Origin of the sequence: Aestuariibius sp. HNIBRBA575 (assembly GCF_040932005.1) — a bacterium.
Classification (GTDB): domain Bacteria; phylum Pseudomonadota; class Alphaproteobacteria; order Rhodobacterales; family Rhodobacteraceae; genus CANLNM01.
Genome location: NZ_CP162414.1, coordinates 139,580 through 197,101, shown reverse-complemented (window position 1 = coordinate 197,101; position 57,522 = coordinate 139,580). Strand labels below are relative to the sequence as shown.

At 53.3% G+C, this 57,522-nt stretch carries 53 protein-coding genes and 1 tRNA gene (1 of these 54 running past the window's edge); 32 read left to right on the top strand and 22 right to left on the bottom strand.

The window, feature by feature from the left end:
* From AB1F12_RS00995 to AB1F12_RS00960, 8 genes are all read right to left on the bottom strand, one after another.
* On the bottom strand, positions 1 to 4 hold the start of the coding sequence (locus AB1F12_RS00995; protein ID WP_368185906.1) for a TRAP transporter substrate-binding protein. The gene continues 1,013 nt to the left of window position 1, outside the view; the window shows 4 of its 1,017 coding nt (coding positions 1–4); it begins with the start codon at positions 2 to 4; the stop codon falls past the left edge of the window.
* A gap of 407 nt (positions 5 to 411) precedes the next feature.
* The gene (locus AB1F12_RS00990) at positions 412 to 867 is read right to left on the bottom strand and encodes an OsmC family protein (RefSeq protein ID WP_368185904.1); all 456 of its coding nucleotides are present in this window, start codon (positions 865 to 867) and stop codon (positions 412 to 414) included.
* 260 nt (positions 868 to 1,127) lie between these two features.
* Positions 1,128 to 2,018 (bottom strand): SMP-30/gluconolactonase/LRE family protein, encoded by an 891-nt coding sequence (locus AB1F12_RS00985; protein WP_368185903.1) that lies wholly within the window; start codon positions 2,016 to 2,018, stop codon positions 1,128 to 1,130.
* Positions 2,015 to 2,224 (bottom strand): 4-oxalocrotonate tautomerase family protein, encoded by a 210-nt coding sequence (locus tag AB1F12_RS00980; RefSeq protein ID WP_368185901.1) that lies wholly within the window; start codon positions 2,222 to 2,224, stop codon positions 2,015 to 2,017. Before AB1F12_RS00980 ends, AB1F12_RS00985 begins: the two co-directional genes overlap by 4 nt.
* 165 nt (positions 2,225 to 2,389) lie before the next feature.
* Positions 2,390 to 3,121, bottom strand: a complete 732-nt coding sequence (locus tag AB1F12_RS00975) for a response regulator (protein WP_368185899.1) — start codon at positions 3,119 to 3,121, stop codon at positions 2,390 to 2,392.
* 28 nt (positions 3,122 to 3,149) lie between these two features.
* Complete coding sequence (locus tag AB1F12_RS00970; RefSeq protein WP_368185898.1) at positions 3,150 to 4,391, bottom strand: GAF domain-containing sensor histidine kinase; 1,242 nt, start codon at positions 4,389 to 4,391, stop codon at positions 3,150 to 3,152.
* Between the two features lie 407 nt (positions 4,392 to 4,798).
* Complete coding sequence (locus tag AB1F12_RS00965; protein WP_368185895.1) at positions 4,799 to 5,893, bottom strand: tyrosine-type recombinase/integrase; 1,095 nt, start codon at positions 5,891 to 5,893, stop codon at positions 4,799 to 4,801.
* A gap of 217 nt (positions 5,894 to 6,110) precedes the next feature.
* A complete protein-coding gene (locus AB1F12_RS00960) occupies positions 6,111 to 6,329 on the bottom strand; it encodes a hypothetical protein (protein ID WP_368185894.1) in 219 nt (72 codons plus the stop codon).
* Positions 6,330 to 6,504: 175 nt separating this feature from the next.
* On the opposite strand from AB1F12_RS00960, the gene AB1F12_RS00955 reads away from it, so the two are divergent.
* From AB1F12_RS00955 to AB1F12_RS00920, 8 genes are all read left to right on the top strand, one after another.
* Complete coding sequence (locus AB1F12_RS00955) at positions 6,505 to 6,939, top strand: helix-turn-helix domain-containing protein (protein ID WP_368185893.1); 435 nt, start codon at positions 6,505 to 6,507, stop codon at positions 6,937 to 6,939.
* On the top strand, positions 6,939 to 7,517 hold the full coding sequence (locus tag AB1F12_RS00950) for a hypothetical protein (protein WP_368185892.1): 579 nt from the start codon (positions 6,939 to 6,941) through the stop codon (positions 7,515 to 7,517). The genes AB1F12_RS00955 and AB1F12_RS00950 overlap by 1 nt, the downstream gene beginning before the upstream one ends.
* Before the next feature lie 179 nt (positions 7,518 to 7,696).
* Complete coding sequence (locus tag AB1F12_RS00945; protein WP_368185889.1) at positions 7,697 to 9,886, top strand: sigma-70 family RNA polymerase sigma factor; 2,190 nt, start codon at positions 7,697 to 7,699, stop codon at positions 9,884 to 9,886.
* A 3-nt stretch (positions 9,887 to 9,889) separates the two neighbouring features.
* On the top strand, positions 9,890 to 11,392 hold the full coding sequence (locus AB1F12_RS00940) for an ATP-binding protein (RefSeq protein WP_368185887.1): 1,503 nt from the start codon (positions 9,890 to 9,892) through the stop codon (positions 11,390 to 11,392).
* Positions 11,389 to 14,253 carry a Z1 domain-containing protein gene (locus AB1F12_RS00935; RefSeq protein ID WP_368185885.1) on the top strand — a complete coding sequence of 955 codons (2,865 nt, stop codon included), beginning with the start codon at positions 11,389 to 11,391 and terminating at the stop codon, positions 14,251 to 14,253. The genes AB1F12_RS00940 and AB1F12_RS00935 overlap by 4 nt, the downstream gene beginning before the upstream one ends.
* The gene (locus AB1F12_RS00930) at positions 14,237 to 15,244 is read left to right on the top strand and encodes a PD-(D/E)XK motif protein (protein ID WP_368185884.1); all 1,008 of its coding nucleotides are present in this window, start codon (positions 14,237 to 14,239) and stop codon (positions 15,242 to 15,244) included. Before AB1F12_RS00935 ends, AB1F12_RS00930 begins: the two co-directional genes overlap by 17 nt.
* Position 15,245: 1 nt before the next feature.
* Positions 15,246 to 17,045: an AIPR family protein gene (locus AB1F12_RS00925; RefSeq protein ID WP_368185883.1), complete on the top strand. Its 1,800-nt coding sequence runs from the start codon at positions 15,246 to 15,248 to the stop codon at positions 17,043 to 17,045.
* 258 nt (positions 17,046 to 17,303) lie between these two features.
* Entirely contained in the window at positions 17,304 to 17,852 is a 549-nt protein-coding gene (locus tag AB1F12_RS00920) for an HNH endonuclease (RefSeq protein WP_368185882.1), read from the top strand.
* On the opposite strand, the gene AB1F12_RS00915 is transcribed toward AB1F12_RS00920, so the two are convergent.
* Positions 17,824 to 19,377 carry a DNA cytosine methyltransferase gene (locus tag AB1F12_RS00915; protein ID WP_368185881.1) on the bottom strand — a complete coding sequence of 518 codons (1,554 nt, stop codon included), beginning with the start codon at positions 19,375 to 19,377 and terminating at the stop codon, positions 17,824 to 17,826. The two genes, AB1F12_RS00920 and AB1F12_RS00915, sit on opposite strands and share 29 nt — an antisense overlap.
* Positions 19,378 to 19,668: 291 nt before the next feature.
* Between AB1F12_RS00915 and AB1F12_RS00910 the strand changes: the two genes are divergently transcribed.
* From AB1F12_RS00910 to AB1F12_RS00895, 4 genes are all read left to right on the top strand, one after another.
* Entirely contained in the window at positions 19,669 to 19,950 is a 282-nt protein-coding gene (locus AB1F12_RS00910; protein WP_368185880.1) for a type II toxin-antitoxin system RelE/ParE family toxin, read from the top strand.
* Between the two features lie 12 nt (positions 19,951 to 19,962).
* Complete coding sequence (locus AB1F12_RS00905; protein WP_368185878.1) at positions 19,963 to 20,253, top strand: HigA family addiction module antitoxin; 291 nt, start codon at positions 19,963 to 19,965, stop codon at positions 20,251 to 20,253.
* Between the two features lie 120 nt (positions 20,254 to 20,373).
* Complete coding sequence (locus tag AB1F12_RS00900) at positions 20,374 to 21,378, top strand: hypothetical protein (RefSeq protein WP_368185875.1); 1,005 nt, start codon at positions 20,374 to 20,376, stop codon at positions 21,376 to 21,378.
* Positions 21,375 to 21,686 (top strand): hypothetical protein, encoded by a 312-nt coding sequence (locus AB1F12_RS00895; RefSeq protein ID WP_368185873.1) that lies wholly within the window; start codon positions 21,375 to 21,377, stop codon positions 21,684 to 21,686. The genes AB1F12_RS00900 and AB1F12_RS00895 overlap by 4 nt, the downstream gene beginning before the upstream one ends.
* Positions 21,687 to 21,717: 31 nt before the next feature.
* On the opposite strand, the gene AB1F12_RS00890 is transcribed toward AB1F12_RS00895, so the two are convergent.
* From AB1F12_RS00890 to AB1F12_RS00870, 5 genes are all read right to left on the bottom strand, one after another.
* A complete protein-coding gene (locus tag AB1F12_RS00890; RefSeq protein WP_368185872.1) occupies positions 21,718 to 23,241 on the bottom strand; it encodes a relaxase/mobilization nuclease domain-containing protein in 1,524 nt (507 codons plus the stop codon).
* The gene (gene mobC, locus AB1F12_RS00885; protein WP_368185870.1) at positions 23,235 to 23,708 is read right to left on the bottom strand and encodes a plasmid mobilization relaxosome protein MobC; all 474 of its coding nucleotides are present in this window, start codon (positions 23,706 to 23,708) and stop codon (positions 23,235 to 23,237) included. The genes AB1F12_RS00890 and mobC overlap by 7 nt, the downstream gene beginning before the upstream one ends.
* Positions 23,705 to 24,559, bottom strand: coding sequence for a hypothetical protein (locus tag AB1F12_RS00880; RefSeq protein WP_368185868.1), 855 nt, complete (start codon positions 24,557 to 24,559; stop codon positions 23,705 to 23,707). Before AB1F12_RS00880 ends, mobC begins: the two co-directional genes overlap by 4 nt.
* A gap of 155 nt (positions 24,560 to 24,714) precedes the next feature.
* Positions 24,715 to 24,791 (bottom strand) — tRNA-Arg (locus tag AB1F12_RS00875).
* A gap of 127 nt (positions 24,792 to 24,918) precedes the next feature.
* The gene (locus tag AB1F12_RS00870; RefSeq protein WP_368185866.1) at positions 24,919 to 25,860 is read right to left on the bottom strand and encodes a hypothetical protein; all 942 of its coding nucleotides are present in this window, start codon (positions 25,858 to 25,860) and stop codon (positions 24,919 to 24,921) included.
* Positions 25,861 to 26,114: 254 nt separating this feature from the next.
* Here AB1F12_RS00870 and AB1F12_RS00865 point away from each other — a divergent pair, with 254 nt between their 5' ends.
* The 7 genes from AB1F12_RS00865 (at position 26,115) to AB1F12_RS00835 (ending at position 35,514) form a co-directional block, all read left to right on the top strand.
* Complete coding sequence (locus AB1F12_RS00865) at positions 26,115 to 27,140, top strand: LacI family DNA-binding transcriptional regulator (RefSeq protein ID WP_368185864.1); 1,026 nt, start codon at positions 26,115 to 26,117, stop codon at positions 27,138 to 27,140.
* A gap of 4 nt (positions 27,141 to 27,144) precedes the next feature.
* Positions 27,145 to 27,567: a hypothetical protein gene (locus tag AB1F12_RS00860; protein WP_368185862.1), complete on the top strand. Its 423-nt coding sequence runs from the start codon at positions 27,145 to 27,147 to the stop codon at positions 27,565 to 27,567.
* Positions 27,568 to 27,600: 33 nt separating this feature from the next.
* A complete protein-coding gene (locus AB1F12_RS00855; protein WP_368185861.1) occupies positions 27,601 to 28,257 on the top strand; it encodes an ABC transporter ATP-binding protein in 657 nt (218 codons plus the stop codon).
* A complete protein-coding gene (locus AB1F12_RS00850) occupies positions 28,254 to 30,644 on the top strand; it encodes an ABC transporter permease (protein ID WP_368185859.1) in 2,391 nt (796 codons plus the stop codon). The genes AB1F12_RS00855 and AB1F12_RS00850 overlap by 4 nt, the downstream gene beginning before the upstream one ends.
* The gene (locus AB1F12_RS00845) at positions 30,634 to 31,674 is read left to right on the top strand and encodes a lipocalin-like domain-containing protein (RefSeq protein ID WP_368185857.1); all 1,041 of its coding nucleotides are present in this window, start codon (positions 30,634 to 30,636) and stop codon (positions 31,672 to 31,674) included. The genes AB1F12_RS00850 and AB1F12_RS00845 overlap by 11 nt, the downstream gene beginning before the upstream one ends.
* Positions 31,675 to 31,756: 82 nt before the next feature.
* The gene (selD, locus tag AB1F12_RS00840) at positions 31,757 to 33,910 is read left to right on the top strand and encodes a selenide, water dikinase SelD (RefSeq protein WP_368185854.1); all 2,154 of its coding nucleotides are present in this window, start codon (positions 31,757 to 31,759) and stop codon (positions 33,908 to 33,910) included.
* Positions 33,911 to 33,954: 44 nt separating this feature from the next.
* Positions 33,955 to 35,514, top strand: coding sequence for a hypothetical protein (locus AB1F12_RS00835; protein WP_368185852.1), 1,560 nt, complete (start codon positions 33,955 to 33,957; stop codon positions 35,512 to 35,514).
* Here the strand turns inward: AB1F12_RS00835 and AB1F12_RS00830 are convergent.
* The 3 genes from AB1F12_RS00830 to AB1F12_RS00820 all read right to left on the bottom strand — a co-directional run bounded on the left by AB1F12_RS00830 (position 35,501) and on the right by AB1F12_RS00820 (position 39,118).
* Positions 35,501 to 36,226 (bottom strand): metallophosphoesterase, encoded by a 726-nt coding sequence (locus AB1F12_RS00830; RefSeq protein ID WP_368185851.1) that lies wholly within the window; start codon positions 36,224 to 36,226, stop codon positions 35,501 to 35,503. The genes AB1F12_RS00835 and AB1F12_RS00830 overlap by 14 nt on opposite strands.
* A gap of 80 nt (positions 36,227 to 36,306) precedes the next feature.
* On the bottom strand, positions 36,307 to 37,902 hold the full coding sequence (gene serA / locus AB1F12_RS00825; RefSeq protein ID WP_368185849.1) for a phosphoglycerate dehydrogenase: 1,596 nt from the start codon (positions 37,900 to 37,902) through the stop codon (positions 36,307 to 36,309).
* Positions 37,903 to 37,975: 73 nt separating this feature from the next.
* Positions 37,976 to 39,118 (bottom strand): phosphoserine transaminase, encoded by a 1,143-nt coding sequence (locus tag AB1F12_RS00820; protein WP_368185848.1) that lies wholly within the window; start codon positions 39,116 to 39,118, stop codon positions 37,976 to 37,978.
* Positions 39,119 to 39,274: 156 nt separating this feature from the next.
* On the opposite strand from AB1F12_RS00820, the gene serB reads away from it, so the two are divergent.
* Positions 39,275 to 40,180, top strand: coding sequence for a phosphoserine phosphatase SerB (gene serB / locus AB1F12_RS00815; protein WP_368185847.1), 906 nt, complete (start codon positions 39,275 to 39,277; stop codon positions 40,178 to 40,180).
* 71 nt (positions 40,181 to 40,251) lie between these two features.
* On the opposite strand, the gene AB1F12_RS00810 is transcribed toward serB, so the two are convergent.
* On the bottom strand, positions 40,252 to 40,527 hold the full coding sequence (locus AB1F12_RS00810) for a YggT family protein (RefSeq protein WP_368185846.1): 276 nt from the start codon (positions 40,525 to 40,527) through the stop codon (positions 40,252 to 40,254).
* 140 nt (positions 40,528 to 40,667) lie between these two features.
* Here AB1F12_RS00810 and AB1F12_RS00805 point away from each other — a divergent pair, with 140 nt between their 5' ends.
* The 5 genes from AB1F12_RS00805 (at position 40,668) to AB1F12_RS00785 (ending at position 45,177) form a co-directional block, all read left to right on the top strand.
* Positions 40,668 to 41,207 (top strand): acyl-CoA thioesterase, encoded by a 540-nt coding sequence (locus AB1F12_RS00805; RefSeq protein WP_368185844.1) that lies wholly within the window; start codon positions 40,668 to 40,670, stop codon positions 41,205 to 41,207.
* 74 nt (positions 41,208 to 41,281) lie between these two features.
* Complete coding sequence (locus tag AB1F12_RS00800) at positions 41,282 to 42,649, top strand: MFS transporter (protein WP_368185843.1); 1,368 nt, start codon at positions 41,282 to 41,284, stop codon at positions 42,647 to 42,649.
* Positions 42,646 to 43,566, top strand: coding sequence for a penicillin-insensitive murein endopeptidase (mepA, locus tag AB1F12_RS00795; RefSeq protein WP_368185841.1), 921 nt, complete (start codon positions 42,646 to 42,648; stop codon positions 43,564 to 43,566). The genes AB1F12_RS00800 and mepA overlap by 4 nt, the downstream gene beginning before the upstream one ends.
* Positions 43,567 to 43,569: 3 nt before the next feature.
* Entirely contained in the window at positions 43,570 to 44,442 is an 873-nt protein-coding gene (locus tag AB1F12_RS00790) for an esterase-like activity of phytase family protein (RefSeq protein WP_368185840.1), read from the top strand.
* A gap of 93 nt (positions 44,443 to 44,535) precedes the next feature.
* Positions 44,536 to 45,177, top strand: a complete 642-nt coding sequence (locus AB1F12_RS00785) for a queuosine precursor transporter (protein ID WP_368185839.1) — start codon at positions 44,536 to 44,538, stop codon at positions 45,175 to 45,177.
* A gap of 257 nt (positions 45,178 to 45,434) precedes the next feature.
* Here the strand turns inward: AB1F12_RS00785 and AB1F12_RS00780 are convergent, their stop codons facing one another.
* Entirely contained in the window at positions 45,435 to 46,547 is a 1,113-nt protein-coding gene (locus tag AB1F12_RS00780; protein ID WP_368185838.1) for a DUF2793 domain-containing protein, read from the bottom strand.
* 205 nt (positions 46,548 to 46,752) lie between these two features.
* Between AB1F12_RS00780 and AB1F12_RS00775 the strand changes: the two genes are divergently transcribed.
* The 3 genes from AB1F12_RS00775 to AB1F12_RS00765 are packed head-to-tail and all read left to right on the top strand — an operon-like array spanning position 46,753 to position 49,453.
* Positions 46,753 to 48,087 (top strand): UDP-glucose/GDP-mannose dehydrogenase family protein, encoded by a 1,335-nt coding sequence (locus tag AB1F12_RS00775; RefSeq protein WP_368185837.1) that lies wholly within the window; start codon positions 46,753 to 46,755, stop codon positions 48,085 to 48,087.
* Complete coding sequence (gene arfB, locus AB1F12_RS00770) at positions 48,071 to 48,496, top strand: alternative ribosome rescue aminoacyl-tRNA hydrolase ArfB (RefSeq protein ID WP_368185836.1); 426 nt, start codon at positions 48,071 to 48,073, stop codon at positions 48,494 to 48,496. The genes AB1F12_RS00775 and arfB overlap by 17 nt, the downstream gene beginning before the upstream one ends.
* Positions 48,497 to 48,523: 27 nt before the next feature.
* Entirely contained in the window at positions 48,524 to 49,453 is a 930-nt protein-coding gene (locus tag AB1F12_RS00765; protein ID WP_368185834.1) for an L-lactate dehydrogenase, read from the top strand.
* Here the strand turns inward: AB1F12_RS00765 and pncB are convergent.
* Positions 49,450 to 50,742, bottom strand: a complete 1,293-nt coding sequence (gene pncB, locus AB1F12_RS00760) for a nicotinate phosphoribosyltransferase (protein ID WP_368185833.1) — start codon at positions 50,740 to 50,742, stop codon at positions 49,450 to 49,452. The two genes, AB1F12_RS00765 and pncB, sit on opposite strands and share 4 nt — an antisense overlap.
* 60 nt (positions 50,743 to 50,802) lie before the next feature.
* The gene (gene pncA, locus AB1F12_RS00755) at positions 50,803 to 51,396 is read right to left on the bottom strand and encodes a bifunctional nicotinamidase/pyrazinamidase (protein WP_368185832.1); all 594 of its coding nucleotides are present in this window, start codon (positions 51,394 to 51,396) and stop codon (positions 50,803 to 50,805) included.
* Between the two features lie 109 nt (positions 51,397 to 51,505).
* Here pncA and AB1F12_RS00750 point away from each other — a divergent pair, with 109 nt between their 5' ends.
* The 4 genes from AB1F12_RS00750 (at position 51,506) to AB1F12_RS00735 (ending at position 55,507) form a co-directional block, all read left to right on the top strand.
* A complete protein-coding gene (locus tag AB1F12_RS00750) occupies positions 51,506 to 52,729 on the top strand; it encodes an Hsp70 family protein (protein WP_368185830.1) in 1,224 nt (407 codons plus the stop codon).
* A 41-nt stretch (positions 52,730 to 52,770) separates the two neighbouring features.
* Positions 52,771 to 53,685, top strand: a complete 915-nt coding sequence (locus AB1F12_RS00745; RefSeq protein WP_368185829.1) for a rhodanese-related sulfurtransferase — start codon at positions 52,771 to 52,773, stop codon at positions 53,683 to 53,685.
* A 104-nt stretch (positions 53,686 to 53,789) separates the two neighbouring features.
* A complete protein-coding gene (locus AB1F12_RS00740) occupies positions 53,790 to 54,896 on the top strand; it encodes a polysaccharide biosynthesis/export family protein (protein WP_368185827.1) in 1,107 nt (368 codons plus the stop codon).
* Positions 54,896 to 55,507 (top strand): sugar transferase, encoded by a 612-nt coding sequence (locus AB1F12_RS00735; protein WP_368185826.1) that lies wholly within the window; start codon positions 54,896 to 54,898, stop codon positions 55,505 to 55,507. Before AB1F12_RS00740 ends, AB1F12_RS00735 begins: the two co-directional genes overlap by 1 nt.
* A gap of 2 nt (positions 55,508 to 55,509) precedes the next feature.
* Here the strand turns inward: AB1F12_RS00735 and AB1F12_RS00730 are convergent, their stop codons facing one another.
* Entirely contained in the window at positions 55,510 to 57,423 is a 1,914-nt protein-coding gene (locus AB1F12_RS00730) for a polysaccharide biosynthesis protein (RefSeq protein ID WP_368185823.1), read from the bottom strand.
* Positions 57,424 to 57,522 lie beyond the last annotated feature (99 nt).

Sequence of the window (57,522 nt, the reverse complement as noted above, 5' to 3'; positions counted from 1 at the left end):
TCATTTCGGTTCTTCTCCCTATCTTAGTCTATTTTTTGAAGACAGAACACAGGTGCTCTGATGGGTTTAGAAAGTTGTTTTCGACACGCTCCTCCATGTCGAACACCACCTGTTTTTGTCTTCTGTAGATTGATTAACTTGATGTTAAGCTGAGGGGTACGGGGGATCACGCCCAGAATTTGCGGATACCCGCACCGTTGACGAGCATCGCCGCATGCAAATTGGCAAGCTCAAAGAACGGCCTTACCAAAGACGCGGTCGAGGCCCCTAAAACGCGGGTGTTGCATCGTGTCATCTGTCCTTTCAATCCATCCATGACCCTTGAATTGCAGTATTTTGATGTACAAAATACCGCATGTCTCAAACGTCTTTTACTGATTTGTGACCGAAATTCACACATGCCTTGAGGTCTCACTTTCTGACCCAGCTTTCCTGAATGTCACACCCGGCACGGCGCAATAGAACCGACACAGGGCATTTCTCTCCTGTGATCTGTTGCAATTGGGCGATTTTTTCGTCGCTCGCATCGGTATCCAGGATCACTTTCAACTCAATCACCGGAAAAGGGGTCTCAATATCCGCTTTCCCAAACACCCCGCGCGTGTCGAAATGCCCGCAGATTTCGAACTCCATCCCGCGCAAGTCGATCTTTAGCAGACCTGCGACATAGTTCGCGATCACGTTTGTGCAGCCCAGAAACGAAGACAGCATGGTTTCCAACGGCGTTGCAAACAAATCCGTGCCGCCGCGTTCAGCAGGTTCGTCGGTTGTGACCACCTTGCCCCGCGCCACCATTTCGGTGCGCGCATGGGTTAGGGCATGACCTTTGACATCGATTTTGAACAGGTCCGGCATGACATGTGCCATAGGCGTGTCTCTCCTTGTATGTGTTGTATTACTTAGCGCTCAGCGCGACACGCGCGCCCGTGACACGCTGTGGCATCACTTGTTTCGTTCACATTTCGTTTGGGATTCCCCAGCAACAGACGTCAGAGTGTACCCGTATTGGAGGAAGGCATCGCTCTGCATCTGTTGCTGGTCGCCGGGCAGTTGGCCAACTTAGCTATCGCTATGGACATGACCAAATTGCCAAACGAGACACAGACGCTACTCTGGTCCGAAACGGTTCAAAACAACGGCAAACCCGGCGTTTTGACTTTTATCCGATAGAGCGATGTTGAAGACGTGACATAGAGATCCGTCAGGTCATCCCCGCCCCATGCGAAATTTGCTGTGAATTCTGCTGTGCGGATAACCCCTAGCGTTTCCGCATCCGGTGAAATCACATGGATCCCCCCCGGCCCGGTGCAATAGACATTTCCCTTGCTGTCGATCTTCATCCCATCCGGGTGACCTTCGCCTTCGCCGATTGTGACATCCACCCAGACATCTCCGCCTGTGGCAGATCCATCCGCGGCGATATCAAATTTCCGAATATGTTTATGATCGGTGTCGTTCACATACAGTGTTTTATGATCCAACGAAAAACACAGACCATTTGGCTGCGCAAAATCATTCGCCAATTGTGTGATTGTGCGGCCGTCAGGCGTCACACAATAGACCCCCTGCGAACCCATTTCCAGGTCGCGTTCAACGCCGAAATAATCCATTCGCCCATAGGTGGGATCGGTGAAATAAATCAGCCCATCCTTGCGCACCACAATATCGTTTGGACTGTTTAATTCCTTGCCCTCAAAATGGGTCGCCAGCGTGGTTATGGCCCCATCTGCTTCGGTGCGCGTGACCGAACTGGTGGCATGCTGACATGTCAGCATGCGCCCCTGTGCGTCGTAGGTATTGCCGTTGCCCATCTGACTTGGCTTGCGAAAAGAGGTCACATTCCCCTTTGCATCCAAACGAAACATTTCATTGCCGGGAATGTCCGAAAACGTCAGATGCTTTTCAACCGGATGCCAAATGGGTCCTTCGAGAAACAGGAAACCTTCGGCGACTTTCTCTAGGATTGCATTCGCATCAACGATGTTGTGCATCCCTTCGGTACGGATTTCGATATTCACGAGTCAGCCCTCAATTCCTTGACGCGCTGCCCACCGGAAAACCAATCCGTTTCATCAACTTCCTCAAAGGTGACCCAGACATTCTCCTTTGGAATGCCCGCCGCCTCAGAAATTGTGTCTGTCACCGACGCCTGCACCTTGGCTTTGATCCCTTCTGGATCATGTTCAATCACTTGCTTCACGATGCGAATATTCACAAATGGCATCGACATCCTCCTATGGGTTAATTGCCCCGCAATCGGAGGCTGCCTCGGTCGTGTAGGAGTGAAGATAAATCTTTGCCGTTAGGGGGTATGCGCTGGCACACGCAAGAAATGCGCGGAGACACACAACAGACTTGCGGATTCCCGCAAGATGCTGAAATTTAGCAGCTAATCGTGATGACGTTCCATCCAGACGCGCAAAATCTCTTCTTCTTTTCGCAAGGCATCTGCGTTTAAGATTCCTTGGGTCAACGCAAGTGAGATCGCACGCGTACGGGAATTATAGGTCGGGCCCCAATCCCCGATCGGGATGTCGCTCTTGTCCAATCCCAGCTTTTGATAAAGGTGCTGCAACCGGCTCTGGGCCCCGCGCAAAGACACATTTCGACGGGCCGCCATCGCTTTGTCTGTCAGGCCCAGACAAAGATCCACCAGCGCTTCGTATTCAAGCTCGCTCAACCCCAAAAGCCGGTCGCCTGCCCGCTGCTGAACCCCGCGCACTTCTCGGTCAATCACGCATTGCTCGGCAACAAAAACCCCCTGCAAGGCCAGCTGCAATTGCTCTGCGGGTGCGGATTTCAGGATATAGCCATAAACGGCCGCACTTGGCACGATTTTGGTGATCCCACGAATATACGCTTCTTCGGTGTAATTGGACCAAAACAGCACCTTGGTACTCGGCTTTTTGGCCCAGATGCTCTTGGCCACTTCGACACCGGTGACACGCGGCATCTGAAGGTCCAGCACAACTGAATCATACTCACCTGCATCAAACTCTTTTAGCGCCTCTGCGCCGTCTTCGGCCATGGTCAACACGTCCATGTCAGACAATGTATTTCGCGCCACTTTTTCTAAAAATGCCCTGTGCAATTTGTCATCTTCGGCAATCAAAAGGCGCATCGGCTATCCTGCAATTTGAGGTTCTTAATCATAGAGCCTGAACCCCAACGTCACTGTCATCAACAGACAAAGGCAATGTAATTTCGACACGGGTGCCTTTGGGATCAATCAGCCGCTCAAAACGCACCTTGGCAGAGATCAGATCAGCCCGTGTTTTGATATTGCTAATCCCACGATTTGATTGCAGGTCTGCCTCTGAAATACCGGTGCCGCTATCGTCGATTGTGACCACCATATCATGGCCAATCTGAACGATCCGCACATCAACAGAATCACAATCTGCGTGTTTTAGCGCATTGTTTACGGCCTCTTGTACGATCCGAAACATGGCGGTGCGCACGGTGTCCTGCAGCGTATCCATCTGGCCATCTGACTGGTCTTGGACCTGCATCGCTATGTCTCGACGCATATGTTTCTGGCAGCGCTGCATATGCGCTTCGATGGCTTCTGAATACCCAAAAAGCTGCAACACACCGGGTTTCATATTTTCGACAATGCCGCGCACTTCGTCCAGACAATGGTCCAGTTCATCCTGCAAGGCGTCGATTTCTTTTTGGGCCGCCGCAGACCCGCCAACGATCCGCGACATGCGCCGGCGCATGCGCGTTAGGTCCGCCAGCGTCTGATCATGCAGATCCATCCCAAGCCGCTGTCGCTCCTGCTCCATACCTTCGGTCAATCGCAACGCGCCCAAACGCAACGCCTGCTCACGCGCGGTTGCCTCCAGCTCAGAAACGGCGGCTTCTTTTGCCTCTTTGCCCCGTTCAAGCGCAAACAGAAACGCCGAAACCAGATCCGCAGCGCCCTGTGCCAGCACAACCAATTCTTCGTTATAAAAATCGGCTTGATGGCTTGAAATGGCAAGCGAACCAATCAGCTTTCCTTGGACCCGCAACGGGACAATGATGCGGCTGTGCAAATTGGCATCAAACAAGGGTTTGCTGTCTGATCCCTCAAAATGAAACAGCGGATCAGTCCATGCATCATTGGTCAGAATATAGGGTTTGTCCCCGCGCAGCACATCACGGATCGGGCTTTCTGCTGTTGGCTTTGCCGGGTTCTGCGCATCACCCCACGCCGTGTGCATGCGCGCCTCATAGCACATTTGCGTTCCCGACGGATGCAACAGCACAATGTCGAGGTGATCATGCGCAATCAACGCCCGCAACCCGTTGGCAAAGTTTTCTAAGACCAGCTTATAATCTGTCTGCCCCGCAATCGCCTGGGCAATCGACAGGTAGCATTCTAAAGCCTCCCCAGCATTTGGCATCAAAGCAGAAACTCCCTCCTCGGGCGCTTTCAATTGAACATATTCTACCTTGTGTATCAAATTAGCTTCTTTTCCATTACGGGGCCAGCCTGCCCAGAAACCACCAACTGACAAAGAAGCTGGCCAACACGGTGTCGCCTTTGGATGATTGGATCGTCATCACCCTCATTTCTGGTCGACACCCCAAAGGGGCATGGAATCATGGCTAAAGAAGCTCGGGTCGTTTGAGAACTGCCAAGCGCGCAAGAATTCTGCGGGAACCCGCAAACACATGTCCAGCCCCAACGCCGTCGCAATCCTGTGGAACGCGCACGAAACTCAATCAGCTATATATTTCGAGCAGTTTTGGCGACCCCGGCAGGATTCGAACCTGCAACCTGCCCCTTAGGAGGGAACCGTTCATAGCGTTATTCCTTCTTTGATTTCTGCTGCTTGGGTGTTTGTACAGGGTCTTCCTGTACGTGGTTTGTACGAAAACGGGCTCTAACATCGGCCTCATCCGTCTCTGCATGGGCATAAATGCGCATCGGTAGATTGGGGTCTGACCAGCGTCCGGCCTTGGCTGCTGTCACTGGATCGACCCCCTGCCGCACAACCAGCTCAGTGAAGAACCCGTGCCGCCCAGCAGGGTGCGCTGATAGGTATTGGATGCCCGCCCGCTTACAGATCGTCTTCCAACGCGTGTTGTAGCCGGTCGAGCTGCCATAGCCGAACACGCGCGGTTTCATGAACTTGCCGGTCTTGCGGTTCTTTGGTCTCTTCGGTGGCAATGCGAGCAGCTCGTCCATCATCTGAGGCGAAACGATGATCCAGCTCTCCGGATGCCCCTTCTGGGCCTTCACCCTGACCTTGTTCTCGGCGGACCTCAGATCGTCGGGCTCCAATGAAACGGCCTGATCAATCCGAGCCGCCGTCTCGAACATAAACCGCACCAATGCCGCGTTGTACGGATCAGCAGCGCTGCAAAACGCCTCTATCCACTCCTTGTCCGCTGGTGTTCGCTCAACCCGGCTCTGCTTGTTGCGTAGTTTGTCCTGCGAAATTCGTTCAAATTTACTATAGGGTTTTACGCGGATCAGAGGCGTCCCCAATAACTGGTGTGCATTATTGATGACAGCGCTTGCTGGAACAATAATTTCCCTCCACCAAGTATCGGTCGATGCCATCGGTTTCCATTCTGGCCCAAACCCCTTCAACAAAGTGCCTGTGATGGCCGTCAGCGGCATGGCCCCAATCTCTTCAACAAGTGGAATGAGTCGCTCAGCGTCTTCTTTGGAGGCGTTGTAGAGCAGGATAGCATCTGAAAATGTTTTGCTGATCTCATCGCCGACAACATGTCGACGTATCTGCATTTCAGTTTCAATCGCTACCCAGTCCCGTGCGCCCTCTTCTGTAGGTGCCTTAGTGCTTCGCCGGTATGGGCCTGCGATCCGCCTTCCGTTGTACTCGACCCAGCCCTTAACCCAGTAGAAGCGACCCCTCTTGTAGATTTGGAGCGGCATGACTGACCTCCTTCAAAAATCGTGTCGATTTGCGCGGGTGTGATCAGCATGGTCCGCCCAAGCCGATAAAATGCGCCTGTATCATTCGCTCGTTCGCGAAGCGTCCGCTCGGAAATCTCGATGCCTAAGCCCGCCATGACTTCAACCCATTGAGCGGGCGTCTTTCCAAGCCCGAGGATTTGCGAGCTGTCAGCGTGTTCTACATTTTGCATCACCTTCATCCCTTCCTGCCACTGCTTGCGCATTTGGGCTCGGCCTTAACGGTGAAGAGGGCAACATACCTTTCCCACGCTCCGCTCGGAATCTTGGGGTTACGTTTTCCCGGTGCCGTGTAGATGTGGTCCAACATGTCTTCGCGGATCAGATAACGAACGTTGGTCACCGGAATGCCAACTCGCTCTGCTAGCTCTTTGGGTGTTTCGAGAAGTTTGGTCATAAATCGCCTCTCAATCGGTTGCTCACAATTCGAGGCGAGAGATTTAGTTTTGCGTTCAGAAAGAAACAAAACTACGCTGATCTTGCATGAATCAGGCGTATCGCCATCGTTCGTAACACATATTGTTAGATATGATCACGAATGAGGTCAATACGATTACAAACGAAAGTTCAAAATGTCTATTCAAGGAATGGGGGAACGCCTTGCGGCGGTGAGAAACGTGTCAAAGCTCTCCCAAGAGGATATGTGCCGCCGCTTGGGTATTAGTCGAAGTGCGTTCCAGAACTACGAACGTGGCCAGCGAGTCCTTCCCGCCGAACTCCTGCTCAAAGTTTATGAAGAGTTCGACGTTGATCCGTTGTGGATGCTGGAAGGCGACACCGAGACCGGCAAAAGCAGACGGCACGATGAATTCACACAAGCCTATCGCAAGATCGGGTTGGCTGTAGAAAACCGTATCATCGAACGCGGCTTGATAGTGACTCCGGAAAAGAAATGGGACGCAATCGATTTCCTGTTCGCTGAATTCCTCAATTTGGATGTCTTTAGCAGCACAGAAAGCGCTCCTAACACGCAACGAATTGATAGTATTCTAGGCTTGGTAGCGTAATGTCGGACACTGGTTTTCCAACAAATGTTCACGTCCTTAGGCCCCGCAAAGTATCGCTATCTGAGAAGCTCGACCATTTCCTCGACGAGCATGGGCTTGAACTCAAAGAGACGACAAAGAGGCCTGATCCCTCCCGCCCAAAGAGCATCAACGGAAATGCGTTGGTCTGCGCTGCCTGTGGTGAAGCTGAGTATTTGACTCGTGAGTATTGCCGTTGCGGTCATTACCTACGTGGGCAGTTGGAAGACGAATACTCCGCTTGGGAAAACCAAGTACATAGCGAGCACAGCGAACTTGCCGATGCGATAGCGCTGAAAATAAAGCCGCTGCGCTATCTCTTTGCCGTAGGCTTGCCGTTTCTTGTCGGGCCAATGCTTTACCTGAATTTCTGGGTGGATAATTTCACCCTTTATCCGTTGCTGTGGATGGCACCGGGCATCTTGATTGGTGGCATCGTGGCGCTGACCGAAAGGTTTTTGATGCGCCCGCTGGAAGCGAGCGCTCATTTCTTAAACACCTATTCGATTGAGACCTTTATCGACCAAAGATTTTTTCAACTAAGAGTGATTGACAAGTAAATGACAACCAAAGTGCTGATCGGCGAACTTGATGCCCGCTGGAGCTCGTCTGGTGGCAGCAAGACTGCATACTACAAGGTACGCTTACCTAGGAAAGTGCAGCTATTAAGCTCACACCACACAACTTCCGTAGATCACCCGAAAGTCATTGATAGCTCTCAAAAGTCGAGCTCAACCCAATGAGATTTGTTGATCGACTTTCAAAGCTAGTTCGCCGTGGCAAAGTAAGTGAGGAAGTGCCAGATAAGCAGCTGACGCCAATTGAAGTGCGGTTGATAACGAACAACCTAACGGAAGATTTGGTTACCTTTGCAGGGACATCTCGACTACATGTCACCGACCCGAAAGGTGATACTCCACTGCACATTGCAGCGCGAATTGGTAACTTAGCGATTTGTGACCTTTTCATCAGCGCTGGGGCCGACGCCGCTGCGCAAAATAATGACCGTCAAACGCCCGCGGATCTGGCCTTGTCAGAAGGCCATCTGATCGCCGCTCAGCTACTGACTTCCCTAGTGGAAAACTCGCTAGTCGATACATCGCAAACTATGCCGATTCTAACGAAAGACGCCCAAGATGAAACGCCCGTACCCGTTTTCCGTACGTTAGAAACTTCGCTTGTTAATTCGAGAACTGTTGGGCAAGCGCCAGTTGAGCAGTTCGTCGACCTCGATGACATGCTTAATTTTCATCCTGAGGTAGACCCAGAAGAGTTTTTCGACAACTCGAGTCGGGAAACTGTATCTGGAACATTTGTTGCGCTTGTAAAAGTTCCTTGGACGGAACCGAATGATGCCAATGCGGATTGGGAAATTGATCTATCTCCGGGGCAAGTCGTTGGAGAAGGCATTGACTCTCAGGCAAGTCTAGAGCCCACGAAAGATGGCGATAACGACTTTCTAAAGGTGCGAAAGCGTGGGCGCAGATCGATCAAGCGGGCGACCTTGCAATCAGGTACGCGCATTTCAATTGAAACAGAGGCGTGCGTAGCTTGGACCTCAGCAGTTGTAGAACGAGGAAGCTTTAATTCTGAAGATATTTTCAATCTAGTCTCTCTTGCAGAAGGAAACGGCGATTTTAATGACATGTGCTCCAACCTTCAACGAACTCTTGAGGCCGCAGGGCTTGACGTTGTGGATGACATTCACATGCAGTTTGAATCGGGTTGGGATACAAAATCTAACGTTTCAGTCGAAGAACTGGCTGAAGCAGTTTCAGCGGTGCTCACACGTGCAACTCGGCCCCCTGGAATACAGCGGTTCAACATAGATAAAGCACTGGAAATGCGTCTCTTGGAACCAATGGTCCGAGCCAAGCAAGAAATGCAACTGGCTATACTCGCCTGCGAACCTGCGACAGAAATCATAATTAGTCGGATTGATGGCGTTCTCCTTGGCGACCCCGATCCCAGCAGCATTACTATGCGAAGCGTTATGCCCACACGTTCAGAGCACCCAGAAACCAAAGAATTCTTTGAGGCCGCGGAAACGCTGAAGGCTTGGGGAATAAACGGGCGCGTAATGGATGGTAAACGCCGAAGGGAAGCACTTAAAGCACTTGAAGCACTTGATCTCAAACTAAGCTTCCACAAGCACTTGCTCGAATCTTTGGCTGAGCTCCCCGCAACTTCAACTGCTGCCTTCCATTTAGATACTCTGATTTCAACTTTCGAATCTGCTGTTGAACGGTTGATATTGGAACACTTGCCTCACGCACGCCGCTTTGCAGCTCGAAACGTTGAGGAGGGTGAAGACCCCGAAGAGGTATTTCAAGTTGCGTTTATTGGGCTGCAAAGATCCACCCGCCGTTTTGATCCAGAACGCGGGCACCGTTTCGTCATCTATTCAACATTTTGGATGAAGCAAGCATTGGCACGATGGCGTGCAGATGAGGGCTCATTGATACGTATTCCAGTGCATCGCTATCAAAAACTTACTGAATTGGACAATGCTTGTGAAACGCTGAATTTGAAACTTCGCCGAGATCCAACTGCCGTTGAAATTGCTGAGGCACTTGGGTGGAATGTTCAACATGTAAATGCCTTCTTGCAAATTCCCAGACAATCCAACGATATGAGCTCTTTCGACGAATGGCCAGGAGCGATTTTAGAACCGGAGCAGGAGGAATTGGTCGATCAGGCCGCAACCCTCAAACTCGCGTCAGAGGCGTTGGCGCAAATTGAAGAGCGTCAGGCAGAGATCATACGAATGCGTTTCGGAATTGGGGGCGATGAAGAGATGACATTAGAAGAAATCGGCCAGATCTACGGTGTGACACGCGAGCGCATCCGGCAAATCGAAGGCAAAGGGCTCAGAAAGCTCTCGCGTCCAGATAGCAAGCGCCGCACACAAAAGCAGGTAGGTAACTAGGGGATGGGTGTAAGAAATGCTCCTCCGCACGCTGGCTCTATGCTCGAGTCTCTTCGTGGGCTTGGTTACGCGTTGCCAACTGCACTAGCGGACTTAGTCGACAACTCTGTGTCGGCTGATGCCAAAGTGGTTCGAATTCATTTGGAGTGGGGAGGACCTGAAAGCTGGGTCAGAATAATCGACGATGGTCTCGGAATGGACGACGCTACGCTTGAAGAGGGGATGCGCCTTGGTGCACGCGACCCGCGCAAGGATCGATCCGCCGGCGATCTTGGTCGTTTTGGTTTGGGACTTAAGACGGCAAGTTTCTCTCAAGCCAGAAGACTGACAGTGGCTAGCCGTCGAAAAGGGGGGCAAATTGTATGCCTGCGTTGGGATCTTGACCTAATTGAAGGCGAAACAGGAGCAGACTGGCCACTTTTTGAGGGACCAGCACCCGGCTCAGAGCACCTGCTAGAGCCCCTGCAGGAGATGGAGCAAGGTACAGTCGTCCTTTGGGAAACACTTGATCGCATCGTGACAGATGGCTTTGTCGCCGCTGATTTGCTTGAGTTAGCTGATCGTGTTGAAGCTCACCTTGGAATGACCTTCCATCGGCTAATCGACGCTTCACATGATTCTTTCCAGCTTCTACTGAATGGACAAGTCATCAAGCCTTGGGACCCATTCCTTTTGGGGAACCCAAGCAAGGCACTTGAGAGCCCTGAATATCGCATTCTACATACAACTGGTGTAACGGTTCAGTGTCACGTCCTTCCTCACCGCGACATGCTCAAGCCAACCGAACAAGAAGTGGCCGGAGGACCCAGTGGATGGACCCAACAAGAAGGATTTTATGTCTATCGCAATCGAAGGCTACTTCTGGCCGGTGGTTGGTTGGGCCTCGGAGATGGTGGGAAGCCTTGGCCTCGTGATGAGGCGCATCGTTTAGCCCGTATTCGACTAGATATTCCAAATAATTCTGACATGGAATGGAAGATAAATGTCCTGAAATCGACTGCCAATCCCCCAGTTCGATTGCGCCCCCAACTTCATCGGCTTGCATCAGAGACCAGAACCACAGCAAGGCGTGTTTTTGCCCATAGAGGACACATAATGCCAGCTTCAGGAGTTAACTCGAACGGGTTAACTGAGGCTTGGCAAGTGCGTCGCTCGGCGCAAGGCACCTCCTATCGCATTTCACGTGACCATGACCTGCTCGCGTCAATCTTGGACCGAGCTGGCCCTTTGAAAGGCGACATTCGCGCGCTCCTGCGACTGATCGAGGAAACTGTTCCGGTTCAACGAATTTGGTTGGACACCGCAGAGGACAAGGAAACACCACGAACTGGTTTCGCTGGTGCCCCCGAAGCAGAAATCCATGAGACCTTAAATTCCTTATTTGAAGCGCTCGTTCGCCATCGAGGCCTCAGCCCAGCTGAAGCCCGCGAAAGGCTTAGCCGTACTTCTCCGTTCGACCGATATCCTGACTTGATTACTGCACTTGAACTGAAAGATTCCGCATGACCCATTCGAACCAAAAGGCATTTGATTCAATACTCTCAATGGCACAGAACATGATCCGCCTTGCGGCGGAAAGAGCTCAGACTGCAGTCACGCCAGAGATGATCGAAAAGGAGCTCGCAAAACTGGCAGTCCTTATGCCAGAAGATTTGGCACTTATTGATAAGAATGCGCTCGTTGACGAGTTGATCCGCCGTTCAAGCAGAACTGTAGGCGACAATGCCACATTGTCTAGTGGCGAGGATCATATCGACTGGCTGGACTCTGACAGGAAAAAGGATTGGAGATACTGGCGACGGTACTCCGAATACATGGAGGCAAAGCTACCTTGGACTGCTCTCGATGCATTGGACGTCGCCACCGACGAGGTGCTGGGCAACCTTGAAGATCCAACACGTGAAGGAGCTTGGGATCGACGTGGTCTCGTTGTGGGCCACGTTCAGTCCGGAAAGACAGGGAACTACACTGGGCTGATCTGCAAAGCAGCGGACTCAGGTTACAAAATCATCATTGTTCTTGCAGGCCTCCACAACAATCTCCGCTCGCAAACTCAAATTAGATTGGATGAGGGGTTTCTGGGGTTCGCAACCATTTCAGATGAAGACGACCTTCCGCCAGTGGGGGTTGGGATGATCGATGGTGATAAATCCATCGCTCCTAATGCCGCCACAAACCGTAGCAACAATGGCGATTTTAATACTGCGATGGCTGCAAGGATGAACGTTAGTCCTGAAGAGCGGCCATGGTTATTCGTTGTGAAAAAGAACAAGACTGTGCTTGAGCGCTTGCTGCACTGGATCCGTAACCGGGTCGCGAACCACGTCGATCCGGTGACAGGGCAAAGGCTTGTAACCAATCTTCCAATGCTAATTATTGATGACGAATCTGATCATGGGTCCGTCGACACCGGCGAGAATATTGTTGATGATTTCGGCAAACCAGACCTTGAACATGAACCCAAAACGATCAACAGACTAATCCGCTCCATCCTCCACCACTTCACTCGCAAAGCCTATGTCGGGTATACGGCAACACCTTTCGCCAACATTTTCATTCATGAGCGAGGAGCGACACAAGAACATGGTCCTGATCTCTTCCCCGCTAGTTTCATAACGAGCTTGGCAGCGCCTTCGAACTATGTTGGGCCAGGCCGGGTTTTTGGATCTGCTTCAAGCACTCCTAGTGATTTGCCACTAATCCACCCATTGGCAACGGAAGATTTTGAATCTTGGATTCCGCAACGCCACAAAAATGGATGGCGTCCTCGCTGGCATGGAGAAGATCGAGTGCCGGACACGCTTGCCGAGGCGATCCGTTCTTTTGTTTACGCGTGTGCGGTAAGAAAGCTTCGTGGCCAAGGTAGCAAACACTCGTCAATGTTGATCCATGTCACCCGTTTCACTTCAGTTCAAAACGAGGTCGTAAACCAAGTTGCAGAATACATCCGCAACCTGAAGGGCCGCTATACAAGGGGAATTGACCTCACCGAGATAGAAGCCTTCATGCGGACCGAATATGAGACAGTGTTTCTGCCTGGGATGCAGGAAATCAGAGACGCTCTCGTGGAGGGGGAAACGCTTGACGACTTCGATTGGAGCGAACTGCGATCCGTCTTACCTGACGTCCTGTCGGATATTCGGGTACGTGAGATTAACGGTACAGCGAAAGACGCTCTAGACTACGAAGAAAACGAGGCTACCGGTCTGAAGGTAATTGCGATCGGTGGGGATAAACTTGCCCGCGGGCTGACATTGGAAGGGCTCTGTACGAGCTATTTCCTGCGAACCACTAAAATGTATGACACTCTAATGCAGATGGGTCGTTGGTTCGGATATCGAGACGGATATCTTGACGTATGCAGGCTCTATACTTCTGAGGAAATGGTCGAATGGTTCGGCCATATCGCAGACGCTGCAGAAGAGCTTCGACAAGAATTCGATAATATGGTGGCAGCAGGAGCAACCCCCAAACAGTTCGGCTTGCGTGTAAAGTCCCATTCAGTACTGACGGTTACGTCACGAGCGAAAATGCGCAACGCGCGGCCAATGGAGCTGACATACTCAGGGGATCTTTTGCAGACGATTGTATTCCCAAACCGCAAAGAAGAAATTTCTGCCAATTTCCAAGCTACTGATCGATTTATCAACTCCCTAGGTCCTTCATTAGACCTGAACGACGAGCAGCGCTTTGTGCCTGAAAACCAAAGTTGGAGTGGCCATCTATGGAGGGATATAACTGCGCTAAATATCATTACATTTCTACGCGAATACCGCACACATCCTGCTAGTTTTCGGATTATGAGTCCATTGATTGCTGACTTTATCGAAGCGATGAATAAGGACAGTGAACTTACGAACTGGACGGTTGCGCTGATTGGGAAAGATCAACCTGGCCGCCCCGAAAGTGTTGGTGGAAAATCGGTTAAGATGTTGGACCGCAAGCGCACAGTCGAACATTCAGATCGGTATTCTATCAAAGCGTTGATTTCGCCGCGGGACGAGGCAATCGACTTGACGGAGGCCGAATGGAGAGCGTCGCTTACGCTCAGTGAGAAAACTTGGCGAAATGATCCTGACCGGAACGAAGGTGCAAAGCCTCCAACTAGTCCGCGGGGGCCTCAAATTCGAAGCATTCTAGGAGGTGAGTATCCATTTACAGAAGTTCCACATCGCCGTGATCGCGGCCTATTGATGCTGTACCTACTTGATCCTCAAAGTGCTTCTGTTGAAGAAATAATAGGGGCGGACCCTGTAGTTGCATGGGCAATCAGCTTCCCTGGAAGTACTTCAACACGCAAAGTTTCCAACTCTCGGTACATTGCCAACAGCGTACATTGGGGAGGCGTAAATGACTGGGTGGACTGAAGAGGGGCTTGCCAGTGCTTGGCGGGCGCTTGCGCAACCAGTATCTGGAGAAGATTGGCGATTTGTCCATCTCACCAAGATGGACGAAGTCTCCGTAGAGGCAGGGTGCCATTTTCCTGCAGGCCGTGAGGCTTTGATAGTATCATTTCCAAATTCTTGGCTCGTAAAGCCATCTAATCTTCCTGAGGGGAAAGGTTTTGATGTCACTCGAATTGATGGGCAAGCTGCCTTCGCTGGCCGAATAGCGATTTCTCTAGTCCGCCGGACTGAAGGGTCCCCTGAGATATTTGCTATCATGGCAGTCGACGTACTACGCATTCTTGAAAGTGCTGCCATTGCGACAAATCGTGACCTACTGAGAGCATTCCTAGCACGGGTTAAAGAATGGCAAACGTTCATGGCGCGGACCCAACGGCCTCTATCGTCCGATGCTCAATTAGGTCTGTTCGGCGAATTATGGATACTGCGATGTCTGACCGAGACCTCCCTTGGGGCAGCTGCACTGGATTGCTGGCAAGGCCCGCTCAGAGCCGCCCAAGATTTTCACGTGTTGGGAGGTGCAATCGAGGTCAAGAGCACTATTCGGACTGGAGCCTTCTTGGCGCGCATCAATAGCATTGAACAACTAGATGGTGATCGTTCACCATTATTTTTGGCTGCCCTTCGCTTTGAAGAGAATCCAGAAGGGCTATCGCTCGTAGGTTTGGTGGACATTTTACGGGGCTACTTTAGGGGAGCGGGGGTCCATCGGGGCTTTGAAGCCCTGCTAATGGTGATGGGTTACCTTGATGAACACGCACCGCATTATGAGCGATTACTTGTCTTAAAGGACGCGAAAGCGTTTCTTGCTGATGCTGACAACATGCCCCGGCTTACCCGCGCAGCAGTCCCCGCAGCTGTGCGCTCAGCGGCCTACATACTTGACATTGATGCTCTTGAAGTGCCTTCGATCGGCATTCCTAGCATCCTTCAGAAGTTTGGATATAATTAACATGAGTCTCGAAGATTTTCACCGTAATTTTCGTTCTGACTTACAGACCGTCATTGCCGAACGAGTAGATGCAGGAGAAGGGCCTTTTCCTTCGGAAGAGCTGGTTTTCGCTGAGCTGGTAATGGAACACATTGCAGAAGCTGGTATTTGCGAAACTGCTACGATTTGCCATTGGAGCGGCAAGATCGGTAACGCTAAGCTCCGGATCACCGGATACGTGTTAAGCTCCGACGGAACCGCGCTCGATCTTTTTGTCACGCATTATTTTGGCACCGAAGAACCAAGCAGACTAATCGACTCAATTGCGACCGCTACAGCCAGTGAGGGAATTAGGTTCCTATTCCGTGCGGCGGATGGCAAACTAGAGGCCAAAATCGATCCTACTCACCCAGTTCGTAATCTAGTGGCGACTATTCGATCTCATTGGGACGATCTCGACCGTCTACGGGTTTTTGTGATCACTGACGGGATCACAAAAACCAAGCGATTTTCAAACAAAGAAGTCCATAACAAGAATGTGGCAATTGAAGCCATGGATATGGAGCGCCTATTTCGACACACTGAGGGGAAGCCAAGCGAAGAATTATCACTCAGCCTAATCCAATCCTTTGGTAGTCCTTTGCCATGTGTCCATGTGCCAGACCCAGATGCTGACTACGAATACGCCCTTACTGCAATTCCAGGGCAGATTATCCGCGACCTTTACTTGCGTTTCGGCTCTCGTTTGCTGGAAGCAAATGTTCGTACCTTTCTGGGCGCACGTCGGGCGGTAAACAAAGGGATCGCAGAAACGCTTCGTAAGGAACCGGAGCACTTTCTAGCATTTAACAATGGTCTTGTACTGGTTTGTGACGAAGCTGCCTTCGAGCGAGCAGACGATGGCAACCTTGGATTGTCATTTCTCAAAGGGCTTCAAATCGTCAATGGTGGGCAGACCACGTCCTCGATCTATTTTGCATCTCGTGATGATCGCACAATCGATCTAAGCCACGTGATGATACCCGCGAAAATCATCATCTTGAAGGGATCGGATGACGAAGCACGTGAACGTTTGATCAGCAATGTATCTCGTTATGCAAATAGCCAAAACGCGGTTCGTATGTCGGATCTTTCTGCAAACCGGCCGATCCATGTGCAATTTGAAAAATTGGCAAACGATACTTGGTGCCCCGATGGTGCTACACGCTGGTTTTATGAACGTGCTGCAGGGGCTTACAATGTGATGCTATTGCGGGAAGGCAGGACACCCGCTCAACGCCGCAAATTAAAGGACATGACTCCTCCCAAACGCAAGTTAACAAAAAACGACCTCGCAAAGTACCATGAAGCATGGCGAGGCAAACCCAACCAAGTGGCTATGGCAGGCGAAAAGAACTTCGCTGCCTTTATGGCCGCATTGGACGACGATCCGTCTATCGTTCCAAATCCTCTCGATTCACGCTGGTTCCGCTCCATGATCGCCAAGGTGATCTTGTTCAAAGCAATTGAAAGCATGATCAAAACGAAGGAGGCAAAAGAGATTTTCCGTCAAGGCTGGGTTAACATCGCAACCTATGTCGTATCTATTACCTCAGACCGCCTCGGGGATCGGCTGGATCTCGAACAGATTTGGATGAGGCAGGGAATTTCTGCGGGGTTACGGGACCTATTGTGGGATTGGGCGGTTGTCGTGAATAGCGAATTCAATCGGATTGCTCCGGGACAGCAGTTTTCCGAGGTAGCTAAGCGAGCCGACACATGGGCAAAGGTAAAGGAAGCAAGTTACGATTTACCTTCATCATCCATACCAGAAATTGGGTAACGTCAATTTTTTCTAGGGCTTAAAGCAATGACAGAAATCAGGAAAATGGATGGCAAACTGCAGAGTAGCCCGCGAAATCCGAGTTGGAGACGAGACGAGCTGATCCTTGCACTCGATCACTACCTTCATCATCGAGGCCAAGATCCACGGCCCGGTACAGATGAGATTATACTCCTTACTGGCCAGATCGCAAAAGTTAGCCAAGCTCTCGGCTTGGTCGCGTCTGGGGCCACATTGCGAAACCCAGATGCTGTGGCCATGAAGCTTCGTAACTTCAGTTCTCATGACCCCAATTATACCGAAAATGGCCGAACAAGCCTTACCCGCGGCAACAAGCTTGAAGCTATCCTATGGGAAGAGTTCGCTGGGAACCCGCTTGAACTGAGGCGTGTAGCATCTGGCATTGTGGCGTTTGTTGATCTGCCCGATGCAAATTCAGCCATTGGCGAAGAAGAGGAATTCGAAGCACCAGAGGGTCGTCTCCTCACACGGGTTCACCTGTATCGCGAGCGGAATCCGGCGTTAGTAAAACGTAAGAAAACGTCAATCTTTCAGAAATTTGGCTGTCTCAGCTGTGAAGTCTGCGGATTCGATTTTCTTAATGCTTACGGGGAGCGTGGTCGAAATTTCATCGAGTGCCATCACACCGTACCGGTGTCTACTCTTGGGGAGAACGGGCAAACCAGTTTGAACGATCTGGCCTTGGTCTGCGCCAACTGCCACAGAATGATTCATGCTAGTCGCCCCTGGTGGTCGATCGAAGAGGCGAAAGAAGCACTCAAATGCTCGCAGTCCAAGGGCGACTAATACTTTTGAACACGAGGCTCGCAATCTGTCGTGCAAGAAACGGTGGGACCGCGTTTCCGACTTGGACGTACTGCTGTGTTCGGTTGCCAAGGAACAAGTAATCGTCCGGAAAGGTTTGCAGTCTTGCAGCTTCACGCACAGTAAGGCTCCGGCATTGTCTCGGATCAGGATGGATGAAGTAATGACCATCTTTTGAAATGTGGCTTGTTACAGTCGTCGAAGCACCTTGGGCTAATTGGACGCGGAAGCGGTCGCTGAAAACCCCACTATGCCAGTTTTTGTGATTTGGGCTTAGTTCTAGCGGAAAATCTGCTGCTTTTGGGCTGTAGCCATGTACGTTTCCAAATACTGCAGCAAACATATAGCGCGCAAGATCTGACGCCATGTGCCCACGCGTCTCATGTTGTGAAATAGCAAGAAGCTCCGAACACTCGAGCCAGCTGATTAAATCGTCGTTTGAGCCTCCGTAGCCTTTGGGCAATGCAGTTGCGGACCGAGCAGAAGGTAAGAGTTTTTCTAAAGACTTTGTCAGCGTCGCGCACGCACGTTTGAATTCTTTATCAGTATCCGAAGTATGGATGTCGTTTAAGAGACTTGCCGCATCCAAAACCACTTCGCGCCAAGCTTCCGAGGTGTCGGTTCCTTTGCTTAGGCCACTGCGAAGTGCCGGAAGACTACCAATGACATCATCGACAGTTCTTCGCGCTTCAGGAACAGAGATTTTCGCTTGTTCTATCCCGGCAACGAGGTCACTTCGGATACCTACGATGATCACCCGATGTCGTCGCTGAGGAACACCAAAGTCCTCCGACCGCACGATAAAGTCCTTTGGCTTTAAGGCTTTTACGAGGGTGGCCTGCCCGTCCTCCACCCGAATTGCCCTCAATTCATAGAGAGTTTTCAGACCCGTCCCCAGGGAGGATAGATCTTCCATCAGCATTTCAAAAACTAGACGACTTTTGACCGTTGACGAAAGCATTCCTTTGACATTTTCCATCACGAAAGCCGCAGGGCGTAGCTTATCAAGAACACGTATGTACTCTCGAAATAGATAGTGTCGTTCATCGTCCTCAGCCACGTATCCCTTTGTCCCCTTTGACCTAGCACGGCCAACCAGAGAGTAGGCTTGGCATGGTGGGCCACCAATCAAGATAGTATCGTCATGATCGCCGCGCAGACGGTCAATGGCGTCATCGATTGCATTGGCGGCAGCGTCAGTGCCCAACTCAAGGCAACGCGCTTCCTCGGTCGCAATTTGCCATGCTACTTCATCTAACGCGGACCAATCCGGTTCAGGTATCAGTCCAGCGTGATAGTCGATGTATTGTTGAGGTAAGAATTCGTGACTTTTGCGGAATTCTCTTAGAAATGCACGGAGAGTTAAGGTTCTGTGAGCGGATACCTCTTTCTCAATTGATATGCCGATTTTGTACGGCGCGTGCCCTTCCTCCAAGAGCGAGGCAAAGCCCTCGCCTAGCCCTCCGGGACCGGCAAATAGATCAACGACGCCAAACGTGCTCGACAACTGAGGTTCCTTAGAATGTTCCTATCGAATTGGTATACGTGGTTTCATGTCGGATACCAGGTCGTACAAGGAAGAATTTCGTGTGCAGAGCTGCTGGCACCAAGCCAAAGAAGAATTTGCCCTAAAATTCCGTTCAAGATTTGCCCAACAGTGGAATGTTAAATCCACACATAGCCATCGAGGGCGCAATGTGTGTCGACTAAACGCTTAAAAGCTAGCAAACGATCTGCTAGCGCGTCCGATGGGTGTATCATAGGTTGACACATGTGTCTTGAGGTGATACATACCCATATGATCCAAAGCACCAAGGGCAAACTCGCTACTAATGCTGTGAAAGGCAAATATGGCAAAGGCTTCCCCGGTGACTTGGTGAAGCGCACGCGGGCGATGCTCTCGGCGCTGGATGCTGCGGTTGTTGTGGAGGATTTGCGGTTTCCACCCGGCAACCACTTGGAAGAACTGAAAGGGGACCGGGCAGGGCAACATTCCGTGCGGATCAACGGGCAATGGCGCGTCTGCTTTGTCTGGACGCCGAACGGCCCCGCCGATGTCGAGATTGTCGATTACCATTGAAAGGATACGCTGATGAGCCTGCTTGAAGAACCAATGCACCCCGGTGAAGTCCTGAAGGAACTTTACCTAGATCCCCTAGACATGGGGGCAATCGCGTTTGCGCGGCGGCTCGGTGTGCCCCGGACGCGGATCGAGCGGTTGATCAAGGGCACGACTGGGATCACGCCAGATACGGCTCTGCGCCTCGCCCGCGTGTTCAATACGACCCCGGCCTACTGGGTGAACTTGCAGACGAATTTCGACATGACAGTCGCGATTAAAGAAATCGACGTATCTAGTATTGAGCCGCTCATCGCGGCCTAATACGTCAGCGCTCAGTAAATTCGGGCCTCCGACCTCCAACTCTGCGGCATTCTGCCAGATCTTGCGGCGACAACATCCATCTGCTAGATCTAAAAATATTTATTTATCAAGAGCTTAACAATGATACCACAGAGCGTTTTAAATGAACTCGTCCCTTATGAGTTTCCAGATTCTGATATTTCAAAGGAATTACTTGCCAGCTTTGATGGGGCACCAGAGCTGCAGCAAAGGTTAACACTTTGGGCAGAAGCAACGAAGAACGAACTTAGACTGGCTCTTCGAGACGACCCAAAGCTAGATCAACGGCTTAGCAGCTGTTCCGGAGTAGCCGTAGGAATATTCGAATTAGACGGTCCACCACGTGGAGATTTCAATGGATTTCCATTTGTTGGAGGCTACCAATTTGGAATAGGCATTTTGCAAGGCAAGTCAGAGGACGAAATGGACATTGAGGGCCGCAACGAATTGAGTTTCGGCAGTACACGTTACTCACTACCAATTTTCGATCTTCAAGTTGAGTATCAACCACATAAAAACGGCCTACAAGGGTTTCCAGCGGTTCACTACCAAGAGGCAGGAAACGCATGCGCTTTGACGGCGGGCCACGTAGTTGGGAATACACGAAAAGGAAAAACTGTTCCACTCATTTGCTCCGATTGCGGAGCCAGCGCATTATTGCAAAGGCGAACTTTTCCTGCGTTAGACGCTGTGGAAATTACGTTTCCCTGTGGTGGACCTTACTATTTTCACGGGGGAGGGGCCCATCAAGACGCGCTGTCTTTGCGACGAGCGCGAAAAGGTGAAACTGTCGAGTTGCATTTTGGTGATACTGGGCTTCGTAGGGGGACGGTTATGAATGATGTATCGTCGTATTCTGAGATTATTTCAGGAGCAGCAGCTGTCCTCTTGTACATTGACAGCCATGGGGCGAGAGGCGACAGTGGCTCTCTGGTTTCAAGCATTTTCAAAGATTCCGAGAATAGGGACGCCTTGTCCATGTACCTAGGAGAAGTCGGCGTGAAGACCGCTGATGGGTTTTTTAAGCAGTGTGGATATGCCATTGACCTGCGACAAGTAACTGACGTTATGGGTCTTAGCGGGCCCTTTTATGGGGAGTTCCAATGACTGAATTTCAAGTGCTGATCGTAAACGGCTCTACTGATCAAGAAGTTGACGGAGAAACCGGGTTTTACGTTGATCCCCACTCAAAATCGTCAGAGCGCGTAATTGCAGGAATAGAAGCTCTGAGCGGGGTTTGGGATGAAGTCGTAGAAAAATTGACACACATTGCAGATCGAACGAAAAGTGCTTCTGAAAATTCTGATTTCGAAATGAAGTCGGTTGAATTCAATATTGGTATTGAGGCCGGTCTGTCGATTGGACTGGTCACCAAAGGTGAGGCGTCAGTCTCTGTTGTGTTCGAAAAGAAATAGTTTGAAAGCAAGGCACTACTAGCTTTTAGAATCAATGCGTCATCCCTCGGTCCATCTCGACCTCCCGTTCTTCTAGCTCTGTCTCAACCTCTCTTCGGCGGCTTTCACTAATTTCAAGCTGGTCTCGAGTTGCGTGCGCAGCCTCCCGTAGTTCGATCCCTCGTTCAGCAAGCCGTGCAACGCAGCCACGGACGCCACTTGCGATTGAATGAGCACCGACACGCAGGCGGCCAATCCATCCATCTGGTTCTGCATCCTCGTCGTCGAGCGCTCGTCTAACCCGCTCAATTCCTTTGCTGAGACCTCGCAGGCCGTCACCAACCGTTCGACGCAGGCGAGCAAGTCGCGTTCCAAGGCTGTCAGGGGTGTCATCATCTAATCCTCCTCGATCTTGATGCAGGTCACTGATCTGCCGCCCAGCGTGCAGGTCCTCAGGCGCGTCTTGGTCGGGTCCAGCACCAGCCAGGTCCCGTCCTCCCTGTCGATCCGCGTCAGGCCCAAGTCCGTCATCTCCGAGCTGGCCAGCATCAGCGTCCAGAGCAAGCTCGCGGCCATCATCGAGACGATCCCCGCCAAGAATGTCCCCGTGATCAGCCAGGGCGAGATCGTCAGCCAGCTCTTGTACTGTCGCAGAAAGGTGCGGGTATTGCTCTCGATTGTACGATGCGCGATGGTCGCAATGCTGTTCAAATCGGTCCTGAAGCTCTCCAGCTGGGATGCCATCGAGGCGGCGTAGCCCTGCCGGATCGTGTCCAATTCCGCGTTCAACTTCTCGCTCAGCCGTGTCGGCTTGCCAGTCTTCATGGAAAATCTCTCCTTTCAAACGCCAGCGCTCGCCAGTGTCGGGGTCTTGGGCGGTCAGGTAGGCTTTGCCCGCACGGGGAATGTCGAAGCCAGCATCGACGAGGGCGTCGAGCATGCTGCCGCGGTCAGTAATCAGGCCGACGCTGATCTGGTCTTGTAGCCATGCATGCAGCTCATCGCGGCCTTGGGCGCGGGTCGGGGTCTCGATGGTGTCGCGGACCTCTTGGCCCCGTTCCAGCTCCATCGGATCAGCCCAACCGTGGCGCTGGTTCATTACGTCGCGCAAGGAATCGAACGCGTTCTGATAGCCGGGCGGCGCGATGTTCAGGCTTCTCCCCGAGGTCAGCTCCAAGCGCGGTGTACAGAAGTGAAGCTCGACACGGTCTTCGTGGGTATGTCGGACCCAAAGCATGTCATATTGCGTCGGGTCCAGCCCCGCAAAGGCCAGCTGCTCGAAACCGTCCATGACCTCGGCCTGCTGTTCCTCGGTCGGGGCGTCGGTGGCGGCAAAGCTGATCACGCCAGCGCGGTAAGTCCATTGGTGGCGGCTGGCGTCGATCAGCGCTTCGGTGCGGTCGGGATTGCCGCGCAGGACCTCGGGCAAGGGCTCCCGCGTCACGGTCATCGGCTGGCCGTCAGCATCGCGGATCAGGTCGCGGTTGACGTCGTATGCGAGCACCTTGTCCGCGACGAGGTAGCCGACCGGACCAGCCCCCGCGCCTTTGCCGTTGCGGAAGAACTTGATCAGCATCGGCGGGCGGCCTCGACGATCTGGGCAAGCTGGCGCTCGATGGTCAGCAAGCGGCGGGCGACAGTGAGCGCGTCGAGGTCGACGCGGCCCGCCAGCATCGCGCGGTTCAGCCAGCGGGCGATCTGGTTGAGATTGCCGCCGATGCGCCCAACGGCCAACACGAGCGCCGGATCGACGCGGGGGATGGGCTTGCGACGGCGGGCCTCGGTCAGACCTAGTGCCTCGCGCAGCAGGGTCGCGGCAGGCAGGCCAGCGGCCTCGGCCTTGGCACGCAACTGGGCCTTCTCTGCGGCGCTGCACCGAAAGACGAAAGTCTCGGTCAGCGGCTCTTTGGTGCGGGCTTTTCCCGCGCCGGTGGGGTTCGAAGGGGAGGCGTGCCGCCCCTCGCAAGGTCCCGTGTCAGCAGCGCCAGCGTATGACATGGGTCGCCTTGCTGTTTGCGCTTCGGTGGGATCGGTGGCAGTCATGATCTGAGGCCTGCGGCTTGGATTTGGGCCTCTGTCACCAGATTTGAGGCGAGCAATCCGTCGATCTGTTTGGCCGTGATGTGTTTGCACATCGGGCTGCGATCACTGATCCAGCAGGCCAGCCGCTGATGATGGTTGGCTTCGAGCGCCGCCGCCCTCTCCCGATCTTCAGCCTGCTTCTCGACATAGGCCTGCCAGCGCCGCGACTGAAACCAGTTGTCGGAAAAACAGACCTTGGAGCGGGTGAAGCCTGCGCTGTCGGTGCCGTAGGCTTGGACGGCTTGCAGCAATTCCTCCGGTGCGATCCCTTCCTTCATGGCCTCTTCGATCTGGGCAAGGCATGCCGCTTTGCCCCGCAATCGGTCGGGCGGATATGCTGCCAGAATCTTCTCAGCTTCTTCATCCGCCGCCGCCTCACGCCTGCGCGTAGGTGGTTTTTGGATGGTTTTAGGATGGTTTGGGGGCCGTGGTGGCCCCGGTACCCCGGCCACAGTGGCCCCCGTACCGGGTCCTGTCTGGACGGGGGCCACTGTGGACCCCGTCTCAATCTCGGGTTCAAGCGTGGGTTCCAGCGCCTCGACTTTGGTCAGATCGATCCGGTAAACGACCGTGAATCCGTTCTTGCAGGTTCGCGCGCCGGTCTCGACCAGTATGCCTTCTTTCAGGAACGCGCGCACGGTTCGCTTGACGGTGGTCTCCCCAAGTTCGGTGTGCCGCTGAATCGTTCCCTTGGAACACCAGATGCCTGAGCCATCATCACTCGCCTTATCCGCCAAGAACATGATGATCTGCTTGCGCGTTGCGCTACCAAACTTCCGTTCCGCGCATGTGTTCGCAACCCGCCAGCTCATCGGAAGGCCCCAAAGTGCGCAAGTACGTGCGAATTTTGTACAGGTTTTGTACGAGATTTCTGCCGTTTCAGCAGAATTCGGCACGAAAGCTCACGGGACTTTCTGCACGCTCTTGCACAACGCCCTGTAAATAAGCCATATTTTTCAAGTGTTTTTGGTGACCCCGGCAGGATTCGAACCTGCAACCTGCCCCTTAGGAGGGGGCTGCTCTATCCAGTTGAGCCACGGGGCCATCGGTTTGATTTATGTGGGATCGTGCCGCTATTGCAAAGGGCTGAATTTAGGGGGCAAAACCATTTTGCTGCGAAACGGTCGGCCTCACAGACCGATCGCGTTCAATTTCGATGTTTTGAATTTCGTCAGATGTCACCCAACATGCCTTGGGATCTTAGAAAACCTGTCGTATCTCGGCGCATGTCACAATATCGATCACGCGGGAAACAACCCAAGTCCTGGCCAAGCACCCCAAGGCTGAGCGCAACATTTTCCGCCATGTCGGTCGGTGTCATTTCCAAGGTCGCGCGATATTGACCCAATATTTGCCCCACCCATTTGGACCTGAGCCGCCCCGGTCGCCCACAAAGCGACCTGACAAACCGGACGATATCCGCGCCGGGGTAACCCTGAACATTGGCACCGCGCCAGTCGATCACTCTGATGTTGAAATCAGAAGGTGCAAAAGGGTTAGGAAATTTCCGAGTGAGCAAAACATTTCCGAGCCATAAATCGCCATGCTCTATGCAGGTCCATTGATCCGTACGCGTATTTGCAAGACGGTTTTCGGCAAAACGCCTGAGGGCGCTGGGGCAATCGTGATCTTGTACCAAATGGCGTAATGGGGCCCGAAACCTACGATCATAGGCGTCATCGTCGGCCCAATGCTGTTTGGTTTGCAAGGCGAGCTGAGCACACCAATCGCGCAAAACCGGAGCGATCATCACCTTTTGAAACGTCGCCAGCGCCCTATTTTGTGAAAATGCATGATGCCGCTCAAATACGGCATATGATTGCGTTCCCCACTTACCGCTCAGTTTGGGGCGAACGATTTGCGCGCCTGTTTCCCCGTCCACAATGTCGCGCACCGATTGGGCCATGGCGATGTCATCCTCAACCACCCCATCAAAGTCTGAATTTGACACAAGCAGCACAACGTCGTCTTTTGCGTGTTTGCCTTTGATCTGAAATGGCATCGTTGCGTCCGCCACCACCGTTTTAAAGGCGCCAACGGGGATCGCACTGAGGCTGGACAGGTCCAGAACATCGCCCAGTTTCTGGGACACATGTCGCGCTAAGTCATTCATGTCATGGTCATTTTCAGGGAACACATCGCTCGCTTTGTTTTAAGGTCGCGTTAAGGCGCGATGGACAATACTAGCGCAGCACTGATCCGATGCAAATCCCGCAAAAGGCGTGTGCCTGTCGTGAAACCCACCAAGACCACGTCTTTCTACGTCAAATTAAGCCCCCAGAGCGGCACATGGTAGCATTCAGCTTGGACACGGGTCACTGATAGAGGTAACATTTTTACAAAGGACCAAATCAGGATGCTTCTATCGTGACAAAACCACCGAAACGGCCGCTGACATTGCGTGATGTATCCGAAGCCTCTGGCGTTAGTGAAATGACGGTCAGCCGCGTGTTGCGCAACAAAGGCGACGTAAGCGAAGCCACCCGCAAACGGGTCCAAACCGCTGCAAAAACGCTTGGATATGTGCCCAACAAAATCGCGGGCGCATTGGCGTCGCAGCGGGTCAATCTGGTAGCGGTGATCATCCCCTCATTGGGCAATATGGTTTTCCCCGAAGTACTGGCTGGGATTTCCGAAACGTTGGATGACACCGAATTGCAGCCCGTTGTCGGGGTGACCGATTATAGCCCCGAAAAAGAAGAGAAAGTCCTGTTTGAAATGCTGTCATGGCGTCCATCCGGGGTGATCATTGCGGGGCTTGAACATTCGGATGCATCACGTGCGATGCTGTCACAGGCGGGCATTCCTGTGGTTGAAATCATGGATGTCGATGGTGATCCGATCGACACATGTGTTGGGATTTCTCACCGACGCGCGGGCCGCAAAATGGCCGAAGAGATCCTGGCAGCAGGGTTTCGGCGGATCGGGTTTTTGGGAACCAAAATGCCGCTTGATCACCGGGCCCGCAAACGGTTCGAAGGTTTCACCCGCACGCTGGGCAAAGAGGGCGTCGAAATCGCGGATCAAGAATTTTATTCCGGCGGGTCGGCATTGGCCAAAGGGCGCGAGATGACCGAAGCCATGCTTAACCGCACGCCAGATATCGATTTTCTGTATTTTTCCAATGACATGATCGGCGCTGGCGGCCTGCTGTATCTGCTGGAAAAAGGCATCGATATTCCGGGGCAAATCGGGCTTGCTGGGTTTAACGGTGTCGAATTGCTGCAAGGGCTGCCGCGCAAATTGGCAACAATGGATGCCTGTCGACGCGAAATTGGCCAAAAAGCCGCCGAAATCATTGCCGCCCGCCAAGAAGACAATGCAAGCGACGAACCGGTCTTGATTGAGCTCAGTCCAAAAATTGAATTTGGCGACACCCTAAGACGAGGCTGACCCCGTGGATCGCCAATACACCAGCCTAACAGGGCGTTGGTCCGGCTATTTCGGCTACACAAATGCCGCCGCCCCGCGCGTTGTATTTGAGGCCGTATTGCAGGAAACGGCTGGTTTGGTTACGGGCGAAATCATGGAACCCAACACGTTTCGATCCGACATTAACGGGGATCTTTTGTCTGCCATTTCCGGCAGCCGCGATGGGTTAGAGGTCAGTTTTCTAAAGACATATACCGACTTTGATGAAGATGATTCACCGTTTTATGATGGGATGGTCAACCGTGCCCTAAGTCGGATCGAAGGGCGATGGCATTTTCGCCGGATCAGAGGCTGGTATGGGCCATTTATGATGGTGCGACGGCCAGAACGCAGTGCACAAAAATCCGCTGTTGTTGAAACCGAAATGGAACATCAAGACAAGGAATGAGCCCGCCAAAACGGCGGCGCTTTGGGTGAACATATGCTTTTGGTTGTGCGTGATCTCTTTAAATCGTTTGACGGCCCCACAGGTCCCATCAAAGTTCTGGATGGGATTTCCCTGCAAATGACCGCTGGTGAAACGCTGGCATTGACCGGTGAATCCGGCAGCGGGAAAAGCACGCTTTTGCATTTGGTGGGCGGGTTAGATCAACCTGATCAGGGGTCGATCACCCTAAAAGGCCAAGAGTTGACCCAGATGAGTGACGCTGAACGGTCTGAAATGCGACGCATGCATGTTGGCGTTATATTTCAACAGTTTAACCTAATCCCGTCGCTAACCGTATCTGCCAATATTGCGTTTCAGGCGCGTCTTGCCAATCGCTATGATCCGCAATTTGTGGCGGCTTTGTCAGCAAAAATGGGTCTGCAGGAACAGATGGATAAATACCCTGAACAATTGTCCGGCGGCCAACAGCAACGTGTTGCCATTGCCCGTACTTTGGCGGCCAAGCCGGGCCTTATTCTGGCCGATGAACCAACCGGCAATCTGGATGAAACCACTACGGATGATGTGTTGGGATTGATGCTTGAACTTCTGAAAGAAAGCGGCGCGTCCCTGTTGATGGTCACCCATTCCGAACGGGTCGCTGCGCAAATGGAACGTCGCCTGCATCTGCGACGGGGTCAAATCGCATGACACGTTATGGATTGCTTGCGCTGATGTCCCATTGGCAACGTAACCGATTGCAATTGTTCACACTTCTTGCCGGATTAACATTGGCCACGGCTTTGTGGTCGGGTGTGCAGGCCGTCAATTCCGAAGCCAGAGCCAGCTATGATTCCGCCGCAGCCACATTGGGAGAAGCTGAGTTTAGACAGATATTGCCGCGCGATGGTGATGTGATCCGCCAGTCAGATTACATCGCGCTGCGTCGATCAGGGTGGCTGGTCAGCCCGGTATTGGACGGTCGGCTCAATAATGTGCGATTGGTGGGGCTGGACCCGGTGACGTCGCCCGGCGGTCTGGGCCCCGTTGATATGGACCAAGGCCCGGATTTGCAGGGGTTTATCACCGGACAGGGGATTTTGTTTGGCACCATGGCGGCGCTGGAACAAATCGATCTGCCGCAATTTCACATGATCATAGATGAAAACATGGCCCCCGGAACGGTGATCACCGATATTGGCACCGCCCAAATTCTGCTAAACCAACCGAACGCAGTTAGCCGCCTTTTGCTGCATCCAGATCAGCCAATGAAGCAGCCGGATTTACAGACCATCACCCCAGATCTTTCGATCCAAGAGGTCCAGACAGGGTCCGATATCGCGCGGCTGACGGAATCGTTTCATCTGAACCTGACGGCCTTTGGGCTGCTGGCATTTGCAGTGGGCATTTTCATCGTTCATGGCGCGATTGGGTTGGCCTTTGAACAACGGCGCAGCTTGATCCGAACGTTGCGCGCGCTTGGCATTCCGCTGCGCAGGCTCATCGGGCTGTTGATGTTTGAAATCACTTGTTTTGCGCTGATCGGCGGGGTGTTTGGGGTGGCGTTGGGATACGCAATCGCCGCGGCATTATTGCCGGATGTAGCGGCCACATTGCAGGGTCTATATGGGGCGACGGTGTCAGGCACATTGGCCCTGCGTCCCAGCTGGTGGCTGTCAGGGATGGGGATTGCCTTGGGGGGTGCCGGGCTGGCTTCGGCCAAGGCATTATGGCAAATCGCCCAAATGCCATTGCTGGCCTCAGCCCGGCCCCGCGCCTGGAGCATGCACCAAAACAGCGCCAAATCGTTCCAAATCGTTGGCGCGTTATCCCTGTTGGCCATCGCTGCGATCCTCAGCCAGCTCAGCATTGGATTGGTCGCTGGATTTGCCATGCTGGGGGCGCTGTTGCTGGGGGCCGCGCTGGCGTTGCCGATTGTTTTATCCTGCGCCTTGTCGCTGGGCGCGCGCCTGTCCAAAAACGTGATTCCGCAATGGTTCTGGGCCGATAGTCGGCAACAATTGCCCGGTTTATCGCTTGCATTGATGGCGTTGTTATTGGCCATGGCGGCAAATGTGGGTGTATCGACGATGGTGTCTTCGTTTCGGCTGACATTTGTTGGGTTTCTGGATCAAAGGCTGACGTCAGAATTATACGTCTATGGGGATGATGCGGATCATGCCGAACAGTTGCTATCGATTGTCGAGCCACATGTGGATGCAATCCTGCCGATCTTGCGCACTGAGGTCGATATCGCCGCATTGCCTAGCCAGCTTTACGGCGCGCGTGCGCATGAATCGTATGCGCAGAATTGGACGTTTTTGCAGGCCAATGCCGATCCCTGGCAACAGGTCTTTTCAGGCCAAGGTGTTGTTGTAAATGAGCAAATGTCGCGTCGCGGTGGACTGAAACTGGGGGATGTCATTGCGCTGGGTGCGGATCTGTCTCTGCCGATTGTTGGAATTTATGGCGATTACGGCAACCCAATCGGCCAAGCCGTGATCGCAGAGCCGCTCTTTGAGGCGCATTACCCGAATGTGCGCGTCACAAGGCTTGGGTTGCGGTTGCCCCCGGAAAATGTGCCGGACCTGATGCAAACCTTACGTGATGCGGGGCTGGCTGACACCAACATGATCGATCAAGCCGGGATCAAGGATTTTTCCCTAAAGGTTTTTGAACGCACATTTACGGTCACCGGGGCGCTCAACGTGCTGACCTTGGCTGTGGCTGCCTTTGCCATTTTGATGAGCCTGCTGACCTTGGCCGGGATGCGTTTGCCCCAATTGGCACCGGTCTGGGCGCTGGGACTAACCCGCGGCCAGCTCGGACGGCTAGAGCTGATCCGCGCGATGTTATTGGCCGTTATGACCGCCCTCTTTGCGCTACCGCTGGGGTTAACACTGGCATGGGCATTGCTGAGCGTCGTGAATGTGGCCGCCTTTGGGTGGAAGTTGCCAATATATTTCTTTCCATGGGATTATGCGCGTTTGGGGCTGTTTTCCTTGGTCGCTGCGGGTTTGGCCGCGCTATGGCCCGCCCGCCGTTTGGCCCGCACCCCTCCCAGCGATTTGCTAAAGGTGTTTTCGAATGAACGCTAAGGTCCTGTTTTTCTTGCTATGGCCCAGCGCCACTTTGGCCCAAGGGTTCGCAGGGCTGGGCACTGATGTTGATGGCTTTGCCAATCCACAGCCAAACCCGGAATTTTCATTCCCTCGCGATCATGGCCCCCACCCGGATTATCGGATCGAATGGTGGTATGTCACTGCCAATATGACCGGGCCGGATGGCACCGATTATGGTCTGCAATGGACATTGTTCAGATCCGCATTAGAACCCACAACGCGACAAGGATGGTCCGATCCGCAGATTTGGCTGGGCCATGCTGCGGTCACGACACCCGACGCACATTTTGTCGCTGAACGATATGGACGTGGGGGTGTGGGACAGGCGGGTGTGACGGCTGCGCCCTTTGCGGCCTGGATCGATGAATGGGCGTTGCAGGGTGACCGTTTTGATCAACTGAGCCTAACCGCAGGCGGCCGCGATTTTCACTATGACGTTGATCTAGCCGCCACGGGCCCGCTGATTTTTCAGGGTCAGGACGGATATTCTGTCAAATCCGCCGAAGGTCAGGCGAGTTACTATTATTCGCAGCCCTTTTATGAATTGTCCGGGGCGATTTCGCTGTTGGATCAGGACATTCCGGTCACTGGGCAGGCTTGGCTTGATCGTGAATGGTCATCACAGCCTTTGGGGCAGGATCAAACCGGATGGGATTGGTTTTCGTTGTCATTTGACGATGGAACCAAATTGATGGCGTTTCAATTGCGCCAAACCGACGGTGCGCCCTTTACGTCTGGGACGTGGATCACTGCGGATGGAAACGCCACGCCATTGCCACATGGCGCCGTTGAGGTGACCCCGCAGCAATCCCACCAAGTCAGCGGCCATACCGTTCCTGTCACTTGGCAGGTTTTGGTGCCGGATCACGGTGTGGACACCACGATTAGTGCGGTTAACCCTGATGCATGGATGGCCACATCCATCCCCTATTGGGAAGGGCCAGTTCGGATTACAGGCACCCATACTGGGGTCGGATATTTGGAAATGACGGGATATGATCACTGATCTGCGGCCACAATCGTCCAACCACGACACCGTGATCATCCCGCACATGGCAAATGCTGCATATGTCGCTTAGGCTGGCAGTATGAACAAATCCAGCATCCCCCTGACCCGTGAACTTGTGTTGATTGGCGGCGGCCATACACATGCATTGATCCTGCGAAAATGGGGAATGCGTCCGCTGCCGGGAACACGTGTCACCGTGATCAACCCTGATCCAACCGCGCCGTATTCCGGCATGTTACCCGGCTTTGTGGCGGGGCATTATGAACGGGATCAGCTGGACATTGACCTGATCAAATTGGCGCGGTTTTCCGGGGCCAGACTCATCATCGGGGCCGTTGATGATATCGACACCAAAGCGCGGCTGATCCACGTAGCGGGGCGTCCACCGATTGCCTATGACATTGCCTCTATCGACATTGGAATAACCTCTGCCATGCCCCGGCTGCCGGGTTTCAGCGACGCTGCGGTGCCCGCCAAGCCTTTGGGGCCATTTGCGGCAAAATGGGATGCCTATCGCACACACGTCAAGGACGCCTCTGTTGCTGTCATTGGGGGTGGGGTTGCGGGCGCAGAGCTGGCAATGGCGATGGCCCATGCTTTGCGTGTTCTCAACAAAGAGGGTCGCGTTCATTTGATCGATCGAGGGGAAATTCTGAAAGAATTTCAAACCGATACACGGCAAATGCTGCTGGACGCCTTAGAAAATGCTGGCGTTAATACACACGCAAATTCTGCCATTTCAGCGATTGACCCACAACACATTCATTTTGACGACGGTACAACGCTGTTCGCTGATTTTATCACCGGTGCGGCGGGGGCGATGCCCCATAAATGGCTCGAAAAAACCGGGCTTGCCCTGCAGGACGGCTTTGTCAACGTGTCGCCGACATTGCAAAGCTCAGACCCAGCCATTTTCGCTGTTGGGGATTGCGCCCATTTGACCATGTCGCCGCGCCCCAAGGCCGGGGTGTTTGCCGTGCGTCAGGCGCCCATTTTGTTTGAAAACCTCCGCGCGGTTTTATCTGGCGGCACGCCAATTCCCTATAAACCCCAAAAGGATTACCTCAAACTTGTGTCCTTGGGGGGCAAAGTCGCCATGGCAGAAAAGCTGGGTCGCGCCCGCAAAGGCAGGCTGTTGTGGAAATGGAAAAACCATATTGATCAAAAGTTTATGGATCAATTTCGCCAACTTCCTTTTCAAAAACCCACCGCTGTTGCGCGCACTGTGACTGATGGGGTTAGGGACCTCGCGATCGACAAACCCCTGTGTGGCGGGTGCGGGGCCAAGGTCGGCCGGGATGCATTGACACACGCCCTGAACACCCTGCCGCGATTTCGAAACGATATCGACCATCGGGCCGGGGATGACAGCGCTGTGTTGCGAATAGGCGGCCAGCAACAGGTGATCACCACCGATCATTTGCGCGCGATCACCGACGACCCGGTCCTGATGGCCCAAATAGCTGCCAATCACGCCTTGGGGGATATCTGGGCGATGGGGGCCGCCCCCCAAGCTGCGTTGGCGCAGATAATCCTACCGCATATGTCCGCGACGCTTCAGGCCCGCATGATGGATGAAATCATGGCGACATCTGGTCAGGTTTTCCAATCCGCCGGGGCGGAAATCATTGGGGGTCATTCCAGTATGGGTGCCGAAATGACCATCGGATTTTCCATCACCGGCCTATGCGAACAGCCCCTCATAACATTGGCCAATGCACGGGTGCGGGACGTTTTGATCCTGACCAAACCCATCGGGTCCGGCACATTGTTGGCCGCAGAAATGGCCGGGTTGGCAAAAGGCGCTGATATCGCGGCTTGTTATGACGTGATGACCCAATCCCAGGCCACAGCGTCACAAATTTTGGCCCATGCCAATGCCATGACGGATGTGACAGGTTTTGGCCTGGCCGGTCATTTGGACAATATCTGCACCGCATCAAATTGCGGCGCGGTGATCAACATGGACGCTGTCCCCGTGATGCAAGGCGCATTAGAGCTGACCAATTCTGGGGTTCGCTCGACGCTGTATCGCGACAACAAACATCTGGTACCAGAGCTGCCTGATGGGGCGATGACGGACCTGCTGTTTGATCCCCAAACGGCGGGCGGATTGCTGGCCGCCATTCCCGAGGAAACCGCAGAGACAACCCTAAAAAACCTGATCGCAGCAGGGTATCCCGCGGTCATAATTGGCCGGATCACAGATGGGTCTGGGATCACAATGATCTAACATCCGCGCTTGCCAGCTTTGGCCTATCATGACAGCTTTGCCGCATGACAGTTCCATATTCCCCACAAACCCCTGCCGAAGAACGGTTTTTAGCTGAATGCCAGAACCCAGAGCGGATCGTTCTAGGTGCAGGGGATCGCCCGGATCACGCCAGCCCTGAAACAGAAATTCGTGCGGAAATGGTGCGATATGTGTTGCTGAACGACACATCGGGCCTGCATTCCAAAGGCTTGCGGTTGCGGGGGGCTTGGATCAGTGGACGGCTGGACCTGCAGGGCTGCGACTGCGCGCGCGACATCACATTGCGCGATTGCGTACTGGCGGAACCGGTCAACCTTGTGAATGCAGCGCTGCGGGGGCTGCATATTTCCGGGTCGCTGCTGCATGGTTTGTCGGCTGATAACACCCGGTTTAGCGGATCGGTTTATCTGCGCGGGGGCATCCATTGCGAAGGTGAAATCAGTCTGGCAGGTGCGCGCATCAGCGGGGATTTGCAAATCTGCGACGCCACGATCCAAAGCACAGGCCAAGACGCCATTTTTGCCCCGTCGCTGCATGTTGACGGGTCTTTGTTCCTTGGAAATTACGTTTATTCCGAAGGCATTACCACGCTCACCACACGTGGCACGATTTTCTTTGCCTCGGCGGTTGTGGGGCATGACATGTTTGTGTCCAACACCGCCATCAGTCTAAACGACGACATTCTGGGCGGCGTGTTTGGCGCGACAGAGGAACACGGTCGTGACATGGCCCTATCGGTTGGACGCGCGCGGATTGGCGGGATTTTGTATTTGGCCGAAAATCAGATTGGACAGGGGATCGTGAACCTTGCCGGGGCCAGCGTAGCACGATTTCGGGATGAACCAAACGGGCCCGGCGCCAATTACCCGATCCGGCTGGATGGGTTTCGTTATGGTGATTTTTCACGCCACGCAGATACCGACATTGCCGCACGGTTGGCATGGCTGGAACGACGCCCTGCGGACACGCCGTTTACGGCGCAACCTTATGAACAATTGGCGCATGTATTGCGCGGATTGGGACATCAGGATGACGTCAATGCGGTTTTGATCCGCAAAGAACAGATTTTACGCCAATCAAATCGCGCCATGTTGTTAACCGAAGAAGGTCAGTCCCTACGCTGGGCGACGTCGGGCCTGTGGGACTTTTTCCTGCGGATCATGGTCGGGTATGGCTATCATCCGGGGCGGTCCCTGATCATGGCGATTTTGTTGATTATCGGCTTGGCATGGTTTTTCGACCAGACATGGAAAGCCGGGGATATGACCCCAAATGCCGCCCCGATTTTGGTCTCAGATGACTGGGTCAGCGCGACCCAAACACATTCTGACAATCCGGCGCAATATTGGTCCGCAATCGGTCAAGCAGGGCAAGATTGGGAAACCTTTAGCCCATGGGCCTATGCCACCGATCTGGTGGTTCCATTGGTATCACTGGGCCAAGAAAGCGCATGGGCACCATCCACGTCCCGATCCGATTGGGGGCGCACAGGGTGGTGGCTGCGTTGGTTTGCCAAAGGGATCGGATGGGTGATCACAGCACTGGTTGCAGCCGCCATCACCGGCGTGATCAGACGCGAGTGAGCGGCACGCGGCCCCCATCCGTCAGTAGCCAACAATCGCGGCCCTCAAACACGGCCGGATGCAACATTTCACCATAGGCGGCCCCGCCATCCAAGTTGATGCGATTACCGTAGTGCTGTGGGTGCTTTAACGCGGTGTGGCCATGCACAATCAACGGGCCGTGATCGTCCGTATTGGACAAAAACGGCTCTCGGATCCAGAGCAGATCGTTTTCTGCCTGCGCGCCCAGCGGAATGCCCGGACGAATACCGGCATGCACAAACACGCAATCACCTTGGCGATGCATCATTGTGGTCTGATCCAGAAAATTCAGATGTGATTGGGGAACCAATTCATGAGCCTGTTTCAGAACCTCTTCGTAGCGGGAACGTTCATCAATTTCGACACCATAGGATCGCAATGTGGTTTTCCCACCAATACGATCATGCAGCCAATCCATCCCTACCAACATATGCGGATCGAACCGTGGTACGGGCTGCATAAAATATTGAAACGCCCGGTCGTGATTGCCCTTTAGGAACGTCCATTTGCGCCCAGCGCTGCGGGCCTCGATCAAAAAGTCGATGACTTCGCGACTTTGGGGGCCGCGATCTGTGTAATCCCCAACAAAAACAATTTCAGCATCCGGGCCGCCGTCGCGTTCGATCAAATCAACAGCACGGGTGAGTTTATCCAAATGGCCGTGGATATCTCCGATTGCATAGAGCGACATCAAATGTTCCTTTTCTACCCGTTTAAACAGTAACGCCGCCCAAATTGGACGGCGATACCAAATTCGAATTTTATCGTCGATTAGCTGACGTCAAATTGCAGTGGTTTCACCTGACGGAACAAACCTGTGTCACACAATTTGGCAATCACTTCGGATGGCACGGGTGCATCCACGTAAAGCAACGCAATCGCGCCGCCTTTGGCTTCGGACCGACCCAGCGTAAAGTTCGCGATGTTCACGTCGTTTTCGCCCATTGTCTGGCCCAACGTCCCGATGATGCCGGGGACATCTTCGTTGGTGGTGTACAGCATATGCGCGCCAACTTCGGCGTCGATATTGATGCCTTTGATCTGAATGAAACGTGGCTTGCCGTCGCTGAACACAGTCCCGCCGATGGAACGTTCCACTTTTTCGGTGACAACGGTGACTTTGATATAGCCATCAAAAGAACCGGATTTGTCTTGGTTTGTGGTGCTGATCTGAATGCCGCGTTCCTTAGCGATCACTGGCGCAGACACCATGTTTACGTCTGGGTTTGCCTTTTTCATGATCCCGGCAATCACTGCACAATTCAACGCATCCAGGTTCAAATCCGCCGCAGAGCCATCATAAAGAATGTTGATCGCCGTGATGGGATCTTCGCTCATTTGGCCGGCAAAAGCGCCCAAATGATCGGCCAATTTGATCCAAGGCCCCATGATTTTCGCCTCTTCGGCGGTCACGGATGGCATGTTCAGCGCGTTTTCAACGGCGCCGGTCAACAGATAGTTGGACATCTGTTCGGCCACTTGCAATGCGACATTTTCCTGCGCTTCGGTTGTTGCCGCGCCCAGATGCGGGGTGCAGACCACGTTTGGCAGGTTGAACAATGCGTTTTCTTTGGCGGGCTCTTCTGCGAATACATCAAAGGCTGCACCAGCCACATGGCCGGATTTCAGCAATTCTGCCAAGGCGGCTTCGTCGACCAGACCACCGCGGGCACAGTTGATGATCCGCACGCCTTTTTTGGTTTTCGCCAAGTTTTCAGCCGACAGGATGTTGCGAGTGCTGTCGGTCAGCGGCACGTGCAACGTGATGAATTCGGCGCGGGCCAGCAATTCGTCCAGCTCGACCTTTTCAACGCCCATTTTCGCGGCTTTTTCTTCCGACAGGAATGGATCAAAGGCGATAACCTTCATTTTCAGGCCACGGGCACGATCGCAAACGATCCCACCGATATTCCCGGCGCCAATCACACCCAATGTTTTGTTGGTCAGCTCGACCCCCATAAACTTGGACTTTTCCCATTTTCCGGCATGGGTGGATGCGGATGCTTCTGGAATTTGGCGCGCCACGGCAAACATCATCGCAATCGCGTGTTCAGCAGTGGTGATCATGTTGCCAAATGGCGTGTTCATCACGATCACGCCTTTTTTGGACGCGGCTTCTTTGTCGACATTGTCGGTGCCAATACCGGCGCGACCGATCACTTTCAGGTTTGTTGCGCTTTCCAACAGCTTAGCTGTTGCTTTGGTCGCAGACCGGATGGCCAGACCGTCATATTGGCCGATCACCTCGGCCAGCTTGTCTTTGTCTTTGCCCAGGTCAGGCATGAAATCAACGTCGATGCCACGGTCACGGAAAATCTGAACAGCGGTTTCAGACAGTTTGTCGGATACAAGTACTTTGGGGGCCATGATGGGGCTCCTTGTCTAATAGAAAGAGGGGGATGAGCGGGAAAGCGACGGATCGCTTTCCTCAAAATCTCAATTAAAGCGCGTCGATTTCGGCGTGAAACGCCCAGTCGAGCCAAGGCAACATGGCCTCGATATCGCTGGTTTCCACTGTCGCGCCACACCAAATCCGCAAACCAGCAGGCGCGTCACGATAGGCGCCGATATCCAGCGCAACACCTTCATTTTCCAGACGTTTTGCAACGGCTTTGGCAAATGTCGCACCGTCTGTGATCCGGTCATCGGTGAATTTCAAACACACCGAAGTGTTGGACCGAGTCGCCGGATCAACAGCCAGATTATCAATCCAATTGCGCGTGGCGCAGAAATTCCACACTGCCTGCGCGTTGGCATTGGACCGCATTTTCAGCCCGTCCAGACCACCCACCGATTTGGCCCAGTTCAGGGCAAACAGGTAATCTTCGACGCAGAGCATCGATGGTGTGTTGATCGTCGCACCGGTGAAAATACCGTCGATCAATTTGCCGCCTTTGGTCATGCGGAAAATTTTTGGCAACGGCCAAGCAGGGGTGTAGCTTTCTAGCCGTTCAACCGCACGCGGGCTGAGGATCAGCATGCCGTGGGCCGCTTCGCCACCCATGACTTTTTGCCAGCTGAACGTGGTCACATCCAGTTTGTCCCAAGGCATATCCATCGCAAATACAGCCGAAGTTGCATCACAAATCGTCAGCCCGGCGCGATCCGCTGGGATCATGTCGCCATTGGCCATTTTCACGCCGGACGTGGTGCCGTTCCATGTGAAGACAACATCGTTGTCGTAGTTCAACGCCGCCATATCGACGATTTCGCCATAACCAGCTTTGTGTTCGGTCGCTTCGATTTTCAGCTGTTTGACCACATCCGTGACCCAGCCCGATCCAAAGCTTTCCCATGCGACCATTTGCACGGGGCGTTCGCCCAGCAAAGACCACAGCGCCATTTCAACAGCACCCGTATCAGATGCCGGAACGATGCCGATTTTGTAATCTGCGGGGACGCCCAGAATGTCGCGCGTCGTTTCGATCGCGTCTTTCAGCTTGGCTTTGCCAATTGCGGCACGATGCGAGCGACCAAGCGGTGCATCAGCAAGTACAGCAGGAGTCCATGTGGGGGGTTTGGCACAGGGGCCAGAAGAAAAACGCGGATTTGCCGGCCGCGTTGCCGGTGTCGTCATAGCCATGTTAGCTATCCTTCCAGATAAGCGCCCTTCGTTGGGGAAGGGTGTCCCACCGCCGGTGTTAGTTTGATCCAACGCATTCCACAACCGGCAAAATGGCGCTAAACCGGCCTAATACCCGCCAAATGCGACTCACTTTGACTACGATCGGAAACAACGATGTTCACCGTTACGCTGCTAACCGCACCGTCCAATCCCACCCTTGATCCGGCTTTGGTCGATTCGTTACGCAATGCATGGGGCGGGGGCGATGCCGTTTGGCTGGCCCCAGATGAAGCAGCGGAATTCCCGGTCATGAAGCGGCCAGACAACTTTGATCAGGTCTGGGCCGATTGCCAGAACCTGAACACGGATCTGTGCATTCAAACCACGGGTCACCGCCGCAAAAAACTGCTGCTGGCGGATATGGACAGCACCATGATCGAACAGGAATGTATCGATGAATTGGCCGCCGAAGTGGGTGTGGGTGAAAAAGTAGCTGACATCACCGCGCGCGCGATGAACGGTGAATTGGACTTTGACGCTGCCCTGATCGAACGTGTGGGACTGTTGCGTGGGCAGGATGCATCGATCATCGACAAAGTTCTGGCCGAACGCATCACCTATGCCAAAGGTGCACGTCGTCTGATCGCCACGATGAAGGCAAACGGCGCGAAATGTGTGCTGATTTCTGGTGGGTTCACAGCATTTGCACAAAAGGTCGCGGATGAGCTGGGCTTTGATCACGCGCAGGCCAATGAACTGCTGATCGCAGACGGCAAATTGACCGGCGATGTGGCCCGTCCCATTTTGGGACGCGAGGCCAAAGTCGCCGCATTACAATCGCTTAGCGAACATTTGCCGCGTCAAGCCGTGGACGCCATGGCGGTCGGTGATGGCGCCAATGATTTGGGGATGCTGCATCTGGCAGGATCAGGTATTGCCCTACATGCCAAGCCGGCTGTTGCGGCCCAATCCGATCTGCGCATCAACTTTGGCGATCTGACCTCGCTGTTGTTTTTACAGGGTTATAGCAGCGTCGATTTTGATCACGCCGCCCCCGAAACAGAGGATTACGCCGTCTAAGCGGTCCCATCTTTTTTGTCGGTTAAAACACGCATTGCGCCGGGCCAGAACAGCCTGGCGCATTTGGTTTGCTACATATTGTTGAACAATACGATCCGGATCGCCTCAATCCCCAGCAACGCCACAATCGGCGACAGATCAATTCCGCCCATCGCGGGCAAAACCCGACGAATTGGCCCATAGATTGGTTCCAGCAAACGGTTCAATCCATGCCAGATTTGGCTGACAAATGGCTGACGGATATTGAGCACCTGAAACGAAATCAACCAGCTCATGATGAAGTGGACAAAGATGAAAGTCCGCGCCACGCCCAACACCAACAGCAGGATTTGAATGATTGATTGCATCGTTGTTTCCTTATTTCTCTTTGCTGGGACCTAAGCATTCTTGTCCTATCAGACAACTCCTTTCCGTGTCGTAAAGCTTGAAAGCGATGCGAATTGACGTAAACGTCAATTTTTAATCAAGCGATTCCCCGGAGACCCAAATGTACCCGATGCCCCGTTTAATGTGGCAATTGTGGCAGGCCCGCAAACAGCCCATGCTCCCGATCGATGGCACCCATGTCAGCACGCATATCTGCTGGCCCATTGATCTGGATTTTCTGATGGAGCTGAACAACGGGCGCACATTGACGCTGTATGATCTGGGACGCACGCCGTTAGGGCTTAGGATCGGATTGCTGCGCGCATTGAAAGAAAAGAAATGGGGATTGACCGTTGCGGGGTCGTCCACCCGGTATCGTCGCCGCGTGCGAATGTTTGACAAACTGACCATGAAAAGCCGCGGTATTGGCTGGGATGACCGGTTTTTATATGTGGAACAAAGCATGTGGAACAGCGGCGGCGATTGCACCAGCCATGTTCTGATCCGGTCAGCGATCACCGACAAAGATGGCATCGTGTGCCCGGATGAATTCGCCAAATATTGCGGCCATACCGGCCCCCGCATTGACCCGCCCGATTGGGTTTTGAACTGGGCCAACGCAGATGCAACCCGCAGCTGGCCCCCAATGCAAGACACCTAACGCCATGCAATCCTCACCAAGTCCTTGCCTGCACCGCCCATTCCCTGTCTAACTGAGAAAAACAGGGGGTTGGGATGGATCGCAGTTTGCGAAAACGTATTTGGGGTTGGTTCTTTTTCGACTGGGCGTCACAACCCTTTTACACTTTGGGCCTCACGTTTATCTTTGGTCCTTACTTTGCCTATGTGGCCACAAACTATTTTATGGATGCAGGCCTGACCCAAGAGGCCGCCAAAGCCAACTCTCAAAGTATCTGGGCCATTAGCCAAACCATCGCGGGATTGCTGATCGCAGTGACCGCGCCTGTTTTGGGGGTCTGGGCCGATAATTCGGGCCGCAAGATGCCTTGGATATTGTTGTTTTCAGCGATTTTCGTCGCCGCCACCGCGTCATTGTGGGGGCTGACACCTGATGGTTCGTCACTGTATTTGATGCTGGTCATTTTCTATGTCGGCTTCTTTGCGGCTGAATCTGCCCTCAACTTCACCAATGCGATCCTGCCGTCATTAGGCGATGAAAAAACCGTTGGACGTATATCAGGAATGGGTGCCGCTTTTGGGTATTGGGGCGGAGTGTTGGCGCTGCTTATCATGCTGCTTTTGCTGGCTGAGAACGAAAATGGTGTGACATTGCTCGGGAATGCGCCCCTGTTTGGGCTTGATCCTGAAACCAGAGAAGGCACCAGAGCCGTCGGACCGTTCATTGCGATCTGGTATGTCATTTTCATGATCCCGTTCTTTGCATGGGTACGCGACGATCCCCGCAAGGTAAAATCTTCGGTGCCCTTTCGCCAAATTTGGAGCGATTTGAAAACGTCATTAAAGGCCATCACACACCGGAAAAGCCTGCTCAATTTCTTGATCAGTTCGATGTTATATCGGGATGCCCTGAATGCGCTTTATGCTTTTGGCGGATTTTATGCCGCGCTGGTGCTGGAATGGTCGATAGTTCAAATCGGCGTATTTGGGATTATCGGCGCCATTTCAGCGGCCATTACGACCGCGATCGGGGGTATTTTTGACGCACGTGTCGGACCCAAACCCGTTATTCGCGTGGCAATTTGGTGCTTAATCGCTGTTGGGGCGGTGATCATCGGCATGTCCCGCCAACACTTGTTTGGGTTTCCCCTACCCGAAGGATCAAGCCTGCCAGACGTGATCTTCTTAATCTGCGGGGCCGTCACGGGCGGGGCTGGCGGGGCGCTCTATGCTGCCAGCCGTTCCTTGATGGTGCGCCATGCGGACCCTGACCGCCCCACCGAAGCCTTTGGCTTGTTTGCATTGTCCGGCAAAGCAACCGCATTTCTTGCACCTGCATTAATCGCCTTGATCACCGCATGGACCGGGAACAACCAACAAGGGTTTATTCCTGTGATCATTCTTTTCCTTTTGGGGCTATTTCTGCTACGTTGGGTCAAACCAGAAGGAGATCGAGCAGTATGATCCGCCTCATTTTAGCGATGACATGTGTTTTGGCCCTGACGTCCTGTCGGGATCGTGGTGAAACGGCGACAAATAACGCGACGGCTACCCGCGTTTCGTCCCAAAACAGCAATGATAACCGATCCGCCAAAGAGGTGTTTGGCTATATTCCTGCGGCGTCTGCTCAGGATTCAGAGCCCGTCGGTGGATATGCGCGCGGATGTCAGGCCGGTGCGGTTCAGCTGCCCGAAACCGGGCCGACATGGCAGGCCATGCGCCTAAGCCGCAATCGCAATTGGGCCCAGCCCGACACTGTGGATTACGTTCAGGATCTGTCCAGATTTGCGGCCCGCCTGCCCGGCTGGGAGGGGCTTTATATCGGTGACATGAGCCAGCCGCGTGGCGGCCCAATGCTGTCCGGCCATCGCAGCCATCAATCCGGATTGGACATTGATATCTGGATGTTACCCCCGGATCGGTTGAACCTGACCCGCAGCGAACGTGAAAATATTTCGTCGATTTCCATGCGTCGCGCCAGCGGTGCCTACACCAATAACAGCTGGACCGAAGAGCACCGTCAATTGCTGCGTGCAGCGGCTTCGGATCCCCGTGTGGCGCGGATTTTTGTATTTCCCGGTGCCAAGGTCGACATGTGCAATTGGGAAACCGGTGATCGTGACTGGCTGCGCAAAATTCGGCCATGGTGGGGGCATCATTATCATTTCCACGTGCGCCTGTCCTGTCCGCGCGGCGCGACAAACTGCGAAGATCAGGCTCCGCCCCCCGCTGGGGATGGCTGTGCCGATGCGCAGAATTGGGTCAACGATATCTTGAACCCACCCCCGCCAAATCCGAATGCCACGCCGTCCACACCGCGGCCCCCCCTGACGATGGCGCGGATGCCCGGCACCTGTAGCGCGGTTGCCGCATCGGAGTAACCAATGCTGAAATGGATCATCGCGGCCTTGGTTTTGGCCGCGCCAGCCCGTGCGGATGTTTCGGCCAATGACAGCCAAAACGTCACCTTTTTGGGCAGCTATACGTGGCAAAGCGATATGCCCGGATTTGGTGGCATGAGCGGCATCGAAGTCTTTGATTCAGGACAGTCTTTTTACGCCCTGAATGATCGTGGGCTGCTGTTGCAGGGACATTTCACGCGCGATCAGGGGATCGTCAAAGACATCACCGCCAGCTCGATGTTACTGAGTAGCAAAATGCCCGATCTGGGTTTGCGGCTTCAGATTGACAGCGAAGGGATCGCGTTGCGCCCTGATGGCCGGGTGTTCATTTCTTTCGAAGGAGAACACCGCGTCTGGACCTATTCCGACGCCAACGACATCGGGACGTGGTTGCCCCAACATGCTGAATTCCAGAACATGCAGCACAATTCCTCGCTTGAGGCGCTGGCGCTGGATTCCAGCGGTGACATTTATACGATTCCAGAACGGTCCGGGCGCGAAACTCGGCCGTTCCCGGTTTATCGGTACCATGGCGGCACGTGGACCATTCCGTTTCACCTGCCCAGACGTGGCAAATTTCTGGTGACCGGCGCGGATTTTGACCCAGATGGGCGGCTATATATCCTTGAACGCGACTTTGTTGGGTTTGGATTTCGCAGCCGCGTTCGGCGGTTCGATGAAAACGGCCAAAACGAAGAAACACTGTTTGAAACCTGGGTTGGCACCTATGACAATCTAGAAGGGATCAGCATCTGGCAGGATTCCGAGGGTCAGTTAAAAATGACCCTGATTTCGGATGATAATTTCCGGGCGTTCCAGCGCACTCAGATCGTCGAGTATCAAATCAATTCTTAAAAAAGGATTGACCGGTGCGGTTTTGGTCTCTAAACGCCGCTCGTCCCCATTCGGGGGCCAAGTCTCCGCTACCTTGATAAAACGGATCATATCATGACACGTATTCTACCTGGCATCTTTGCCATGGCCACCATCGTGGTGGTTTCAAACATCCTCGTTCAGTTCCTGCTGCTTGACGGCCTACTGACTTGGGGGGCGTTTACCTATCCCTTTGCGTTTCTGGTCACAGATGTGATGAATCGCGTTTACGGAACCCAAGACGCGCGTCGCGTTGTGTTTGCTGGTTTTGTTGTTGGGATCATTTGTTCCCTGATCGGATCGCAGATCATGTTGCAAGGCGACGGATACACCTATCCGGCCGTTGCGATCCGGATCGCGATTGGGTCTGCTGTTGCGTTCCTTGTGGCGCAAATGCTGGATGTGCTGATCTTTTCCCGTCTGCGCGATGGCGCATGGTGGCGTGCACCGCTGGCATCTACGCTGGTTGGATCCACAATCGACACCGCGTTGTTTTTCACCATCGCATTCGCCGGATTTATCTCATTTGGCGCCGCGGCTGACGGCGAAACCTCTTGGGCGTTGGATACAATGCCGTTCCTGACATTTGGCGCAGATGCCCCATTGTGGGTCTCTCTGGCAGTGGCTGATTGGGGTGTGAAACTGGCAATTGCGTTGATCGCATTGGTCCCGTTCCGAATGATCGTCACCCAATTGATGGCACGATCCGCAACATAATGATGGTAAATGTAGTCAAAAAGATTTTGACTTATACTAAATCTGTGCAAACCTACTTTCAGGCGAAACATTTGAAAGGAGGTGATCCAGTGTCAAGAAAGAGATTGGAGAATAGTGTCGGGACAACTTGGGGGATGTTTGGCTAGGGCAGCCCTTGGTCAGCAAACCTTAGGTGGGCCTCTGAAAAGAGCAGTCTAACCGGCCTCACCTCCTGAACTTTCGAAGGGCCGTCCCATCGCCGGGGCGGCCCTTTTTGTTCAAAACCAGCGACCAATGGCCGTGGCGGAAAACTGTAATGTATCCCCAGCCAGGAAATTCGTAGCGCCCGACATGCGATATAGCCGTATATCCACCATCGTCTCAGGCATCCCGGCCCCGCCAAACCGACCGCCAAACAGCCCAAACTCATCCGGCCCCGGCGTGGCTCCGTATTCGTTGATCAAATTGGTTGAAATTGCCGGCGTACTGCCGGCCGCAAAGGCCGCCGGATAGGTCCAGCTGTATTCCAACCGGTTGGCTGCATCATAGGCCAACGTGCCCGTATACGTGCATATCTGTGTTCCGTCGGCAAACCGTATGTATGTGCCATTTGCGGTACTGGCCCGTTCAATCACCGCACCTGTTGGCAGGCCCGCGGTTTCTGAAACTGTGCCAACGACGTTGCCACGACTGTAACCATAATCGGTCCGCATTAATCGCCCCGGCGTCACATCATCGGCGGCGTTCTGAACGGCTTGACCCGTCACAAGTCCGGTCCCGGATTCAAACCGTAGCGATTCAAACCATGTGGACCCGTTTGCGCTGGTTTTGATCGACAAATCCGTGTCACCAGCCAGCCCGATTTCAGCGTGCCCTGTCCAGTTAGATTGATACAACAATGATGCCGTATCTCCGGCAGAGGCCTTGTTTATTTTGAACTGATGCCCTGCCCCTGCATGCGAAAACAGGCTCGCATCAGATGACACCGACAAACGGTTCGTCGCATCAGACGTCGATTGAATCCCGATACCTGACACATTTTCAAGGATCACAGGCAAATCCTGCCAACTAGATCCGTCAAACACCACAAACGCCTGATTGCCGACATCCCATGCCAACCAACCCGCGAGAGGAGCAGTAAACGTCCAATTTGTATTGTCCCAGATGGCCAGCATTCCTGCCTGCCCCAGCCATGCGCCCGTGGGACTGGACCCAACAAAATGCGCATCCCCATCATTGGGTGGCCCCGGCGGCGTGTCGGCGTCAAAGCTCATCAAAGTGAGCTGCACCAATCCGTCCAAACGTTGCAGGGCTTCGTTATGGGTGACATGTTTCTGGGCCTGCGATGGCAGCAGGTAGGGCAATTCGAGCCGGGAAGACACTTCCGACATCAGCAAACTCCTTTTGAATGATGCCCTAAGTCTCTACTTGGCCCCGTTAAACAAAGCCTTTGAGCGCCGTGCGGCGATTAACAGCAGGTAAACAAACCAGAGGGTTTTTTGTCACGGCTTTCTCTCGTATCGTGATTGGGGCTTGCGCGCCCGGCCATCATCTTCAAAAGGTGGGGGAAATAACGCCGAAAGAAGGAAAAGGTTCATGCGGATTGCGATGATTGGCACAGGCTATGTTGGGCTTGTCTCTGGGGTGTGTTTCTCAGATTTCGGCCACGAAGTCGTATGCGTGGACAAAGACCCGTCCAAAATCGAACGTCTGAACGCAGGCGAAGTGCCCATTTATGAGCCGGGCCTCGACGAATTGATGGCCAAAAACGTCGCTGCGAGCCGTCTTTCGTTTACGCTTGATCTAAAACAGGCCTTAGAAGGCGCCGAAGCCGTGTTTATTGCTGTGGGCACTCCGACCCGCCGCGGTGACGGTCATGCGGATCTGACCTACGTCATGGCTGCCGCCGAAGAGATCGCGCAACTTGCAAACGAATATGTCGTGATCGTGACCAAATCTACGGTTCCCGTCGGTACGAATCGCAAGGTCAAACAAGTGATCCACAAGGCCAACCCAAATCTTGAATTTGACGTTGCCTCAAACCCGGAATTTTTGCGCGAAGGCGCTGCGATCGACGACTTCATGCGCCCTGATCGGGTTGTTGTTGGGGTACAAACCGACCGCGCAGCTGATGTGATGGCGGATATCTACCGGCCGCTTTTCTTACGTGACTTCCCAATCATCACGACGGATCTGGAAAGCGCGGAAATGATCAAATACGCCGCCAACGCCTTTCTTGCGACCAAAATTACCTTCATCAACGAAATCGCTGGTCTGTGTGAAAAGGTCGGTGCGGATGTCAAACAAGTGTCCAAAGGCATGGGGCTGGATGGGCGTATCGGCAACAAGTTTTTACATGCCGGACCGGGCTATGGCGGATCATGTTTTCCCAAAGATACCAAAGCGTTGGCGCGTATCGGACAGGAACATGCCATGCCCATGCAGATCACCGAGGCCGTGATCAAAGTGAACGAAGAAGTAAAACGCCGCATGGTCGATAAGCTGTTAGACCTTTGCGACGGCAGCTTTAATGGCAAAACAATTGCCGTTCTGGGCGCAACGTTCAAACCCAACACAGACGATATGCGGGATGCGCCTGCCCTAACGATTGTCCCGGCTTTGGTCGGCGGCGGTGCCAAGGTGCGTGTCACCGATCCCCAAGGCAAACACGAAGGTGAGGCGCTATTGCCCGGTGTGATTTGGTCTGACGACGCCTACAAAGCCGCCCGAAACGCTGATCTGGTGGTTTTGCTGACCGAATGGAACGAATTCCGCGCATTGGACCTGAAACGCATCGCCAAACATATGACGGCCCCCCGGATGGCTGATCTACGCAATATCTATTCCGCCAAAGACGCAAAACGTGCCGGATTTGAGGCCTATGATTCCATTGGCCGGTCCCCCATGAACAACCATGACCCTGATAGTTAACGACCAGATCACAATTGCCGATTGGGAGCTGACGGAGCAATTCGTCCGCGCCTCTGGCCCTGGTGGCCAAAACGTTAACAAAGTGTCCACCGCCGTTGAATTGCGGTTCGAAGCGGCGCGCTCACCTGCGTTGACCGAGCCGGTTAAAAACCGGCTGCGCCGTTTGGCTGGGCGCCGATGGACCGCGGATGGTGCCATCATCATTTTTGTCCAAGACACCCGTTCCCAAGCGAGAAACCGCGACATTGCACGCGAAAGATTGGTCGAGCTGATTTTGAAATCATTGGAACGTCCCAAACGTCGGATCGCGACCCGGCCGACCCTTGGATCGCAGCGTCGGCGTGTGACTGCCAAAAAACAACGGGGTCAGATCAAAGCCATGCGTGGGAAAATCGGCGAAGACGATTAAAACGCCCATTTCACACAGGAGATGCTCATGAAAGTCGGTATTGTTGGCGCGGGTATGGTCGGCAGTTCAGCCGGTTTTGCATTGGCTCTGAATGGCACTGCCAGCCAATTGGTTCTGGTTGATCAGGATGAAAATCTGGCCCGCGCGCAGGCCCAAGACATTGCCCATGCCGTACCTTTTGCGTCCTCAACCATCGTTGAATCAGGCGGATATGGCGCACTGGATGGCGCTGACGTGGTCATCATCGCAGCGGGTGTCAGCCAAAAACCCGGCGAAAGTCGGCTGGATCTACTGGCGCGCAATGCCGCTGTATTTCAAGACGTTATTACCAGGATCATGCAGGTCGCGCCCGACACAATATTGTTAATCGCCTCCAATCCTGTGGATATCATGACCCAGATCGCCACGCAGATATCGCGACTTCCCAGCGTCCGTGTCATTGGGTCCGGGACCATTCTGGACACTGCTCGGTTTCGCTGGCTACTTGGACGGCATCTTGGAATTTCGCCGCGATCCGTACACGCCTATGTTTTGGGCGAACACGGAGATTCAGAAGTTTTGGCCTGGTCAAATGCGCGCGCCGGGTCCGTTGCGATTGATGATTTCGCAGCCCAAGTATCGGCGCCATTAACTGAGGAAATCCGAGCAGAAATCGATCAGGGTGTGCGCCGCGCCGCCTATACCATTATCGATGGCAAAGGTGCGACCTATTACGGGATCGGGGCCGGGCTGGCGCGGATCGTTCAGGCCATTGCCACAGACGAACAGGCTGTGCTGTCTGTGTCTGTGGTGTCAGACGTTTTGGGCGTCAATGACGTGGCATGTTCCCTCCCACGTATCATCGGGGCGCAGGGGGTTGTTGCCGAACTTATGCCGGATTTGAACGCAGATGAAACCGCAGGCCTAAAGGCCAGTGCGGCCCTGTTGCGACAAACAATCGACGCGTTGGAACCTTAGACCAACACGTCCATTTCCTGCTGTTCGCCCACACCAAAAACCCGTTTGTAACGCTCGATTTCCCCGTCAGCGCCCATCGCTTTGCGCGGATTATCTGACAGTTTAACGGTCGATCGCCCATTGGCAGACACTGCTTTGCAGACCAGCGAAAATGGCGCCAATGCGTCATCCTTGCTGAGCCCAACAAAATCGTTGGTCAGCATCGTACCCCAACCAAAGCCAACCCGAACACGATCTGCAAACTGTTGTTGTAGCTCTATAATTTTATCCGCATCCAATCCGTCTGAAAAAATCACCAACTTCTGGGTTGGGTCTTCTCCCCGGTCTTTCCACCATTGTATCGCAACCTCAGCCCCGGTTGCAGGATCGCCAGAATCGATGCGAATGCCCGTCCATCCCGCCAACCAATCCGGGGCCCGTTTCAAGAACCCCTCGGTGCCATAAGTATCGGGCAAAATGATCCGCAAATTACCTTCGTGTTCTTCCTGCCAATCGGACAAAACCTCATAAGGTGCTTGGGCCAATTGCGCGTCATCCTGCGCAAGCGCGGAATACACCATCGGCAATTCATGCGCATTTGTTCCGATCGCCTCCAAATCGCGATTTTTGGCGATCAAACAGTTTGACGTCCCGGTAAAGCTGTCGCCCAAACCTTCGACCATCGCCTGTACGGCCCAATCCTGCCACAAAAACGAATGGCGACGGCGTGTCCCAAAATCAGCGACGCGTAATCCTTCAACCTTTTGAAGTTGTTCAATCTTTCCCCAAAGCTTGGTCATGGCACGCGCATACAGAACCTGAAGCTCGAACCGTTTCATATCGTTCAAAACGGCCCGGCCGCGCAGCTCCATTAACACGGACAGCGCTGGGATTTCCCACAGCATCACTTCTGGCCAAGACCCTTCGAAGGTCAGCTCATATTGCCCATCGCGTTTTTCCAGATGATAGTCCGGCAACCGCATGTTTTCGAACCATTCCATAAAATCCGGCCGGAACATCTGACGCTTGCCATAAAACGTATTCCCGCGCAGCCATGTACTTTCACCACGAGACAAAGACAGAGATTGGATGTGATCCAGTTGTTCGCGCAGCTCACCTTCGTCAATCAGATCGGCCAATCGGATTGATTTTGAACGGTTGATCAGGCTGAATGTGACCTGCGTGTCAGGTTTGTTCCGAAAAACCGACTGACACATCAACAGCTTATAAAAATCAGTGTCGATCAAGGATCGAACGATTGGATCGATCTTCCATTTGTGGTTCCAAACACGGGTTGCAATGTCGACCATCGGATCCTCCAACCTTTGCATGTAATCCTTAGATCATTGGACACGCCAAAGATGCAAGGGTTAGGCGAATTGCACACCGGCGGATTTCATGTCTGACATTGCGGATTCAAGCGACCCGTTTAGGTCAATCGCGCGACAAAGCTCTAGATCCACAACGACATCAAAACCCAGCTTTGCCGCGTCCAGAGCCGAGTAGTTCACACAAAAATCAGTCGCCAACCCGACCATCGTCAACGCGGTGATGTTTCGGTTGCGTAGATACCCTTCTAATCCTGTGGGTGTCGTTTGATCGTTTTCGAAAAACGCCGAATAGCTATCTATCGCCGGGTTAAAACCTTTGCGGATGATCAAATCGCCATCTTGGCGCAGTCCCGCGTGAAATGCGCTGCCCATGCTGGACTGCACACAATGATCTGGCCAAAGAACCTGCGATCCATAAGGCATATCGATCATGTCATACGGGGATTTTCCGTCATGCGAAGAGGCGAACGAAGAATGACCCGCCGGGTGCCAGTCCTGAGTGAGCACAACAACGTCAAAACCCGACATTTTGGTGTTAATCCCGGGGACAATCAGGTCGCCTTCTGGAACGGCTAACGCGCCGCCGGGGCAAAAGTCATTTTGAACATCAATCACGATCAGGGCGCGGGACATGGGATTCTCCTTGGTTTCGTGGCATTTTGCGACGATTGCCGCATAGGCACAATTGCATCCATGCGACATTCCTCATAAACACCCACTTCTTTGAAATAGGGGTGGTCACATGGCAGTTCTGGGTATTGATTTTGGGACCTCAAATACGGCGGCAGGTGTCGCGGTAAATGGCGCCCCTTATGTGATCCCGATGGAGCCGGGTGAACAAACGTTGCCCACGGCGATCTTTCTGGATTTTTCGAACGGCAATACGCTTTATGGACGTTCAGCGGCGCGCGCCATGATAGAAGGCCAAGATGGCCGTTTCATGCGGTCGCTCAAAAGCATCCTTGGCACAAATCTGGCACGTGAACGTCGGCAGTTTTTCAACGAACGTCTAACTCTGATCGAAGTGATTGCGCGATTTTTACACGAGATCAAAACACGCGCTGAAAAGGAAACCTACCAGACCTACGATCACGCCCTATCCGGGCGTCCGGTTCGGTTTCATTCCAAATCTGACAGCCGAAACGAACAGGCGCAGATTGACCTCCAAGAGGCATATCTGCTGGCTGGCTTTAAGTCTGTCACGTTTCTACCAGAGCCAGAGGCCGCAGCGCTGGCGGTTGGTGGCACCGGGCGTGTATTGATCGTCGATATCGGCGGGGGGACGTCGGATTTTACCATTTGTGATCGCGTTGGGGACCAAACACAGGTCCTGGCCAGTCGCGGGATTCGCGTTGGCGGCACTGATTTTGACAAAGCGATCAGCCTCGCGCATGCGATGCCGTTGCTGGGATATGGCGCAGAGATTGGCAATGAAATGGGCCCCGGCAGCCACACTGCGCCGCGGTCTTTGTTTCAGGATTTGGCGACTTGGGAAAAAATCACCTTTGTTTACAATCCGGCGCTGCTGCGTGACGTCCAGAAATGGCAACGATTGGCAAAATCCCCAAAATTGTTTGGGCGATTGGGGGATGTGTTGGAAATGCATCTGGGACATGACATCGCCTATGCGGTTGAGGCTGGGAAAATTCAGGCCAATGGCGGATCAGACGGTACGATTGATCTGGGGCCCATCGAAAAAGGGTTAACAGCCACGTTGCTGCGGGACGCGATGCAGGCCGAAATCACCGGCTACGCGGATGAAATCGCTGAATGCGCCCTCGAAACGCTGGCGGATTCCGGCGTTCCTGCAACCTCGATCGAACGAGTGATTTATGTGGGCGGGTCTAGTTTGCTTGACGTGATCCGAACAAAGATTGAAACTCTATTTCCCACTGCAACCCCCGAAACATCCGAAGTTTTCACCGCCGTTGTTGACGGGTTGGCATTGGCCTCGGCGCGACGTTAAAGCGCCTTGTAAACAAGGGACAACAGGAGTAGAGCGAAAATATGTATATCGTCGCAGCACTCTATCATTTCACCCCTTTCCCTGATCCTGCCGCCATTAAGGATCCGTTGCTGGCTGTGTGCCAAGCCAACGGGATCAACGGTACGCTTTTGCTGGCCAAGGAAGGCATTAACGGCACCGTTGCGGGGGATCGCAACGGCATTGATACGTTGATCGCCCATATCCAATCCCTGCCCGGCTGCGCGGATTTCGAATGGAAAGAAAGCACCGCAAGCGTAAAGCCTTTTATTCGTATGAAAGTGCGGCTGAAAAAGGAAATCGTCACAATGGGCCAGCCGGATATCGATCCACTGGCCAAAGTGGGACATTATGTTGCGCCTGAGGACTGGAATGAATTGATCAGCGCGCCGGATGTGGCCGTGATTGACACACGCAACGATTACGAAGTGGGCATCGGCACCTTTGAGGGTGCTGTGGACCCTGAAACGGCCAGCTTTCGGGAATTTCCCGCATGGTGGGAAGCCAACAAAGACCGGTTCCACAACAAACGTATCGCGATGTTTTGTACCGGCGGCATTCGGTGCGAAAAATCCACGAACTACCTATTGGGTCAGGGCGTCGAAGACGTATTCCACCTAAAGGGAGGCATCCTGAAATACCTAGAAGAGGTGCCTCAGGAGGACAGCAAATGGAACGGTGAATGTTTCGTGTTTGATGCACGCGTCTCGGTTGGTCACGGCCTAAGCGAAGGGCCGCATGAATTGTGCCATGCCTGCCGCAGACCCATTTTACCCTCTGACAAAGAACGCCCTGAATTCGAACAAGGGGTGTCCTGCCATCAATGCGCACATGAAACCTCTGACTTTGACAAAGATCGTTTTCGCGAACGTCAAAAGCAAATGGCGCTGTCAGCGGCACGCGGCGAATCCCATATCGGACAAGACGCCCAAAAGTAATTTGCGCAACACCTTGTGGCTGAATAGGGTCGCGGGGGGCGGATATCGCTTTCTTTTCTGACGAGATAACGATAGCAATTCTGTCATCACTGGGGGGTGAGAGAATGCAATTAAAACCGGTAATCCTAATCATCGCCGCGCTCAGCTTTGTGCTGACAGCTTGCTCTTTGCCACGCGGTGCAGGTTTTCAAAGTGAGGTTCTCGGATCTCAGGATGACCCAGAAGAAATCCGTGATTTTGCCGTTGAAATCGTCACACGTGACAGCCTGCCTCAGTTTGCAAACTGGCCCCAGATTGGCCCCTCACGTCTGAGCTGGATAGACCGGACGCCGCAGGCCGCCAATCGGATTATTGCCGCAGGCGACGTCGTTTCAATTACCATCTGGAGCAACGAAGAAAACGGGCTTTTGACCAGCCCGGGCCAGCGGTTTGTTACGCTTGAACCGATGCGCGTTTCATCCTCTGGGACGGTTTTTCTGCCTTATGTTGGGTCACAACGCATATCCGGGATGAGCCCCCAACACGCGCGAGAAACGATTGAAAACAAATACATAGAGGTAACACCGTCCGCGCAGGTCCAACTAGAAGTTCAGGAAGGACGACAAAACACGGTCAGTCTGGTCGGCGGGGTTTCTGCCCCTGGGACATACCCGATGCCAGATCGGAACTATTCGATTTTGTCGCTGATATCTGACGGCGGCGGTGCAGTGACCAGTTTCAACAATCCGCAGGTTCGTCTGCAACGTGGCAGCAATCTTTATGGGATTTCGATGGCCCGCCTATTGGATAATCCGGGGCTGGATACAACCTTGGTTGGCGGCGACAAAGTCTATGTGGAAGAAGATGAACGTTTCTTCCTGTCTTTGGGCGCTGCTGGGTCCGAAGCGCGCCACGATTTTACGAAATCCGACATTTCCGCACTCGAGGCATTGTCGGTCATCGGCGGTGTGGCTGACACACGTGCAAATCCACAGGGCATCCTGATTTTGCGCCAATATTCAACGTCTCATATTCGCCAAGACGGCTCTGGCCCGACCCATTCGCGTGTTGTGTTCACGTTGGATTTGACGTCTGCGGATGGCTTGTTCAGCGCCGGCCAATTTGAAATTCAATCCGGTGATTTGGTTTACGCAACAGAAAGCCCGATTACTGCGACGCAGACAGTTTTCCAACTCTTGGGAAGCGCGCTCGGGCTCGCTAGCCGACTGTAATGACGGTATCCAAACGTCTGCTGGATGTTTTGCTGGCGTTGATTCTCGGCATCATCCTCTTGGTCCCGATCGGGGTGGTGGGCATTTTGTGCCTGATTCTGCAGGGTCGACCGGTGTTGTTTCTGTCAGAAAGGATGCATTCACCCGACCGCGCCTTTCGCTTGGTTAAATTTCGCACGATGCGGTCATCCGCGACGGATAGCGGCGCCTCGGGTGGGAATAAATCCGATCGGATAACGCACTTGGGGCATATTCTTAGGCGGACACGGTTGGATGAGCTCCCGCAATTGTGGAACATTCTTCGTGGGGACATGAGCTTTGTCGGTCCAAGGCCACCATTGCGCGATTTTGTCGAACGTTACCCGGAAATCTACAATCAGGTGTTGATGAACAGGCCGGGCGTTACGGGCCTCGCTTCGCTTTATTACCATGCGCACGAAGAGAAACTATTGCGTCATAGTCAATCAGCCGCTGAAACAGATGTGATCTACACCCGCCGCTGCGTCCCACGCAAAGCGCGTCTGGATTTAATCTATCAGAAACATCAATCTATTTGCTTTGACATTGTTCTGATTGCAAAAACCGCAATGCAACCATTTCGTCGTCGCTAGGATCAGGCTTGCGCTTCGTCCAGTTCGTTTTGCGGCACATAGCCCGCTACCCACCGGCAAATCACGTCTTTTACGCGACTTTCGTTGCCTTCTATCACCGCCGTTTGAAGCGCACGAATCGCAGTGGCCATCTCAATCTCGGATAGCCGCTCTTCTTGGGCGCACAAAATTTTCGGATGCCCGGTTGGCTGCGTTTCGGTGCCGATCAACAGTTCTTCGTGTAGTTTTTCACCCGGCCGCAGCCCGGTAATCACAATTTCAATATCGCCATCTGGGGTGCGGGCATCCCGGACAGAATACCCAGCGCGTTCGATCATCTGACGTGCCAATTTCTGGATCTGAATACGTTCACCCATATCCAAAACAAACACTTCCCCACCTTGGGTATAGTCGCCCGCCATCAGAACCAAGCGCGCCGCTTCGCCAATGGTCATAAAAAACCGCGAAATTTCACTATGGGTCAGAGTGACCGGACCGCCACGGGAAATCTGCTCTTCAAATAGCGGGATAACTGACCCTGATGATCCCAATACATTCCCAAAACGAACCATCCCAAACCGGGTTTCATCCGCACGCGTTGCCAAATCTTGGATCACGAGTTCAGCCAAGCGTTTTGACGCGCCCATGACATTCGTCGGACGCACCGCTTTGTCTGTGGAAACCAGAATAAAGTGGCTAACCTTTGCATCGCGCGCCGCATCAGCGAGGATTTTGGTGCCCAAAACGTTGTTGCGCACACCAACCAACATGTTGCGTTCGACCATGGGCACATGTTTGTAAGCTGCGGCATGCAGAACAATTTCGACCCCATATTGGCTAAGGACGCGGCGAACGGTTGATTCGTCGGTGATCGACCCCAAAACAGATCGAATTTTAACGCCTGTCGTTCCGACCAGATCCCTCAGCTCGCGCTCAATCTGATAGAGCGCATGTTCACCGATTTCAAACAACACCAGTTCTTTGGGACGGCACGCCAGAATTTGGCGGCATAGCTCAGACCCAATTGATCCGCCCGCCCCCGTGACCATGACCGACCGGCCACCATAAATGTCACACAGATTTTTGATGTCGTGTTCTAAACCCGTTCGGTTCAAATACTCAATGGGATCAACGGGTTGAACGCGTTTGATCAAATCCCGATCACCCTCGCTGATCAACGAAACGAACGAAGGAAGCATGCTCACTTCGCATCCCATATCTTCTAACTTGCGCGCGATGCGGGACTGTTTCGGTCGTGAAATTGATGGCATCGCAAGGATGACCATATCGATTTCTTTCTTTGAAATCAGCGCTTCCAACCGGACTGGCGAATATACCGGCATGTTGGACACAACCATTTTTTGAAGCGTTAGGTTGTCATCAACAAATGCCACAGCTTCAAGGGAATCATCTGTTTTCAACGCAGCGGCGAGCTGTACACCGGTGTTCCCAGCCCCATAAATCAAAACGCGTTTTCGGGTTTGCGCCTTTAGGTAGCTTTCTAATGTCAGGTGGCGCATCATGATACGTGCGCCCACAGAATAGATTGTCAGAACCATCGAAAAGATAAACATGTCTGACATGTTCACCAATGGATTGTCTAAGAACATACTGGTCAACGCGCCAAATAACCCAACAAGTCCGGCACTGGCTGCGGTTCGCATAACCGATTGTAATTCGTAGGATTTTAGCTTGACGCGATGCAGGTCCAGCAAGATCGAAAAGCTCGCCCCGAGGCACACAAGTATAAAGAGGTAGGTGCTCCAGCTTTTCCATTGAACTGCGATTTCCGCAAAAACAGCCCATGGGTGGGTCAATGCAATCGTTGTGCCAAATGCGATCACGATCATCATCAGGTCAACAGAAATCAGGATAGCTTGCTTCTGCAAACCTGTCCGGTTTCGGATGTAACCATTAAGATCAATCCAAGTCAGCACCACACAGTCCCTTCAACTTTTTGTTGCTTGAGGCGTTTCTACGCATAAACATCAAAGTCACATAAAGTCACATTTTTCAACCCTGTGTTGTATGTCACA

Excerpts from the sequence above, each read along its gene's own strand:
- AB1F12_RS00990 (WP_368185904.1), bottom strand. The coding sequence starts at position 867 with ATGGCACATGTCATGCCGGACCTGTTCAAAATCGATGTCAAAGGTCAT.
- AB1F12_RS00980 (WP_368185901.1), bottom strand. The coding sequence starts at position 2,224 with ATGCCATTTGTGAATATTCGCATCGTGAAGCAAGTGATTGAACATGAT.
- AB1F12_RS00975 (WP_368185899.1), bottom strand. The coding sequence starts at position 3,121 with ATGCGCCTTTTGATTGCCGAAGATGACAAATTGCACAGGGCATTTTTA.
- AB1F12_RS00970 (WP_368185898.1), bottom strand. The coding sequence starts at position 4,391 with ATGCCAAATGCTGGGGAGGCTTTAGAATGCTACCTGTCGATTGCCCAG.
- AB1F12_RS00965 (WP_368185895.1), bottom strand. The coding sequence starts at position 5,893 with ATGCCGCTCCAAATCTACAAGAGGGGTCGCTTCTACTGGGTTAAGGGC.
- AB1F12_RS00960 (WP_368185894.1), bottom strand. The coding sequence starts at position 6,329 with ATGACCAAACTTCTCGAAACACCCAAAGAGCTAGCAGAGCGAGTTGGC.
- AB1F12_RS00955 (WP_368185893.1), top strand. The coding sequence starts at position 6,505 with ATGTCTATTCAAGGAATGGGGGAACGCCTTGCGGCGGTGAGAAACGTG.
- AB1F12_RS00950 (WP_368185892.1), top strand. The coding sequence starts at position 6,939 with ATGTCGGACACTGGTTTTCCAACAAATGTTCACGTCCTTAGGCCCCGC.
- AB1F12_RS00945 (WP_368185889.1), top strand. The coding sequence starts at position 7,697 with ATGAGATTTGTTGATCGACTTTCAAAGCTAGTTCGCCGTGGCAAAGTA.
- AB1F12_RS00940 (WP_368185887.1), top strand. The coding sequence starts at position 9,890 with ATGGGTGTAAGAAATGCTCCTCCGCACGCTGGCTCTATGCTCGAGTCT.
- AB1F12_RS00935 (WP_368185885.1), top strand. The coding sequence starts at position 11,389 with ATGACCCATTCGAACCAAAAGGCATTTGATTCAATACTCTCAATGGCA.
- AB1F12_RS00930 (WP_368185884.1), top strand. The coding sequence starts at position 14,237 with ATGACTGGGTGGACTGAAGAGGGGCTTGCCAGTGCTTGGCGGGCGCTT.
- AB1F12_RS00925 (WP_368185883.1), top strand. The coding sequence starts at position 15,246 with ATGAGTCTCGAAGATTTTCACCGTAATTTTCGTTCTGACTTACAGACC.
- AB1F12_RS00920 (WP_368185882.1), top strand. The coding sequence starts at position 17,304 with ATGAAGCTTCGTAACTTCAGTTCTCATGACCCCAATTATACCGAAAAT.
- AB1F12_RS00910 (WP_368185880.1), top strand. The coding sequence starts at position 19,669 with ATGATCCAAAGCACCAAGGGCAAACTCGCTACTAATGCTGTGAAAGGC.
- AB1F12_RS00905 (WP_368185878.1), top strand. The coding sequence starts at position 19,963 with ATGAGCCTGCTTGAAGAACCAATGCACCCCGGTGAAGTCCTGAAGGAA.
- AB1F12_RS00900 (WP_368185875.1), top strand. The coding sequence starts at position 20,374 with ATGATACCACAGAGCGTTTTAAATGAACTCGTCCCTTATGAGTTTCCA.
- AB1F12_RS00895 (WP_368185873.1), top strand. The coding sequence starts at position 21,375 with ATGACTGAATTTCAAGTGCTGATCGTAAACGGCTCTACTGATCAAGAA.
- AB1F12_RS00890 (WP_368185872.1), bottom strand. The coding sequence starts at position 23,241 with ATGCTGATCAAGTTCTTCCGCAACGGCAAAGGCGCGGGGGCTGGTCCG.
- mobC (WP_368185870.1), bottom strand. The coding sequence starts at position 23,708 with ATGACTGCCACCGATCCCACCGAAGCGCAAACAGCAAGGCGACCCATG.
- AB1F12_RS00880 (WP_368185868.1), bottom strand. The coding sequence starts at position 24,559 with ATGAGCTGGCGGGTTGCGAACACATGCGCGGAACGGAAGTTTGGTAGC.
- AB1F12_RS00870 (WP_368185866.1), bottom strand. The coding sequence starts at position 25,860 with ATGAATGACTTAGCGCGACATGTGTCCCAGAAACTGGGCGATGTTCTG.
- AB1F12_RS00855 (WP_368185861.1), top strand. The coding sequence starts at position 27,601 with ATGCTTTTGGTTGTGCGTGATCTCTTTAAATCGTTTGACGGCCCCACA.
- AB1F12_RS00850 (WP_368185859.1), top strand. The coding sequence starts at position 28,254 with ATGACACGTTATGGATTGCTTGCGCTGATGTCCCATTGGCAACGTAAC.
- AB1F12_RS00845 (WP_368185857.1), top strand. The coding sequence starts at position 30,634 with ATGAACGCTAAGGTCCTGTTTTTCTTGCTATGGCCCAGCGCCACTTTG.
- selD (WP_368185854.1), top strand. The coding sequence starts at position 31,757 with ATGAACAAATCCAGCATCCCCCTGACCCGTGAACTTGTGTTGATTGGC.
- AB1F12_RS00835 (WP_368185852.1), top strand. The coding sequence starts at position 33,955 with ATGACAGTTCCATATTCCCCACAAACCCCTGCCGAAGAACGGTTTTTA.
- AB1F12_RS00830 (WP_368185851.1), bottom strand. The coding sequence starts at position 36,226 with ATGTCGCTCTATGCAATCGGAGATATCCACGGCCATTTGGATAAACTC.
- serA (WP_368185849.1), bottom strand. The coding sequence starts at position 37,902 with ATGGCCCCCAAAGTACTTGTATCCGACAAACTGTCTGAAACCGCTGTT.
- AB1F12_RS00820 (WP_368185848.1), bottom strand. The coding sequence starts at position 39,118 with ATGGCTATGACGACACCGGCAACGCGGCCGGCAAATCCGCGTTTTTCT.
- serB (WP_368185847.1), top strand. The coding sequence starts at position 39,275 with ATGTTCACCGTTACGCTGCTAACCGCACCGTCCAATCCCACCCTTGAT.
- AB1F12_RS00810 (WP_368185846.1), bottom strand. The coding sequence starts at position 40,527 with ATGCAATCAATCATTCAAATCCTGCTGTTGGTGTTGGGCGTGGCGCGG.
- AB1F12_RS00805 (WP_368185844.1), top strand. The coding sequence starts at position 40,668 with ATGTACCCGATGCCCCGTTTAATGTGGCAATTGTGGCAGGCCCGCAAA.
- AB1F12_RS00800 (WP_368185843.1), top strand. The coding sequence starts at position 41,282 with ATGGATCGCAGTTTGCGAAAACGTATTTGGGGTTGGTTCTTTTTCGAC.
- mepA (WP_368185841.1), top strand. The coding sequence starts at position 42,646 with ATGATCCGCCTCATTTTAGCGATGACATGTGTTTTGGCCCTGACGTCC.
- AB1F12_RS00790 (WP_368185840.1), top strand. The coding sequence starts at position 43,570 with ATGCTGAAATGGATCATCGCGGCCTTGGTTTTGGCCGCGCCAGCCCGT.
- AB1F12_RS00785 (WP_368185839.1), top strand. The coding sequence starts at position 44,536 with ATGACACGTATTCTACCTGGCATCTTTGCCATGGCCACCATCGTGGTG.
- AB1F12_RS00780 (WP_368185838.1), bottom strand. The coding sequence starts at position 46,547 with ATGTCGGAAGTGTCTTCCCGGCTCGAATTGCCCTACCTGCTGCCATCG.
- AB1F12_RS00775 (WP_368185837.1), top strand. The coding sequence starts at position 46,753 with ATGCGGATTGCGATGATTGGCACAGGCTATGTTGGGCTTGTCTCTGGG.
- arfB (WP_368185836.1), top strand. The coding sequence starts at position 48,071 with ATGACCCTGATAGTTAACGACCAGATCACAATTGCCGATTGGGAGCTG.
- AB1F12_RS00765 (WP_368185834.1), top strand. The coding sequence starts at position 48,524 with ATGAAAGTCGGTATTGTTGGCGCGGGTATGGTCGGCAGTTCAGCCGGT.
- pncB (WP_368185833.1), bottom strand. The coding sequence starts at position 50,742 with ATGGTCGACATTGCAACCCGTGTTTGGAACCACAAATGGAAGATCGAT.
- pncA (WP_368185832.1), bottom strand. The coding sequence starts at position 51,396 with ATGTCCCGCGCCCTGATCGTGATTGATGTTCAAAATGACTTTTGCCCC.
- AB1F12_RS00750 (WP_368185830.1), top strand. The coding sequence starts at position 51,506 with ATGGCAGTTCTGGGTATTGATTTTGGGACCTCAAATACGGCGGCAGGT.
- AB1F12_RS00745 (WP_368185829.1), top strand. The coding sequence starts at position 52,771 with ATGTATATCGTCGCAGCACTCTATCATTTCACCCCTTTCCCTGATCCT.
- AB1F12_RS00740 (WP_368185827.1), top strand. The coding sequence starts at position 53,790 with ATGCAATTAAAACCGGTAATCCTAATCATCGCCGCGCTCAGCTTTGTG.
- AB1F12_RS00735 (WP_368185826.1), top strand. The coding sequence starts at position 54,896 with ATGACGGTATCCAAACGTCTGCTGGATGTTTTGCTGGCGTTGATTCTC.